This window comes from Streptomyces sp. NPDC087901 (assembly GCF_044742205.1).
GTDB lineage: Bacteria > Actinomycetota > Actinomycetes > Streptomycetales > Streptomycetaceae > Streptomyces.
The window spans coordinates 171,163-228,833 of record NZ_JBIUUC010000011.1 but is presented as its reverse complement, the minus strand read 5'-3'; the positions used below and the strand labels follow the sequence as shown (position 1 = coordinate 228,833).

Genomic DNA, 57,671 nt, shown 5'->3' with positions numbered 1-57,671 from the left:
GAACCGACGGTTACCGCCCTCATCGATTCGCTCGAGGCGGCGGTGGTCCGCCACAACGGCTACGCGCAACAGCGCGGCGAGCCGGAACGGTTCGTCACCGCCGTCGTCCTGGGAGTGGACTCCGGCGCCGAGACCCAACTCGTCAGCTGCGGCCACATCCCGCCCTACTTGCTGCACGACGGAGTCGTCGCGGCCGTCGGCGCGGGGACGGAGCATGCGCCGCTCGGCCTGGCGGACCTGGTGGACGAGCCGCGCACGGTGTCCTGGTTCACGTTCCCCGAAGGGGCGACGCTGCTGCTGTGCACCGACGGCCTGACCGAGGCCCGATCATCCGAAGGCACCTTCTACCCGCTGGAGGAACGCCTTACCGGCCGTAACGACATCACTGCGAGCCGGCTCACCCGATCACTCGTCGACGATGTACACGCCTACACCGCCGGCGCGCAGCAGGACGACTTGGCGGTCCTCGCCGTCCGCCGTTCCCCACACAGGAGCAGCAACGCATCGGCGCCCTCACACCCCGGCGCGGACCCGACAACGTGAGGCGCGCCCACTGCGGCCCCGCCTGTTCTCCGTTCCTGTTCACCCGTCCGGGCACCGCAGCAGCAGCTCAGCGATCCCGGTGACCGCGGGCGAGTTGGACTACCTGCCGGCGCAGCGCGCCCCCCGTCCCACTCCGCCTCCCGGCCACCCTCACCACGACTGCCTTCCCCCTGCGGCGGTCGTGGCCGGCACCGGAGCATCCACCAACCTCTACGCGGCCGCCGACACGCTCGTCCTCTCCGCCGCCGGGTCCTGAGGGTCGGACGGCGCCGCAGCACTGGTCACCGACCCTGCGCGTCGCTGACGCGGCAGGTCCCTGACACATCGCTTACGGTCCCGTGACATGCCGAGTCGTCAGTGCACGACTCGACGTCGGGCGGCCTACCGTGGTGGTCATGCGTGTACTGGTCACCGGCGGCGCCGGGTTCATCGGTTCGGAGATCGTGCGGACACTCGTTTCGGCCGGGCACGAGGCGGTGGTGCTCGACGCCCTGCTCCCCTCGGCCCACGGCCGTGTCCCCGCCCCGCCGCCCGGCGGTGACAGCGGGCTCATCGTGGCGGACGTGCGGGACCGCGAGGCGGTGGACCGTGCGCTGCGGGGCATCGACGCGGTGTGTCATCAGGCGGCGATGGTCGGACTCGGCAAGGACTTCGCGGACGCGCCGGACTACGTGGGGTGCAATGACCTCGGGACGGCCGTACTGCTCGCCGCGATGGCCGGGGCGGGGGTGCGGAGCCTGGTGATCGCGGGCTCGATGGTGGTGTACGGGGAGGGCCGGTACGACTGCCGTCGGCACGGTCAGGTCCGGCCGGGACCGCGCGCGGAGGACGATCTGGCCGCGGGCCGGTTCGAGCCCCGCTGCCCCTCCTGCGACACGGAGTTGCTACCCGGTCTCGTCGGTGAGGACGCGCCGGTGGACCCGCGCAACGTGTATGCGACGACCAAGCTCGCCCAGGAACACCTCGCCTCCTCGTGGGCGCGGGCGACGGGCGGGCGCGCGGTGTCGCTGCGCTACCACAACGTGTACGGACCGGGCATGCCGCGCGACACCCCATACGCCGGGGTCGCCTCCTTCTTCCGTTCCGCTCTGGCCCGTGGCGAGTCGCCCCGCGTCTTCGAGGACGGCGGCCAGCGCCGGGACTTCATCCATGTATGGGACGTCGCCGCCGCGAACGCGGTGGCGCTGGAGGCGGTCACGGAAGGCGGGCCGGGCAGCTTCGTCGCGTACAACACCGGAAGCGGGCAGCCGCACACCATCGGTGAGATGGCCGCGGCCCTGGCCTCGGCCCACGGGGGCCCAGCCCCGGTCGTCACCGGTGAGTACCGGCTGGGGGACGTACGTCATGTGACGGCGGACTCGCGGCGGCTGCGCGAGGAACTGGGCTGGAAGCCGGAGATGGGCTTCGCCACGGGGATGGCTCGGTTCGCGGCGGAGCCGCTGCGGGAGGCGGCCACCGTCGGGCTCTCCACCTGAGGCTCACACGACCGGCAGCGTCACCTCGAAGCAGCAGCCGCCGGTGACGTTGCGGACCTCCGCACGGCCGGCGTGTGCTTCGACGATGCCGCGCACGATGGCGAGTCCGAGTCCCGCCCCGGCCGGGGGCGTACGGGCATGGGTGCCGCGCCAGCCGGTGTCGAAGACCCGGGACAAGTCCTCCTCCGGGATGCCGCCGCAGCCATCGGTCACCGAGAGCACCACCCCGTCGTCCGCGCGGTGCGCGGTCACCGCGACGGTGCCGTCGGCGGGGGTGCGGCGGATCGCGTTGATCAGGAGGTTGCCCAGGACCCGGCTCATCTCCTTGCCGTCGACCTCGACGGGCACCGCCTCGATCCGGTCCCCGACCAGCCGGACTCCGAGCTCACGGGCCAGCGGCCCCGCACCGGCGAGCGCGTCGCCCACCAGGTCGTAGACGGAGATTCGGGTAGGGGTGAGGACGAGCGAGCCGGCATGGATGCGGGACAGCTCGAAGAGGTCGCCGACCATGTCGCTCATCCGCTCCACCTCGGTCCGTATCTGCCGCAGATAGCGCTGCGAGTCGACGGCCATGCCGTCCTCCAGCGCCTCGGACATGGCTCGCAGACCGGCGAGCGGGGTCCGCAGGTCGTGCGAGATCCAGGCGACGAGCTCACGCCGCGAGGTCTCCAGTGCGCGCTCCCGTTCACGTGACGTGTCGAGCTTGGCGCTGGTGGCGGCCAGTTCGCGGGTGAGTGCGGCGAGTTCGGCGGTGGCCGGGGCCTCCGGGGCCGCGAAGGTGCCGCCGTCGCCGAAGGAACGGGCAGCGAGGGTCAGATCTCGGCTCCTCGCCGCCACCCAGCGGCCGAGCAGCATCGCGGTGACGAGGGAGACGACGGCGGCCATGGCGACGACGGTGGTGACCACGGTGAGGTCGTGCGGCGACAGGAACATCGCCCAGGCGACGGCCAGGGTGCCGGCGAGCATCGCGGTGACCGCCACGGCGGCGACGACGGTCAGTGAGACGACGAGCGAACGATGGCGGAAGAGCCGCAGCGCGAGCGCGCCGAGCAGCCCGGCCGCGGCGGCGCCGAGGAAGGCGAAGAGGGCGATGAGCAGGATGTCGGTCATGACGCCGCTCCGCCCCCGCAGCCACCGGGGGCTACAGGGCCTGGAGCTGACGGGCCGAGGGCTGGTCGGCCGGAGCCGGCTACGCCCGTGGCCGACGGGTCCGTTGCGCCGGCGTCGGGCCCGGGTTCCGGTGGGGCGGCGGCGCCCCTGCCCGGGGGCAGGTCAAGCCGGTAGCCGACGCCCCAGACCGTACGGATCAGCTCCGGGCTTGCCGGATCTGCCTCCACCTTCCCGCGCAGTCGGCGGACGTGGACGGTCACGGTCGACAGGTCCCCGAAGTCCCAGCCCCAGACCCCGCGCATCAGCTCCTCCCGGGTGAAGACGCGGCCCGGGTGGCGCAGGAAGAAAGCGAGGAGGTCGAACTCCCGCAGGGTGAGGGACAGTGCCCGGTCCCCGGACGTCGCGCGTCTGGCCGCGGGGTCGAGGACGAGGCCCGCGCCTTCGAGCAGGGCCGAAGGGCCGGACGGGGCCGCGGCCGCCCTGGCGCGGCGCAGCACGGAGTCGACCCGCAGGACGAGTTCGCGAGGGCTGAACGGTTTGGTGACGTAGTCGTCCGCGCCTGTTTCCAGGCCGAGGATGCGGTCCTCCTCGTCCCCGCGCGCGGTGAGCATGATGACGGGCACCGGTCCGTGAGCCCGCATGCGGCGGCAGACCTCGAATCCGTCCATGCCGGGCAGCATCAGGTCCAGGACGGCGAGGTCCGGGCGCCGGGCGGCCAACAGGTCCAGCGCGGCCGGTCCGTCGGCCGCCCGGGCCACCTCATATCCGGCACTCGTCAGGTATCCGGTGACCACCTCCGCGACAGTGGGGTCGTCGTCCACGACGAGTACGTGGCCGCGGATAGAGGTTTCGGGCGCGGTTCTGCCTGCCGGCGGTGCGCTCCGTGTTTTCGTGGTCGCACAGGACGGTCTGATTCCGCTTCCCGGGCGGCTGCCGTCACGCGCCGGGCAGGCGAGAGGCGTCCCGTCGGCGGGGCTGCGCGGTGCGGGATCCGGGGTCAGCTGCATGCCACCACCTTGGCACCTGCCGGGGCGGAGCGCGGACGCCCCTGTGCCACCAGCTGGCGACGTCCATATTTCGTAAGAATCCGGTACCCGATTTGCCGGTTTCCGCTCCGTAGGGTGAGCTGCGTGATTCCTCCTTCCGATACTTTCGGCCCCCGCGCCGATGTCGTCCTGCCTTGTCTGGACGAGGCTGCTGCCCTGCCCGCGGTGCTGGCCTCGGTCCCCCGCGGCTGGCGGGCGATCGTCGTGGACAACGGCTCGAGCGACGGCTCGGCCGAGCTGGCCCAGTCCCTCGGCGCGACGGTGGTGCGCGAACCGCGTCGCGGCTTCGGCGCAGCCTGCCACGCGGGGCTGCTCGCCTCCGAGGCGGAGTTCGTCTGCTTCTGTGACTGCGACGGCTCGCTTGATCCCGGGCTTCTGCCGGATTTCGTCCGCCGGATTGCCGAGGGCGAGAGCGACCTGCTGCTCGGCAGACGCCGTCCCCTGGAGCGGGGCGCCTGGCCGCTGCACGCCCGGGCCGGCAACGCGGTGCTTGCCCGGATGCTGCGCCGCCGCACCGGGCTGCGGCTGCATGACCTCGGGCCGATGCGGGCCGCGCGCCGGGCCGATCTGCTGGGGCTCGGTCTCACCGACCGGCGCAGCGGATATCCGCTGCAGATGGTGGTGCGCGCGGCCGACATGGGACTGCGTGTCACCGAGACGGACGTCCCGTACCTCGCTCGGACGGGAAAGTCGAAGGTCACCGGCACCTGGCTGGGCACCTGGCACGCGGTGCGCGATATGCGGGCCGTGCTGGGTGAGGTACCGGTCCCGGTGGGGGTCTCCCGATGAATTCATCCGTGCCCGGCTCCGTATGCGCAGCCCCGGCCGGAGTGACGACCCTGCTGGTCATCGCGAAGGAGCCACTGCCCGGCCGGGTCAAGACCCGGCTCACTCCGCCCTTCTCCCCCACCGAGGCCGCGTGCCTCGCCGAGGCGTCGCTCGCCGACACCCTGCATACCGTCCGCACGCTGCCGGCCGCGCGGCGCGTGGTCGTCCTGGACGGGAGGCCCGGCCGCTGGCTGCCGCCCGGCATCGATGTGGTGGAGCAGTGCGCGGGGGGTCTCGACGAGCGTCTCGCCGCCGCGTTCGGCTCCTGCACCGGGCCGGCCCTCCTGATCGGGATGGACACGCCGCAGGTCACGGCGGCCGATCTGGCCGCCGCTCTCTCCCCCACTGCCTGGGACGGCTGCGACGCGTGGTTCGGCCCGGCCGAGGACGGCGGATTCTGGGCGCTGGGCCTGGCCGCACCCGACCCCGGACTCCTGCGCGGCGTCCCGATGTCCGTCCCCGAGACCGGTGCCGTGCAGCGCCGCCGACTGGTCGAGGCGGGACTGGCGGTCCGGGATCTTCCCCGGCTACGGGACGTGGACACAGCGGCCGACGCCGCGCACGTCGCCGCACTCGCACCGGACGGGCGGTTCGCCACCGCACTCGCCAGGCTGTCCCATGCGGCGATCCGATGACCCCCACGGGCCGGGACCGCGGCACGATGAACCCGCCGCGCCCGGACGTCACGTCATGGACCACCGACTCATGGGGCACCGACCCGTACGCCATCGCCCTGCGTCAAGGCCACGGGCCGCTCTTCCTCCGCCGCACGGACGGCTGGCTGCTGCCGCTGGATGTCGAGCGCTGGTGCGCCGGCGCGGACACCGCGGATCTGTCGGCGCTGCACCGCTGCGAGGGCCCCGTCCTGGACATCGGATGCGGGCCCGGGAGGCTGGTCGCCGCACTGGCGGCTCGCGGCCACCGCGCACTCGGGATCGATGTCAGCGAGGCCGCAGTCGACCGCACCCTGCTGCTCGGCGGTTCCGCACTGCACCGCTCGGTCTTCGAACCACTGCCGGACGAGGGGCGTTGGGGCACCGTCCTGCTCATCGACGGCAACATCGGCATCGGCGGCGACCCGCCCAGCCTGCTGCGGCGCTCGGCGGACCTTCTCGCTCCCGGCGGGCTGCTCATCGTGGAAACCGCCCCGCAGGACATCGACGAGCGGGTGCGTGTGCAGCTGGACGACGGACGCGCCTCAGCGTCCGGGCCGGCGCCTGCAGCCGCCTTCCCCTGGTCCCGGCTCGGCACTGCCGCACTGCTCAGGTATGCCCGCCCCGAGGGCCTGCACTCCGTCGATCAGTGGGACACGGACGGCCGTGCCTTCGTCTCCCTGCGGCGCATCCGGGCGGTCCGGACCACCAGCCAGGCCCCGGAGACCAGGAACAGTGCGGCCGTGATCAGCAGCCAGTTCCCGAGGAAGACATCGGGGGACAGTCCGCTGGCCGGCTCGTAACGCTCGGTCTGCCGGGTGATCAGCGGGAACCACACGAGCAGCAGCAGTCCGGAGAGGAACACCGGCACCCTCACGTGGTTCACCAGGCCGGAGCGCCGGCCGACGGACCGGCACAGCAGCCGGTCCGCGGACGCGTAGACCGGAACCAGCACCAGATCGTGCACGAGTCCGGCGCCGACGAACCACACGACCACGCCGAAGGTGTCACCCGCCAGGAGCCGCACGCCCGCATAGCCCGCCAGGGCGAAGGAGGAGGCCATCAGCAGGAAGTGCAGCGGCCCCTCCCCGTACCAACGCCGAATGACGGCCCACGGGTCATACCTGTTCACGGTGCTCCAAAGGTCAGCCGGGACACCCATTTGGTGTTGAGTACGCCAGGGGCCGCCGGGATGATGATGCGTGCCGGATATCCGTGATCGAGTGTCAGCTCCTCCCCGTTGACGGCGAGAGCCAGCAGGGAACGCGGATCGCGTACCTGGTTGTCGCGCAGCGCGACCCGGCGGAACGGCCCACGGCGCTGAACCGACTCCACGAGCAGCCCGGGCGCACCGTCCGGGTACCCGGCGAGTGCAGCCAGATCCCTCAGCCGTACCCCGCGCCACCACTGGTCCGATGTTGACCAGCCCTCCACGCACGCGATCGGAAGCGCCGCGCTGTGCTGGTCCATGGCCAGCAACTGCCCCCGGGTGAACCGGAGCTCGCCGGCCGGCCCGCTGACGGTGAGCCACCACCCCTCCCCCGTTTCGGCCGGGGTGATGCCCACCGCGGCGGCCGTCTTGTTGATCTGGAAGCCGTTGGGCCCCGAGCCAGGCTCGGCGGCGCCGTGCGGAGTGAGGACGGCGAGACGCCGCAGCGGTCCGTCGAAACTCCGTCCTGCCGAGGTGATCAGCAGGAGCAGCGAACCGGCGCCCACCATGGTCAGCGCCCCGCGGCGGGTCAGCGTCGGCGGAGAAGGGGCGGGGGACTCCAGCGAGTCGCCCGCAACACTCTCGTTCAGCCCTCCCGAGCGCAGCACCCGTACGGCCTGCGGCACCCGGAGCCCCGCGTGGGCGAGAAAGGCGGCGAAGAACACCCACGCCCCGTAGAAGTGGAGCGGGTAGAAGGAGCCCGGGAACAGGTACTCCAGCTGGATGTTGAGCAGCCCGGTGACGAACTCGAACAACGCCCCGCCTACCAGGAGGAGCAGTGAGATCCGCTCCAGCGCGTGCCCGACGGAGCGGACCGGCGGCAGCGCGAAGAGCTTCGGCACGACCGACCAGAGCTTGGCCAGCAGGACCGGGACGAGCACGATACCGAGCGTGACATGGAGCCCCTGTGTGAGCCGGTACAGCCAGTGCGGCCCGGTCGGCCAGGCGAAGAGGTAGAAGCCCAGCAGCCCTTTGTCAGGCGTTTTGTCGTTGACCGGGTTCAGTTCCGGGTTGTAGGCGGCGTACGAGAGCAGGCCGGTCACGAACAGCACGGTGATACCGGCGAGCAGGACGACACCGAGCACCGCGGTGAACCGCACGCCGCGCACCGGGCTGCGCCAGAACCCCGGCGCGGAGGGCAGGCGGTCGGTGATCGTGGTCGCGCGTCCGGCGAGGAGGCGGGAGAGGAACGCGGGTGGGGTCGGACTCTTCCGACGGCTGTCGCCCATGCCCCGGACGCTATGCCGGGAGTGGAGGGGGCGGGCGGTTGCGACTCCTGACGAAACGATGACGTCACCCCGGTGAGCGCGCAGGCGGGTCGGCACCGGCCGTTTCTGACGCTCCGGAATCTGACAGTTCGGTGACGCGCCCCGCCACACGGCGCCCCTGCCGCCCCGTCCTGCGTACGGTGCCGGTGTGAAGACAGTGGACCGCACTGAACAATCCGCCGAACGGCTCCCCGCGCAGCGTTCCGGGAACCCCCGCGATCTGGCCGCCGCCGTGGCGGGCCTCCTGCTGGTCGCCGCTGCCGTGCTCATCGGCCGGGCCTTCGACGACTCCGCCCGCGTCCTCGTGGTCCACTGGCCGCCGCTGCTCGCGTCCTGGTACCCGCACGTCGGCCCCGGCACCTGGGCCGCACCCGTCGTCGCCGCAGCCGTCATTGCCTACGGTCCCGTCCTCGCCGACCGGCTGCGCTGGCGTCAGCTGCTCCTCAGCTGCTACACCGCCTCGCTCGCCTGGGTCTTCTCGCTCGCGCTGATCGACGGCTGGGGCCGCGGGATTGCCGAGCGGCTCACCACGAAGCACGAGTACCTGCGCGTCATCGGCCGCTTCGACGACATCGGTGCCGCCCTGCGCGGATTCAACGACCACATCCTGGTCGGCCCACCGGGCAACTGGCCGGCTCATGTCGCCGGACACCCGCCGGGGTCCACTCTGACCTTCGTCCTACTGGACCGCATCGGGCTGGGCGGCGGCGCCTGGGCCGGGGTCTGGTGCATCGTGACCGGCGCCTCCGCCGCAGTGGCCGTCCTGATCGCCGTCCGCACTCTTGCGGACGAATACACCGCCCGCCGCGCCGCGCCGTTCGTCGTCCTCGCCCCGGTCGCGATCTGGGCAGGCACCTCGGCGGACGGGTACTTCACCGCGGTCGCCGCCTGGTCCGTCACCCTGCTGTCCCTGGCTGCGACCCGCACGGTCCGCAGCCCCGCGGTCACCGCACTGGCCGCCGGCCTCCTCTTCGGGCTGACCTGCTACCTCAGCTACGGTCTGACACTCATCGCGCTCCCGCTCCTCGCCGTCCTCGTGCTCGCCCGCACCGCCCGGCCGCTCCCCCTCTTCGCACTAGGGGCTCTGGTGGTGCCGGTGGTATTCACGCTCGCGGGCTTCAACTGGTGGGAGGCGTACAGGCTGCTCGTCGAGCGCTACCACCAGGGTGCGGGCGGTATCCGTCCCTACTCCTACTGGGTCTGGGCCAACCTCGCCTGCACCGCGATCGCCGTCGGACCGGCAACACTCGCGGGCCTGCGCCGAGCCGCGGCAGGCGCCCCCGGAACGGTACGCACCTTCCGCACGGGGACCACCTCTCCCTTGCAGCATCTGGTCCTGCTCGTGTCGGCGGCGTTGCTGGCCCTGCTGGCGGCCGATCTGTCGGGGATGAGCAAGGCGGAGACGGAACGGATCTGGCAGCCGTTCATGCTCTGGCTCCTCCCTGCAGCCGCGCTCCTGCCCACGCGCGGCCGCCGAGGCTGGCTGGCAGCTCAGGCGGTGGTCGCCCTGGCGGTCGGCCACCTGCTCTGGACCGGCTGGTAGACCGGGGCCTGACCGAGATTCGGCCGGCGAGGACCGGGCAGCGTCGGTATATCGCCGCGTCTGACCGATGGAACGCCAGGCCCACCTCGCCGCCGGATCCCTCGTCGTCTCCGGCCTCGCCGCGGGCGTCCACCGGCGCCCCGCCCACCGCGTGTCCGTCGCCGTCCCGAGAGAGGTCGCAAGGGCTGCCGGTCCGGAACCACCCTGACGCCCACCGCACCCGCGTCACCCAGTCCCGGCACGCAGCAGCGAGGCTGACCTGACACCTCATCGGAGTGGTCGTCAATTGAGCGTCACGGAGGCTTCGCACCCATCCGCGCGAAGCCCGGAGCACCGCATCCATGACCGGCACGAGGCGCGGGAAACAGCAGGTCAGCAGCGCCGCCCAACCTCTCGATGCGTTTCACCCGGGCAGTTGCCGCCGCCTCCTCGCCGACCCGAACCACGCCTGCCCGCAGACGACCGCAGGCAGCGTCGCCGCGACCCCGGCGCCAACGACGGCACCAACGCGCGCGAGTTGTTCGCCGAAACGGCGGGCACCCCTGGGCACCCCTGGGCACCCCTGGGCACCCCTGGGCACGGCACGGGATTCGAGCAATCTCGAAAGTTTCGGAGTTGCCCATATGCAGAATGAATCATCCGCCTCGTCGCGACCGGCCTGCGCCAGTTTCCATACTCTCGATATTGCGTATGAACCTGGGAAAATGACTCCAAGGGCACTCCTCCGTCGAGACCGAAGGTTTCGCAATACTTGCCGAAACTATTGACAGTTGTCGGGGGCAGATCAAGACTCCGTGATCGGGCCGGACAACGATCGCCGACTGCCGCGTGAGCCCAACCGTGCGGTAGCGCCCCAGCGTTGAGGTGAGTCGGCAGGGACCGTCCGGCATCACCCGTACGTCACAGCCCCTGGAGGACACCGCCATGAGCGCACCCGTGCCATCACCGCGCAGACGCCGACCCGGCCGCTTCATGACCCTGCTGAGAAGCTCCTGGGCGATCGCCCTGGCCGCGGTCGCCGTGCTGTTGCTGCCCAACGCCGCCAGCGCCGACACCGTCATCAACTCCAACCAGACCGGCACCAACAATGGTTACTACTACTCGCACTGGAGCGATGGCGGCGGCTCGGTGTCGATGACGCTGGGCTCGGGCGGCAACTACGGCTACCAGTGGAGCAACGTCGGCAACTTCGTCGGCGGCAAGGGGTGGAGCACCGGGGGACGCAAGTCCGTGAACTACTCCGGCAGTTTCAACCCGTCGGGCAACGCCTATCTCGCGCTCTACGGCTGGACCACCAACCCACTGGTCGAGTACTACGTCGTCGAGAACTTCGGCACGTATCGCCCCACCGGCACGTTCAAGGGCACGGTCACCAGCGACGGAGGCACCTACGACATCTATGAGACGACCCGGGTGAACCAGCCCTCGATCGAGGGCACCAAGACCTTCAAGCAGTACTGGAGCGTCCGCCAGTCGAAGCGGACGGGGGGCACCATCACCACGGGCAACCACTTCGACGCCTGGTCGAGCCACGGCATGAGCATGGGTTCCTTCAACTACATGATCATGGCGACCGAGGGCTACCAGAGCAGCGGCAGCTCCAACATCACCGTCAGCGAGGGCAGTTCCGGCGGCGGCACGGGCGGTGGCGGAACGGGTGGCGGTACCGGCGGAGGCTCGGGCGGCTGCACCGCGACGCTCTCCGCCGGAGACAAGTGGAGCGATCGCTACAACCTGAACGTCTCCGTCTCCGGCTCCGGCAACTGGACCGTCACCATGAAGGTCCCCTCGCCCGAGAAGGTGCTGTCCACCTGGAATGTGAGCACCAGCTACCCGGACAGCCAGACCCTCGTGGCCAAGTCCAACGGCAGCGGAAACAACTGGGGAGCCACCATCCAGACCAACGGCTCCTGGACCTGGCCCACGGTCACCTGCAGCGCCGGTTGATCCCACCGGGTCCGCAGTGCCCCTCCCCTTCACCACGCGTCCGGCCGCGCTTTCGGCGTGGCCGGACCTCCGCCACCAGGAGGACCCCCATGCATCTCCTTCCCCGCCGTCGCCCGGCCACCCTGGCCGCCGGTCTGGCTCTCGCCGCGACGGCCTCCCTGGGCCTGACCGCCACGGCCGCCGCTCCCGCACAGGCCGTCACCTGCAACGGCTACGTGGGCCTCACCTTCGACGACGGCCCGTCCAACGACCACACCCCCGCCCTGCTCAACGCTCTCCAGCAGAACGGCCTGCGGGCCACCATGTTCAACGAGGGGCAGTACGCCGCCTCCGCCCCGAGCCAGGTACAGGCCCAGATCAATGCCGGCATGTGGGTCGGCAACCACAGCTACACACACCCGCATCTCATCCAGAAGAGCCAGGCCGAGATCGACTCGGAGGTCTCCCGGACCCAGCAGGCCATCGCCAACGCTGGCGGAGGCACGCCGAAGCTGTTCCGGCCGCCGTACGGCGAGACCAACTCCACCCTCAAGGCCGTCGAGGCCAAGTACGGACTGACGGAGGTGATCTGGGACGTCGACTCGCAGGACTGGAACGGTGCCAGTAGCGACGCGATCGTGCAGGCCGTCGGACGACTCACCAACGGTCAGGTCATCCTGATGCACGAGTGGCCGGCCAACACACTCGCCGCGATCCCGCGCATCGCTCAGTCGCTCGCATCCCGCGGCCTCTGCTCAGGGATGATCTCGCCGCAGACCGGACGGGCCGTCGCACCCGACGGCAGCGCCGGCGGAGGCGGCACCGGTGGAGGCGGGGGCACCGGCGGCTGCACCGCGACGCTCTCCGCCGGGCAGCAGTGGAGCGACCGCTACAACCTCAACGTCGCCGTCACCGGCGCCGGCAACTGGACCGTCACCATGAACGTCCCGGCCCCCGAGAAGATCCTCTCCACCTGGAACGTCAGCACCGCCTACCCCGGCGCCCAGGTCCTGACCGCGAAGCCCAACGGCAGCGGAAACACCTGGGGGGTGACGATTCAGACCAACGGATCCTGGACCTGGCCGACGGTGTCGTGCACCACGGGCTGACCATCTGAGGGGAATGGAACCGTTCCCAGGCACGGTTCTGCGGCGAGGTCTGCGGGCGAGGGGCATGGTGAAAGGGAGATTCGGAACCTGTCCTTCGCCCGGTCGGGCTGCACACGCCCGAACGTCTTGCTGCTCGTTGCGGCACGTCAGTGCGGTCGCGTCCTCCGCCGCGCGGCGCCGCTCCGACCTGCCACTTCAGCCTCCTCGTGCCCGTATCCACGCAGTGAGGTGGTGGCACAGGAGCTCGGGCTTCCCGCTCCCTCCTTCATTCCGTCGCACGCGATCGCTGTCGCGAGAGGCCCGCGTAGCGGTGTGCGACCCCTCCGGGGAGCAGGTATTCGGCCAGCAGATTGCGGGCGCGGTGAGACGGTAAGCCCATGTCGTGCAGGAGTTCGTCCGCGCAGTGGATGTCGTAGGGCCCGAAGTCATAGCCGCCGGAGCCCGGCAGTACCCGCTCCTGCCAGGCCATCCGGGCGTCGATGGCCTCGCACATCTCCTGCTCGCTCGGGGCAGTGCTCAGCGTGGCCCGGAAATGGCGGGTCAGCCAGTGCGCGGTGAGTTCCACGCCCATGATGTTGTTGAAGACCTGCCGGAATCCGACGAACGCCAGCCGGTCGGCGCCGGGTGGCACGATGCCCCGGTAGAGCCTCAGTCGCCCCGCGGAATCATGCACGCGTACGGACGGATGCAGGAACGGGAACACTTTGTGGTGCCCTGTGGCGAACACGAGCACGTCCGCGGGCAGTTCCTCGCCGGTCGCCAGGAGCAGCCCCGCGGCGGTGTACGCCTCGACGGCGCTGATCCTGGGGGTGATCGAGCCGCGGCGGACAGCCCGCGCGTAGCCGCGTGGCATCACTCCCGCGTGGGTCAGGTGGAAGGGAAGCGCGTGGGTGGGCCGCAGCTCCCTCGGCAGCCGGTACAGCCCGGTGGAGATGAGCATGTCACGGGTGACGAGCCACCACAGTGCCCTTTTGACCCGCTTGTCGATGCGGTCGACCGGACGGATGCAGGCCGAGTCGTGGTACCGGGGCAGGAGCGCCTCACCGAGCCGGGTGAACAGGATCCACTTGTAGCCGACCATTCCGAGCAGAAGCCGCTCGGGGATCATCCAGTTCACCTTGCGCTGCACGATCGTGGCCGAAGCCGCCTCACGCGCGGCACGGGTGACCAGGTCCAACGCGGACTTGCCGCCGCCCACGACGACCACGCGCCGGCCGGCGAACATCCCGGCCCGCACCTCGTTGGAATGCAGTACGGTCCCACGGAACGACTCACGCCCAGGCAGCTCGGGCACCCGGGCATGATGATGAGCCCCGCTGGCGACCACTACGTAGTCGAATGCTTCGCGCTGAACCCTTGCCGACTTGTCCCCCACCGGACGGGAGTCGATCAACCAGCCGGAGGCGCCCACCCGTCCGGGCCTCTCCGCGGGCGGACGGAGACCACCTCGGTGCCGGGCCGGACGCGGTCCAGCACCCCAAAGGTCCTGGCGTAGTTCTCCAGGTAGCGTTGCGTTTCCACCGCACCGGCGAAGTGCAGGCTGTTGGGCAGATCAGCGAATTCGAAGATGCGGAACGCGGACTGATTGGCCAGCCCGTCGTAGCAGCCTTCTACTGACCAGATTCCGCCGACCTGCGGGTACTTGTCGAAGACCGTGACGTCGAACCCATTTTCCAGCAGCACCTTGGCGGTGGCGATCCCTCCGGGGCCGGCCCCGACAACACACGCTCTCATCAGCTGCCACTCCCCTGGGCGATCGGCGCAGCCAGCTCGCTCATCTTCCCGGATGAGGCCCCCCTTGCCCATCCCCCGGCCAGGTGGACCGCGGACACCCTTCACCCACGACGGTTCTCCGCCCCTCCTTCGGGAGTACCTCCAACCCGGCGAGAGGGATGGCTACTCGGTACAGACGGACGAGAGACGGGGGCGAGCAGCTGAGACACACGTGAGGTCGTCGGCTCGGCCGCCACGACCGACGACGTCACCAAGGCCCTCATCGACGCGCTGCGGCTCGGCACCTCCCGGCCCCGGCACGTCACGTTTCCGGGCAGCCTGCTGTCTCCGTTACGCACCGGGCCGGGAGCATAGGGTCGGCCTCGGCCGCAGCGTGCGCGTCCGGCGGAGCAGAGGCTCGACCCAAAAGGGGTATGTGTGAACATCGTTGTGCAACGCGGCGCGATCGCTGCGGTGCAGGTGCTCGGCCTAGCTGTGTGGTTCTCCATGTCGGCGGTGGTGCCCAGCCTCCGGACCGACTGGGGACTCACGGCCGGCGGTGCGGTATGGCTGACGGCCTCCGTACAGATCGGTTTCGTCGCCGGGGCCGTGGCCTCGGCCGCCACGAATCTGGCCGACCGCGTCCCGCCGCAGCGTCTGCTCGCCGCCAGCGCTGCGGCAGCCGCCGTCTGCACCGTGGTGCTGGCCCTCGTCGCCGACCGGCTGGCCGTCGCCATCCCGCTGCGCTTCATGACCGGGATGTTCCTGGCCGGGGTCTACCCCACCGGCATGAAGCTGATGGTCTCCTGGTCCGGCAGTGCCGGACGGGGCAGGACCATGGGCGTCCTCATCGCCGCCCTCACCCTTGGCTCCGCGCTTCCTCATCTGATCGCCGGGGTGGGATCACTGCGCTGGCGTGACGTTCTGCTCGCCGCCGCGGCGGCCGGCTTCGTGGGTTCCGCCATCGCTCTGCTCTGTGTCCGGCCCGGCCCCTACGCGGCGACCTCCGCTCCTGCCCGCAATCCCAGGTACGCGCTGACCATGTTCACCGAGCGCGGGCCGCGGCTGGCCAACCTCGGCTACTTCGGGCACATGTGGGAGCTCTACGCGCTGTGGACGTGGATCCCGTCCTTCCTGCTGGCGACGCCTGCCGCAAAAAGCCTTCCTGGCTCGGTGGAGATCACCGTGTTCCTCACCATGGGACTCGGCGGAGCCGCCGGCTGCCTGCTCGGCGGCTGGGGCGCGGACCGCTTCGGCCGCCCGCCCGCCGCCATGGCAGCTCTTCTTCTCAGTGGTCTGTGCTGCCTGGTCTCCCCCTTCTTCTTCCACTCCTCCTCGCTGCTTCTGTTCGCCTTCTGCATGCTGTGGGGTGCGGCCGTGATCGCGGACTCGGGGGTGTTCTCGACATCACTGAGCGAGGTCGCCGACCACCGCTACATCGGAACGGCCCTCACCGCCCAGACCGCAATCGGATTCGCCCTGACGGTCATCACCATCCAGCTCACCCCTCTGCTGGCCGAGGCCGTCGGCTGGCGCCACGCCTTCCTCCTCCTGGCGCCCGGCCCGCTGGCGGGCGCCGTCGCGATGCGGGCGTTCGGCAGGTACTCGACCGGGAAACCTTGATCGCTGCACCGAATCGGGGAAGGCAGGCTGTGTTGCCCGCACCTCCGCCGAACCTTGCGCACAGCAACTGACCCCGCAGGGTCAGTCATCCTTCTTCACGGGCTCCAGAATCGCCACGCACTCCACGTGGTGCGTCATCACAGAACACGTGGAACAAAAGCATGTGGAAGTTGCCGCAGGTCAGCGGCCTACGTGTAACAGTCCGGATAAATTGCCAGGTTCCCGGCATCCTCACCTGGATCGAGGGCGCCCGTCGCTTCCTCGCCACCCGAGACCCCAGCAGCACGCGCGACAACCTCGCCGGCCCCGCCCGCGCCCGCATGGCCACCACGAACTACGCCGCCACCGAAGACCACGTCGGCCGATTTCTCACCGACACGTGCACTGGCGGCAAGGAAGCCCAGATCGTGAGACTGCGGTCACCTGTCCTGAGTCGCAGCTCGCGTCGCTGTCCGTAGCCCGCTCTCGAATCGGCCATCTTGTGCCCTGGGAACGCTTACTGGTCGGATGGCACTCGCCCTGCTCTGTATCGCCGCGTCAGCCCGCTACAAGGCGAGATGCGCCGCAGAGCTGCAAGAACCCAGGTGCCACACGACTGAGCAGCATGGTGCGCGCTCCGCCACTGTGGGCCTCCACCTCGCAGGCACACCTTCCTCACTGACATGAACATGCATTTCTCGCCAACGGGGCAACGACGTGGCGGACTTGACAGAGCCTCATGATCGTCTGGTGATAAGCTCGCGTGCACATGCCACGTGAGCTTTCGCCTTGGCATGGCTACAGCCAGGGGGGCTCTCCGGGCGGTGACGTCTGCCCACAGCCGAGGGTCCGCTTGGACAGATTTCGAGAGCTGGACTACAGCCGCTCAATAGAGAGTCACATGACGAATTTTTGGCAGGATCCGACAGTCTGGGCGCTTGCCGTCGGCGTCGCTGTCGCCGCCACGGTAATCACTCGCCAGCGAAAAACGATCAAGGCACTACGCCGTCAAAAGCTGGGCCTTCAGGGTGAGCTGACCGCATCGCAGGGCAGGGCCGCCGACCTCGAGTCCACCGTCACCGAGCTGCGCAGCGGCTACGACGAGGTGGTCCGCCAGGCCAAGGAAGAGGCGGAGGAGGCCACAAACACCGTACTGAAGTCGGCCATGCGGACCCTTCAAGGCCTCGCCGCGGAGCAGCAGCGGGCCATCTCCGGGCTGCAGAAGAAGTACGGCGACTCGGCCCTGTTGCGAGACATGCTGGACATCGACCACATGAACTCGCAATTCAACCGGCGTGCACAGTCCATTGCTGTGCTGTGCGGCGGGTGGCTTGGCCGGCAGCGGGAGGCTGCATCGGTCTATGACGTGATCCGCGGAGCGCAGGGCCGTATCCGGCACTACCAGCGCATCGAAATCGCCTCACGGGTCGATTTCGCGGTGACCAGCCGTGCCGTCGAACCGATCGCGCTGACGGTGGCCGAGCTGCTCGACAACGCGTCCAGCTATTCCGATCCGTCCACCATGGTCGAGGTCGAGGTGCGGACGGTGCCCCGGGGCATCTGCATCGTGATCGACGACGCCGGTGTCGGCATGAGCGAGGAAGAACGGACGAACGCCACCACTCTGCTGTCCAGCGGGTCTGCGGTGAGCGTTTCGGAGCTCGGCAACCCTCCCGCGTTCGGTTTCGCGGTGATCGGTGCCCTGTGTGCGCGGTTCGGGTTCACGGTCGCCATCGACAGCACCTCTCCCTACGGCGGCGTTCGCGCAGTGGTGATGGTGCCGAAGGAGTTGTTGACCGAGATGCCCGAGCCCAAGACGCCCACTACCACGCAAGAAGTCAATGCCGCTGCCGCGAGCCGCGGTTCGGCTCCTGCGGCGACGGAGGGCGGGCTGCCCCGGCGACGGAACAAGCGCGGCATGGCGCTCGTGCCGGACGGCGGCCGCAGGTCTGATGAAGCGCCGCCGGCCCGGTCAGCAGAGGCACGGGTGGCGGCCATGGGTGCGTTTCAGCGCGGCACTCTCAGCGGCCGAGGTGCGGGGGTACCGGCCGCCGAAGGTGATAGCACTGCCGATTCACACGAAGGATTCGATGCCCCGTGAGCGACGAACTGTCCTGGATGCTTGAGGACGCGCTGCAGATTCCGCATGCTCTCCACGCGGTCCTGATTTCTGGCGACGGCCTCCAGATGTCCCGTACCGCGGAGATTGACAGGGGCGATGCCGACAAGGTGGCCGCCGCCGTCTCCGGCCTGCAGTCGCTCAGCCGGGCTGTCAGCTTCTTCTGCGGTGAGCACGGAGCGAACTGGCGCCAGACCCTCATCGAGTTCGACGGGGGCTGGGTGTTCCTGAACGCTGCGGGCGGCGGCAGCTACCTTGCCGTGGCGGCGTCGGCCGAGGTCGACATGCAGGACATCACGTACCGAATGCAGCAGCTGGTCAGCCGGCTGGGCAAGGCGATGTCGACCGGCCTTCGCGGCGACACGGTCACCTCATGACGGAACCCGGCCGTCCCGAGCCCGAGCCCGAGTTCGTGTCCGAGGCCGGAGAATTAGTCCGGCCCTACGTCATCACCCGTGGCCGTGACCTGCCCGATGAGGGCGAGTTCGCCCTCATCACTCTCGTTACGACGGCAAACGACGAGCAGCAACGCCCCCAGCGGCTCTCGCCCGAGGAGCAGCAGATCCTGGAGATGTGCCTTATTGGCTACCTCTCGGTCGCTGAGATATCCGCGCACTCCCAGCTGCCGCTCGGGGTGGTCAGGGTGCTGCTCAGTTCCCTCGCCGAGGGGGGCTATCTCGTGACCCGGGCGCCGGTGCCCTCGGCCCGTCCCACCAACAAGGCCTTGCTTAAGGAGGTGCTCGATGGCCTCAAGGCTCTCCCTGTCTGAGGATGCCTACGTGCCCAGCGGCGCACAGCAGACTGCAGTGAAAATCCTGGTCGTCGGGCATTTCGCCGTCGGCAAGACCACCCTGATCGGCTCACTTTCCGAGATCACGCCGTTGTCCACCGAGGAGCGGATGACGACGCTCTCGGAGCGCGTCGACGACCTCAAAGGGGTTCAGGGAAAGACCACCACCACCGTCGCCCTGGACTTTGGCCGGCTGACGCTGAGCGAGCGCATCGTTCTGTATCTGTTCGGCTCCCCCGGACAGCAGCGCTTCGTGAGTCTGTGGGACGACACGGCCCGCGGAGCGCTGGGCGCCCTGGTCCTGGTGGACCCCGAGCGCCTGGCCGACTCCTTCGACATCATGGATCTGGTCGAGAGCTACGGCCTCGATTTCGCCGTGGCCATCAATCACTTCGACGGCAGTACGGTCCACACCCCGGAGGAAGTCCGGGAGGCACTCGACCTGCTGCCCGACACCCCCGTCGTCACCATCGACGCACGCGACGAGAAGTCGTCCGTCGACGCCCTGATCACCTTGGTCCGCTATCTGCACGAGCGCGCCGACCTGGAGCACGCATGACAACCCCCTCTGTACCTCCGCCCGGCTGCCCCGCACACGGCAGCGGGCAGCGCATACCGCTGGACAGCGCGGAGTTCGCTGCCAATCCGCACGCCTACTACCGCTACATGCGCGAGCTCGGCCCCACCGCTCCGGTCACCATCGCCCCCGGCGTGGAGGCGACGCTGGTGACCGATTACAACGCGGCTCTGGAACTGCTGCAGGATTCGACGACCTTTCGCAAGGACTCACGCCGCTGGCGTGCACTGTCTGAGGGCTGCATCCGCCCCGACAGCCCGGTCCTGCCGCTGCTGGGCTACCGGCCGAACGCGATGTTCACCGACGGCGCCGAGCATGTGCGGCTGCGGCAGGCCATCACCGACTCCTTCGCCCGCGTCAGCAACAAGCGGCTCAGCCGGATCGTCAGCCAGGCAGCCCAGTTCCTGATCAACCAGTTCAGCGCCCGCGGCAGCGCCGACCTGCTCCGCGACTACGCCCAGCAGCTCCCGCTGTACGTGTTCAACGAGCTGTTCGGCTGCCCGGCAGAGATCGGCGACCGGGTGCTGTTCGGCATCTCCGGCATGTTCGACGGAGTCAACGCCGAGGCGGCCAGCCAGGTCCTGCTCGGAGCGGTCAGCGAGCTGGTGGCGCTCAAGCGCGCCCAGCCCGGGGAGGACGTCACGTCCTACCTGATGCAGCATCCGGCGCAGCTGAACGACGAGGAACTGGCGCACACGCTGGTGTTGCTCCTCGGTGCGGGCGGCGAGCCGGAGGGCAACCTGATCGGCAACGCTTTCTACACGATGCTGACCAACGAGGAGTTCGCGCGCCTGGGGCAGTTCGACAAGGCTGTGGACGACACTCTGTGGCGCAATGCGCCGATGTCCAACTATGCGCCCCATTACCCGGTGGTCGACACGGACGTGGCCGGCGACAAGGTGCGCGCCGGTGACCTGGTGCTGGTGTCCTTCGGCGCCGCCAACACGGCGCTCGCGGACCGCGGTGCCGACACCCGCGGTCACCTCGCCTGGAGCGCGGGCCCGCACGCCTGCCCGTCGAAGGAGCCGGCCAGGCTGATCGCCCTGACGGGCCTGGAGACGCTGTTCAACGCCCTGCCCGACGTTGAACTCGCCGTCCCCGCGGACAGCCTCGCCTGGCGGCCCGGCCCCTTCAACCGGGCCCTGGCCTCCCTGCCCGTCCGGTTCAGCGCAGTCACCCCGCGCGCCGCGGCCGCACCGGAGCCGACGGCCGAGCCCCGCTACCAGGCACCCCCCGTCGCGGCCGCACCCGCGCCCGCGGCGCCGCAGCCCACCGGCAAAGCGGGGCGCTGGAGCAGCTTCATGAACTGGCTGACGGGCCAGTAGCCCACACCCCCTGTGATGCATGTGACACAGGCAGTTGACGCAGCCTGCATGAAAGATCAACTTCCTGGGTAGGACGGCGCGGAGTGTCTGGAGTGACACAAGATGAAGGAGAGCCAGTGGACCTCGCAAGCATCTCCGCGCCCCCATCCGCAAGCGCCCGACCGGGCCCACGGCGCACCACCCCCAGCAGACGGAACCCGTGCGGGGGCGGCGACCCCGACCAGACGCAGGACCGAATACCCGCTGCTCCCGGCAGCGGATTGGCCCTCGCCCCCTCCCTTGTCGGCGGAGCACGTCCCCGTACTCCCGCACCGTCCAGACGCGTTACGCGCCACGACGTGCGAGGCGCACGATGACCTCCCGCCCGGGCCCCGGCGTACCGGCAACCAGCCCCGGTGAGACGACGCTCGGCGACCACGTACTCGGTCAACTGCGGCGCCTGGGCGCCACGGTGGGCCTGAGCGAGGCGGACACCGAGCTGTACGGACAGGTCCTGATCGACTCCCTCGCAGGCGCCGCCCACCGGCCGCTGTGCCTGCCGCCGGCCTCGCCCACCTTCCTCTCCGATGACCACACCCCCGTCGAGTTCTCCCTCGCCGGCGCTCCGGACGCCGCCCCGGCCCTGCGAGTGCTCGTGGAGCCCGGGTGGGCCCACAGCGACATGGTCGACAGCGGCCGCGCCGGGCTTGCGGTCATCCGCGCAATGGGCGCCCGCTGGGGCTTCGCCACCGACCAACTCGACGCCCTCGCTGACCTGTTCTTCCCCGCTGCAGCCCAGGGCCCCCTGGCCCTGTGGTACGCGCTCGATCTGCGCGCCGGAGGGGTCCCCGGGGTCAAGGTCTACCTGAACCCCTCCGCCTCCGGCCCGGAAAGCGCGGCCCGCACCGTGCGCGAGGCACTGCGGCGGCTCGGCTACGGCCAGGCATTCGAGCAACTGCCTCCGGGGGCCGGCTATCCGTTCCTCGCTCTGGACCTGGGCGCCTGGACGTCCCCCCGCGTCAAGGTCTACGTGAGACACCCGCGCATGTCAGCCGATGACGCCTGCGCGCTCAGCCGTACCTCCGGAGCCACAGCGGCCGACATCCGCTACTTCTTCCACGCGGCCGCGGGCTCCCTCGCGCCGTCCGAGCGCGGCGGAAACGACACCCTGCGACTGGTGCGGCGGCCGGCGCTCACCTGCCACTCCTTCACCGAAGGCGACAGCAACCCGAGCGGCTTCACGCTCCACATTCCCGTTCGCGACTACGTGCGCGATGACGAAGAGGCCCTCGCCCGCGCCACAGCCCTGCTGACCCGGGCCGGCATGGACCCCACCGTCCTGAACCGAAGTCTGGGAGCGCTCACACAGCGAACCCTCGCCGACGGCATGGGGCTGATCGCCTACCTGGCCCTGGTGTACGAGCGCAACCGGCCGCCCCGGCTCACCGCCTACCTGAGTTCCGAGGCCTACCGCGTCCGGCCGCCGCAGGAGCAGTACCCGCGGGGCACCTGGATGCCTGCGCGCACCCAGAGTGTCCTGGACCTCGGGCACCAGGCCGTCGGCCACGTCAGCCCGCACACCACACAGAAGGAAGTCACGTGGAGCCCTACCGCATCAAGGTCGTAGAACCTCTTGCTTTCACCACCCGGGAGGAGCGCGAGGCCGCGCTGAAGCGGGTCGCCTACAACCCCTTCGATCTGCGGGCCGACGAAGTCACCATCGACCTGTTGAGCGACTCCGGGACCGGTGCCATCTCCGCAGACCAGCTCGCCGCAGGGATGCAGGGCGACGAGTCCTACGCCGGCAGCCGCTCCTTCTACCGGTGGCACGAGGTCGTCTCCGAACTCACCGGCTACCCCCACATCCTGCCGGCCCACCAAGGCCGCGCGGCCGAGCGCATCCTCTTCTCCTCGCTGCTGCGGCCTGGCATGAGTGTGCTGTCCAACACGCACTTCGACACCACGCGCGCCAACGTCGAACTGACTGGCTGTACGGCGTACGACCTGCCCTGCGCCGAGGCGAAGGACCTCGACAACGACTTTCCGTTCAAGGGCAACATCGACCTGATCGCCCTCGAACAGGCCCTGGAGAACGCGGACCGGACGCCCGTTGGGGCAGTGCTGATGACCATCACCAACAACGGTGGCGGGGGCCAGCCGGTCAGCATGGAAAACCTGCACCGCACCGCCGAACTGTGCCGCCGTCACAACGTTCCGATGATCCTCGACGCGGCCCGGTTCGCGGAGAACGCCTGGCTGGTGACCCAGCGCGAACCCGGCTACGCCGACCGCACCCCGCGCCAGGTCGCCGAGGAAGCGTTCCGCCTCGCCGACGCCTGCGTCATGAGCGCGAAGAAGGACGGGATCGTCCACATCGGCGGCTTCATCGGCCTGAAGGACGCCGAACTCGCCGAGCGGTGCGGGGGTCTGCTCATCGCCACCGAAGGATTCACCACCTACGGCGGTCTGTCCGGACGTGACCTCGACATGATGGCCCGCGGCCTCCTCGAAGTGACCGAGCCGGCCTACCTCGCCGAGCGTGCCGACATAGCCGCCCATCTCGCCGCACGCATCCGCGAGGCCGGCGTCGACATCGTGGAACCCGCCGGTCTGCACGCCCTCTACGTCAACGCCGGGCGCCTCCTGCCCCACATCCCCCCGCACCAGTACCCCGGCACCGCACTCGTCTGCGAGCTCTACCTGCGCGGAGGCATCCGCTCGGCGGAGCTGGGATCGCTGTACCTCGGTGAAGAGGACGAGCACGGCAACCCTGTCAAGACGGCGCCCTACGAACTTGTACGGCTGGCTCTCCCCCGACGGGTCTACACCCGCAGCCACTACGACCACGTTGCCGCCACCCTGGCAGATATCGCGAAGAATCCTGAATCGGTCCGTGGCTACCGGGTTACGGGCCAGTCCCCGATCCTCCGACACTTCAGCATCAAGCTGGAGCCCGTGAAGTCCGGCGACTGATCAGCACTCTTCGTTCGTTACGACGCGAGCCCAGCCATCAAGATCCTGAAGCAGTGCAGATCTTTCGGCTGTACCGGTCCAGCGACAGTGCGGCGGCCACGGGAAGGCCCCACCCTGGTGATGGGAGGGGCCTTCTTCCACCGGGCCGCCGTGAAAAATCCGAAGTCTATGTCGGCGGGACATGCTGGGGCCCATGGGAGCCCCAGAACAGCATGACAGCGACGAGAACGCGGAGCTGAAGAACGCCGAACCCGCGACCGTTGGCGGTGCACGGCAGTTCAGCGATCCGCTCAGCCCTGTGCAGGTGGCAGAACGTCGCGGTGGAGGATCCGCCCTCCAATGCACTGGGCCTCGAGAAGTTCTCCTCCTATACGGGGAGAACACGGCCGCCCACTGGAGCCCTTACGGACCCCACTTGACCGCAATTCACGCTATACCCGACGAGCCTTCACTAAGCATGAGCAGAGGCAGAACTCTGACAGCCACCACCCGACACACCGTCACCTGAAGAAACGCTCGCCTGATTACCCGTCAGGACGCGCGGCAAGATATCGCCCGTGACGCCCACGCCGCACATCAACACACGGGCAAAAACGGCAGGTCAGAAGCCCTTCGCCGCCGGCTCCAGAATCGCCACGCACTCCACGTGATGCGTCATCGGAAACACGTCACCGACAGTCGAAGCGGGAGGAGCTGCAGGTCAGATGGGTTTCCTCGGCTCTGTAGGCGGGCTGCCTGGGCTCGGAGCGTCAAATGAGCGTCACGGCCGGTGCGCACGAATTTCAGCCTGCACCACCTGGCAGTCCGCCGCCTGCGGCCAGGGCCCGCCACAGCTGGGCCACATCGACCCGAGCCCCGGCTGGCGCATCGTAAAGCCCTCTGTGCCGCCAGCGGTGATCGCAAACAGCGACCGGACCGGTCATCGCCGCAGCGCCTCAGGCGGTCACCATTTCGCTTCCGGCCTCGAGCCCCCAACGCTCCTGCGGCCCTTCCGCAAGGAGCCGAACCCGCACCGGGGTTAACCTGCCGCTACGGCGACACGGGGCCGCTGCCGAATCGGCCGACCGTCACCGACTCCCGTAGTCCTCGACCAGTCCGCCGGTCAAAGCGAGGAGCGCGTCAGCCCGGTGCCGGTCCTCACGCTGGTCGCGCAGCCTGCGGTCAGGCTGGCGCAAGTCGGACACGGCGGCCGGATCACGGCGCCGCACCGCGTCCAGCCACGGCGTGGTGACGAGGTCCATGCACGTGGTGAACAGGACCCGGGTCGACGGGGCGGGAGGGGCCGGGTCGGGGGCGGCGAACCCGGTGGTCACGTACCGGACCGGGTCAGTCAGGCTCCACCCGACGACGGCACTGTCCTGAACAAGAAGTGCCACGTCCGGGGCGATACCGACGCGAGCCACCAGCGGCTCGTCCAAGACATCGAGGTCACGAAGACAGGTCAGTACGGCATCCTCTGGGGCACGGCAGAGCTCGGTGGTCACCTCCAAGCGGAAGTCCCGGACCTCTGCGGCGCGAAGACCTCCCGGGTGCCTCTGCGTCGCTGGCCCGTCCGGGACCGGACCTTTCAAGGGTTTTCCGGTTGGGTGTGAAGCCGTTGGGCTGGTGCCTGACCGGGTATTCCCGCGCGGGCGGGGACGTCTGAGCGCTTGCCTGGCGGCAACCGTCGTGTTGCCGCCTGATGTTCAGCCCCGTCAGGGCCGGTCGGCGATCGTGGGCGGAGCTTGTTCTCACCGCGTTCAGGTGGGGCAGCTGTCGAGATATCGCCTCCGCCCCCTGAGGCAACACTCGCTGGGGCTGTTCGCCGCACCCGGTGCGGCTCAGCTGTCACCGCAGCTGTCCCGCCGAGGAATTCCTGCTGTGGTTACGACAGTTGGTCTTCGATCTGCGCGTACGACCAGGGTCGGAGGGTCTCCAGGGCCTTGCCGACGCGGAAGACGGCGGGGTCGTCGTAGGGGTGGCCGACGATCTGGAGGCCGGTGGGGATTCCCCAGTTCGACATGCCGGAGGGGACGTTGAGGACGGGGCACCGGTTGTTGATGTTGAAGGGGGTGGTCATGGCGCTCCACAGGGTGTCGGCCACCTCCTCGCCGTTCACCATGACCTTGTCGCCCGCGAGGTCGTCGCCCGCGTGCCAGCCGGGGATGGCGGTGGTGGGGCAGATCATGGCGTCGAATCCGTCCATGGCGGTGGCGAGCCCTCGTTGCAGCTGGTGTTCGGCGCGCAGGGAGTCGAGGTAGCTGACCTGGGTGCGGGCGTGGGTCATGATGTCGGCGAAGGCGACCGCGTACGGGCTCAGCAGGTCGCGGTGGGTCTCGGCGGCCTCGATGACGAGGGCGCCGAAGATCGTGGAGAAGTGGCCGGCGACCGCGGTCAGCAGGTCGAGGTGGGTCCAGGGGAGGGTGATCTCCTCCACATGCGCGCCGGCGTCGGCGAGGGCCTGGGCGGCGGCGCGGGTGTTGGCCTCGATCTCTGGGTGGACGTCGTACTCGCCGAGGCGGACGCACAGGGCGATCCGCATGCCAGTGACGTCCACGTACGAGGTCGGCAGGGTCAGCTTTGGGCGGATCGAGGTGTGGTCGCGGGGGTCTGGGCCGGCCAGGACGTTCTGGAGGGCGATGACGTCGTCGACCGTGCGGGCCATGGGGCCGTCGCCGCGGTAGTGGTCGGCCGTGAGCACGCCGAGGCCGGGGTTGCGGCCGTAGGGGGCCTTGAAGCCGACGGTTCCGGTGAACGCGGCCGGGATGCGGGTGGAGCCGCCGATGTCGGAGGCCGAGGCGAGCAGGGTCGTGCCGGCGGCGAGGGAAGCGCCCGCGCCGCCGGAGGAACCGCCGGGCGAGAAGTCGGGGTTCCAGGGGTTGCGGGTGACGCCCCACATGCGGGAGTGGGTGTAGGTGGCGAGGGAGAACTCCGGGGTGGTGGTGCGGGCGTGGATGATGCCGCCCACGTCGAGGATGCGGTCGACGACGGGGGCGTTCTCGGTGGCGACCTGGCCCTTCCTGGCGAGGGAGCCCTCGGTCAGCGTGCGGCCCAGGATGGCGTGCTTCTCCTTGGCCGCGACCGGGATGCCCTCCAGGGGGCGGGGGGTGAGACCGTTCTTGCCGAGGTAGCGGTCCTCGGCGTGCCGGGCCTGCTCCAGGGCCTCGTCGAAGAGGCGCTCGGTAAAGGCGTTGATCCGCGGTTCGATCTTCTCGGCGCGTTCGGTGACGGCCCGCATCAGCTCGACGGGGGACACCTCACGGCGGGTGAAGAGCCGGAGGGCCTCGGTGGCGCTGAGGTGGACAAGGTCGTCGCCGGCGGGCGGGTTGCTGGGCATGGAGGTGTCCCTCTCGGTCTTGGGCTAGGCCGGCCGTCCGTCCGTCCGGCGGTGGTGCCTCAGCCTCGGGTACCCGTCCCACCCGTCTCCCTGATTGCACGGATCCGCCATGACCAGAGGATTTGCGCTGGAAACCGCAGACAGCTCGGGAGGGGGTCAGGCGATCGTGTGCCACAGATCGATCGGGACGCAGCCGGTGCTGCGGCCGTCGTCTCCGAGCAGGCGGCCCATGCGTTTGGCCCAGTGCAGGGTGACCGTGCGGTTCAGCACTCGCAGCGAGGGGATCCGCGCGGCGGCCTGGGCCTCGTAGCGTGCGAGGTCGTCCAGGGCGTGCAGCCACGCGACGCTCAACAGGTTGGCCTCGGAGGACACCGACGCCGCCATGCGGGTGTCCCGCAGCCGGGTCAACTGCTCTCCGGCTGTCGCGAGTTGCGCGGGTGGCACGGACATCCAGAGGGTCGCCGAACTGCGCCATCCCGCGTACAGGTGGGCAGTGTCGCAGCGCAGCACCGCTCTGCCGCCGTGGAGCAGCGAGTGCAGCAGCCGTCGCACCGTCGACTCGGGGCGGTCCAACTCGGCGGCGATCGAAGCGACGGAGCGGCGGCCGTCCTCGGCGAGGGCGAGCAGCAGGGCGCGGTCCTCGGGGCTGAGGATCGCGGCGGCGGTGTGGGCGGCGCTGTCCTCGGTCTCCGCCAGGTCGCGCCGCTGGTCGCGTGAGAGCGAGTCCATGCGCCACTCGCTTCCGTCCTGGTGCAGGCGCTGTACCAGGTGGGTGCGGGTGGCGGTCACCGCCTCGTCGCGGCCAAGAGCGAGGACGTATGCGGTCATCAACGGCTTCGTCGCCGTGGCCACCGTCAGGAGCAGGTCGCACGATCCCGCCACCAGTTCCACGCTCGTCGCCTGCGGGTGCTGGGCGAGCCGCCAGGCCAGGGCTTCCCGGGCCTGGGGTACGCACGACACTTCGATCAAGGCGAGAGCGCCGTACGTCACTTGGGAGGGAGCCGCGTGGCAGGTGATCCACGCCTCGCCGGAGGCGCGCAGCCGGGCCCAGCGTCGTGAGAGCGTCGCCGCGTCCACTCCGAGCGGGCGCGCCAGCTGCGCCCAGGGGGCGCGGGGCGCCATCTGCAGGGCGTTGACGAGTGCGAGATCGAGTTCATCGAGTGTTCCCCGAGCCGGGGTGTCGACCGTGACCGGGCCAACAAAGCTTGCGGATTCGCGCATGTGATCACCATCCCTGTGCGGATTCTTGCAATTTCAGGATGGGAGAGAAAGTGGCCTGTTCTGTATCCCGCATCACACCGCAGCACCGCCCTCAGCCCTGGGAAGTCCTCCATGCACCGTTCGCGGTTCCTCGCCGGCGCCATCACGGTCGCCGCTACGTCCCTCCTGGCCTCCGCCTGCACCACCGGCTCCGTCGGCGGTCCTTCGTCGAGCGGAAACGCGAGTGGGGGCACCGTCAAGGTCGGGCTCACCTCCGATGTCACCTCGTTCGACCCGGCGAAGGGCGCGAGCGCGTCGGACTACGCGATGACGTCGCTGCTGTACCAGCCGCTGATCGGCCAGGACGACGGAGGCACCTTCGTCGCGGGTCTGGCCGAGAACTGGACGTCCACCCCGAAGAAGACGACCCTGACCCTGAAGAAGCGCCTGACCTGCTCCGACGGCTCCCCGCTGACCGCCTCGCAGGTTGTCGCCTCCCTCAAGCGCTACCGGGCGACCTCGGCCGGCGCCCTGCTCACCTTCGGCGCCACGAACACCGGCGAGAAGACCAGGATCACGGGCGACGACGCGGCCCGGACCGTCACCATCACCACCGTCTCTCCGTGGGGTGAGGTCCTCAGCGGCCTGTCCAGCACCGGCGCCGGGATCATCTGCCAGGCGGGTCTCGGCGCGGGGGCCGCCGCGCTCGCCCAGGGCGCCGTCAAGGGCGCGGCCTCCGGCCCGTACGAGATGGCGACGGCGCGGCGCGGAGCATCGTACGAACTGCGGCTGCGCAAGGGCTTCGACGCGTACCCGCGCTACGCCTCGATGCCCGCCGGGAAGCCGGCCGACACGCTGCGGATCCAGATCGCGAAGAACGAGTCGACCCTGGCCAACCAGTTGCAGACCGGCGCCCTCGACCTGGCCCCCCTCACCGGCACGGACACCGCACGGTTCACCGGCAAGACCGCGTACACGATCAGGTCGACGCCGTTCATCCGTAACTACATCGCCTTCAACCAGCGCCCCGGGCACCCGGGCGCCGACCCCAAGGTCCGCAAAGCGGTCGCGCAGGCCGTCAGCGCCTCCGCTTTCAACAAGGTCTTCGGCGGCGCCGGTCAGACGATGACCTCGTACGTGGACGAGAAGGCCGCCTGCGTCTCCACCGACAGCAAACTGCTGACCACGACCGACCCGGCCGTGGCGAAGAAGACCCTCACGGGGGTGTCCCTCAAGCTGGAGGGGACCAACGGCGTCGCCGGCGGCGCCGGCAACTCCTACGTCGCCGAGGCCCTGCGCGCCGCCGGTGCCGAGGTGAAGCTCACCAATTCCGACAACGCCACCTGGGCCACCGACGTCACCGCGAACCAGGGCGACTGGGACGTCACCGTCTTCCCGCTGATCAGCGGGACTCTCGCGCGCGGCGGCAGCTACTTCCTGGGTCCCGAGCCGTCCAAGGGCGGCCAGAACTACGGCGCGGTGAAGAACGCGGCGTACGCGGAGAACTACGTCGCGGCGACGTCCACCACCAATCAGGGCGCCAAGTGCGCCGCCTGGCAGAAGGCCCAGGAGGTGCTGCTCAAGGCGAACGACGTGATCCCGCTCGCCACGGTGAACGTTCACTACATCGCCCGCAAGGGAATCTCGTTCGCGATGCCGGGCGGTCTCCTGACCCTCGCCACGCTCCGGGTCACCGGCTGATGGCGGCGACACTGACCGGCAAGCCGGCTGCGGGCGCCGGGCGCACGACGGCGCTCGGCCCCTGGGGAACCTTTCTTGTCCGACGTCTTGTCGGGCTCGTGGCCGTCGCCGTCACGCTCGTCGTCGGCACGTTCCTGATGGTGCAGCTCATCCCCGGCGATCCGGCGCGTGTGGTCGCGGGCGCCGACGCGACGCCCGCCGACGTGGAGCTGGCCCGCCACGAACTGGGCCTGGACCGGCCGCTGTTGGCGCAGTTCGGCACGTATGCGAGCGGTCTGCTGCGCGGCGACCTGGGCACGGCCTTCCAGACGAAGGAGCCCGTCGCCGAGATCATCGGCAGCCGCCTGCCGTTCACCGCCGAGATCGCGTTCCTCTCTGTCCTGGTGGTGCTGGTGCTCGCCGTGCCGATCGGGCTCGCCGTCGCCGCACGCGGCAGGCGGCGCACCGACGGGGCGTTCACCTTCGTGACCGGTCTGGTCGGCGCCACACCCGAGTACATCATCGGCACGCTCCTCGTCCTCGGCTTCGCCATCAGACTGGGCTGGCTCCCGGCGGCGGGCGCCGAGACGGTGACGTCGATGGTGCTTCCCGTCGCCGCGCTGGTCCTGCCCGGGACCTGCGTCATGGCCCGCATCGTGCGCACCGAGGCCGGACACGTCCTCGCCCAGGACTACATGCGCACCGCGCGCGGACGCCGCCTGCCCGCGGTGCGCCTGTACACCCGCCACGCCCTGCCCAATCTGCTCACCGCCACGCTCACCCTCGGCGGGCTGATCCTCGCGGGGCTGCTCGGCGGCACGGTCGTCGTCGAGTCGGTCTTCGCCTGGCCGGGCATCGGCCAGCGGGTCGTCGAGGCGCTCCTCGTCCGCGACTACCCCGTGGTCCAGGGCTGTGTCCTGGTCCTCGGCCTGCTCGCCGCCGTGCTCAACCTGCTCGTCGACGTCGTCCTCGCGCTGCTCGACCCGCGCACCCTGGCCGGAAAGGGAGGCCGCTGATGCGACGTATACGTTGGAACACGCCCCTGGTGGTGGCCCTCAGCGGCCTCGGACTGATCGCCCTCCTCGGCATCGTCGCCCCCTTCCTCTGGCAGGAGGAGGCGACCGGGCTGAGCGGCGCCGCCCGCGCGCATGGAAGTGGCGAGCACTGGCTCGGCACCGACGCCCTCGGCCGTGACGTGCTGGCCCGCACATTGGTCGCCACCCGCCTGACCCTGGAGATGGCTCTCGCGGCGACCGCGATCGCCTCGGTGGCGGGCATCCTGCTCGGTACCGTCGTCTGGGTGTCGGGCCGTAGGGTGCGCGAGCTGGGGCTGCGCCTGATCGACGTGATGATCTGCTACCCGGCGCTCCTGCTGGCGATGGTGATTGCCACGGTCCTCGGGACGGGGCCCACCGCCTCGATCCTCGCGATCGGCCTGGGCGGCGCACCCGCGTTCGCCCGTCTGACCGCGAACATGGCGGCCTCGGTCGCCCAGCGCGACTTCGTGACGCAGGCCCGCCTGATGGGCGTGCCGCCTCACCGCCTGCTCGCCCGCCACCTGCTGCCCAACATCTCCGGGCCGCTGCTCGTGCTGCTTTCGGTGGCCTTCGCGAACGTGCTCGTCGCGCTGTCCGGCCTGTCCTTCCTGGGGGTCGGCGTGCAGTCGCCGGACTACGACTGGGGGTCGCTTCTCAACTCCGGCCTGGAGTCGCTCTACACCAATCCGGCAGAGGCGATCGGCCCGGTGGTGGCCATCACGCTCACCGGTGTCCTCGGAGGCTTCGTCGGCGACGGCCTCGCCACGGCACTCGACCCCCGCGGCGGTGGCACGAAAGCCAGGACGAGGCACCCAGCCCCGGTGCCCCCGAGATCACTCCGGGCACCCGTGGATGCCCTGCTGAAGGTGGACGGCCTCGTCGTCGCCCTGCCCGACGGGACCCGCCTCGTCGACGACGTCTCCTTCCACGTCATGCCCGGCGAGATCGTCGGCCTCGTGGGAGAGTCCGGTTCCGGCAAGTCGTTGACGGCGATGAGCGTGGCTCGACTCCTGCCCGAGGGGCTGTCCGCGCACGCGGCGGAACTGACCCTGAACGACCTCGACCTGGCGGGCCCCGATGCCGACCCCGGACGACTGGCCATCGAGATCGGCATCGTGTACCAGGACCCGTCGGCCTCCTTCAACCCGGCCCTGAAGATGGGCGGTCAGCTGACCGAGACACTCCGCGTGCACCAGGGAGTGGGCAGAGCGGAGTCACACAGGCGCGCCGTCGAGGCGCTGGAGCAGGTACGGATCGAGAACCCGGTCCGGGTCGTGAAGCAGTACCCGCACGAACTGTCCGGCGGCATGCGGCAGCGCGCGATGATCGCCGCAGCCGTCCTGCCCGGACCACGGCTGATCGTCGCCGACGAACCGACCACCGCCCTCGACGTGACCGTCCAGGCCGACGTCCTCGACCTCCTGAAGGACATCAACCGCACGCACGGCACGAGCATGCTCTTCATCTCCCACGACATCGGCGTGATCGGCACGGTCTGCCACCGGGTCGTGGTGATGTACGCGGGCCGCGTTGTCGAGGAGCTGTCCACGGCCGACCTGCGGGCCGGACGCGCCCGACACCCCTACACCAAGGCGCTGTTGGCGGCGAGCCCGCGGCTTCAGGACACGGGCACCGAGGAACGCGCACTGCTCGCCACGATCCCGGGCCGTCCACCGGCGCCCGCCGACCGGCCGGCCGGCTGCGCGTTCGCCGACCGCTGCCCGGTGGTGCTCGACGGCCTCTGCGCGACCGAACGGCCACACCTCATCGACGCCGTCGCCTGCCATGCCGTACGCCAGGAGGTGCAGCCCGTATGACCACGTCCCCTTACAAGCTGGTCGTCGAGGATCTGACCGTCGCTTTCGGGCACGGTCGGCGCGCCCGCGAAGTGCTGCACGGCGTGTCCACCGGCGTCCGGGCCGGCCAGACGCTCGGCCTGGTCGGCGAGTCCGGATCCGGCAAGTCGACGATCGCCAAGGTGATCGTCGGCATTCACCCGGTCCGGACAGGCCGCATCACCCTCGACGGAGAAGACCTCACCGGCCTCAAGGGGAGGGACCTCACCGCGGTGCGCCGCCGCGTACAACTCGTCTCCCAGGACCCCTACGCATCGCTCAACCCGCGCATGACCATCGGTGAGGCCATCGCCGAAGCCGTCGACCCCGTGCGGGCCGACGCGAGGAAGCATGCGGCGACGGTCGAACGGTGGCTGGAGACCGTCGCCCTGGACGGCTCGGCAGCCGGCAAGTACCCCCACGAGTTCTCCGGCGGCCAGCGCCAGCGCATCGCCGTGGCCCGGGCCCTCGCCGTGGAACCCGAGGTAGTGATTGCCGACGAGATCACCTCGGCACTGGACGCCTCCGTGCAGGCCGAGGTCCTCAACCTCCTTGAAGAGCTGAGGCGTTCACTGTCCCTGACGATGGTGTTCATCTCCCACGACCTTGCCGTCGTCCGCCACGTCAGCGACGAGGTCGCTGTTCTGCGCCAGGGCGAACTGGTGGAGCAGGGGCCGGTGCGGGACGTGTACGGCGCGCCCCGACACCCCTACACGCGCCGCCTGCTGGCGAGCGTGCCGACATTCGAGGAGAAGGAGGTTCGCGCATGAGCGAGCCGACCACCGTCGCCCGCCTCACCCGGGAGATCACCGCCGACCTGGAGCCCGCCGCGCTGAAGGACTTCTACCAGGACCTGCACCGCCACCCCGAACTCGCCTTCCAGGAACACCGCACCGCGGCGAAGCTCGCAGCCCGCCTGCGCGTGGCGAGCTACGACGTGACCGAAGGCGTCGGCGGCACCGGTGTGGTCGGCGTCCTCGCGAACGGCGACGGTCCCGTCGTCTGGCTGCGCGGCGACATGGATGCCCTGCCGGTTCAGGAGGCCACCGGCCTGGGGTACGCCTCCACCGTCGACGGCGTCATGCACGCCTGCGGCCACGACCTGCACGTCACCTGGCTCGCCGGAGCCGCCGAGTCGCTGGCCGCCGCCCGCGACACCTGGTCCGGAACTCTCGTCGTCATCGGCCAGCCGGCCGAGGAGTCCGGCGGCGGCGCCTCGGCCATGCTCGCCGACGGGCTGCACACCCGCTTCCCCCGCCCCGACGTCCTACTCGGCCAGCACGTCACGCCCGGCCTCGCCGGGTTCTACCCCCATACCCCCGGCCTGACCATGTCGGCCACCGACGACATCGACATCGTCGTGCACGGCGTCGGAGGCCACGGCTCACGCCCCGAATCGACGATCGATCCGATCGTGACGGCCGCCTACATCGTCACCCGCCTGCAGACCGTGGTCTCGCGTGAGGTCGCGGCGGCGCACTCGGTGGTATTGACGGTGGGACAGTTCCACGCCGGTACGAAACACAACATCATCCCCGCCGACGCCCGGCTCTCCCTGAACCTGCGCACCCAGGACGCGAACGTACGCCAGCGGGTCCTCGGAGCCGTCCGCCGCATCGTCGAGGGCGAGTGCCGGACCGCCGACTGCCCGGTGCCGCCCAAGGTCACGCTCCGGCCCGGCTACCCGAACACCGTCAACGACACCGCACTCGACGGGCAGATCGCGGCCGTGCACCGCGAACTCTTCGGCGCCGACACCGTGTTCGACTTCGGCCCGGCGATGGGCAGCGAGGACTTCTCCCTACTGGCACCCGACGGCGTCCCGTACGACTACTGGTACGTCACCTCCACCCCGGCCGACGTGTGGGAGGCGGCCCCCGGCACAGACCTGGCCGAGAAGATCGGCAAGGTGCCGGGCAACCACAGCCCGCTGTTCGCCCCTGACCCGTCGGTACTCGAGCCGGGTGTCCGGACACTGGTGTCGGCGGCGCTGAGCCGCCTGGTGTGAGTGGACCGACGCAGGTGCCTACCCGGTCCCACCGTGGGACCTGACCCACACCGCCCGACACGATCACACGAGTACTGAGGGAAGGGAGGATCGGCATGGCGACGGCCGGGCCCAGCTGGCAGGCCAGAGCGTTCGGCACGATCCTGCGGCTGCGGGGAGGCAAGAAGGTGCTAGCGTCCGCGGACCACACGCGCGCCCGCGTCGCCCAGCGTGCGCTGCGCCCCGCTCCGTACGCGCCGCCGAAATCGCTTGAGCGCGGGACCGCCCTCACGGCCGACCTCAAGGGCGACTGGCCCTTGTACGACATCGGCCCGACCACCGAAGCCGCGAGTCGGCGGGTGCTGTACCTGCACGGCGGCTGCTACCTCCTCGAGATCCTCCCCGCCCACTGGCGATTCGTCGCCCAGCTCGCCCGCCGCGCCTCGGCGCGGGTCACCGTGCCGATCTACCCCCTGGCCCCGCGCCGCCACGCCTCCGACCTGGTTCCCGCTACTGCAGACCTCCTTGCCCGCGTGATCGAGGAGGCCGGGGCGGACAACATGATCCTCATGGGTGACTCGGCGGGCGGCGGCCTGGCACTCGCCACCGCCCAATACTTGCGCGACCACCACGGCCTGCAGCCCGCCCGTACCGTCCTCATCTCGCCCTGGCTCGACGTGACGACGAACCACCCCGACCAGGTGGCCATCGAACCCCTCGACCCGATGCTCGCCCGCCCCGGACTCGTCGAAGCCGGACGCCTCTACGCCGGCGGGCTCGACCCGGCCGACCCCCTGGTCAGCCCACTGCACGGAACCATGCAGGGCCTCGCCCCGCTCACCGTCCTGTGCGGCACCCACGACATCCTCGTCACCGACAGCCGCGCTCTGACCGACAAGGCCCGAGCGGCCGGAGTCCCGGTCGACTACCACGAAGCCGCCGCCATGCCGCATGTCTTCCCCCTCATGCCCACCCCCGAAGGCCGCACCGCCCGCGCTCTCGTCATCGACGCCTGCCGTGTTCCGGCGCGGACCGTACTCTCGCGCCTGCCGCACCCCGACGAACCATGGCGACGATGAACAGAAACCACGTTCCAGCGGTTCCCGAGCAGCACGCCGCCCCCACCGATACCGCCCGGCGTCCGGCGGCCCCCCGGTCCCGTCTGCGCCGGCGCCTGCTGACCGGACTCGCGTGCGTGCTCGCGATCGCCGTCGCCCTCGGGGTGGGCTCGCTGTGGCTCATCACGGGCAAGTTCGTACAGCCCATCGACGACACCCCGTTGAACACCCACGTCATCTCGGCGGGCCGAGGAACGGTGACCCTGCCCGCCACTGATGAGAGCCGACAGGCCGGCGTCTACGGCCTGATCTGGAAGGACGACTCCACCGGCGAGCGCCGACAGGGCACCCTCGGACCGATCGTCCGGGCCGACGCCGACACGGTGACCCGCGAGCTCACCCACGACGGCACCCCACCCGTCGCGGACGCCGAAGCGAAGATCTCCGTGACCGTGTGGGCCGCCGACCCGAGGCGTGCACTGGGCCTCGACCACCGGGACGTCACCTACCCCACCGAGTACGGCCCGATGCCGGCCTGGTTCCTCCCCGGCACCAAGAGCACCTGGGTCATCCAGGTCCACGGCCTCGGGGCCGGCCGCAGCGCGGGACTTCGTACCCTGCCCCAGCTCCACGCACTGGGCTACCCCGTCCTCGACATCACCTACCGCAACGATCCCGCCTCCCCGCACGACGCCGACGGGAACCGACAGTTCGGCGACAGCGAGTGGCGCGATCTGGAAGCCGCCGTCCGCCATGCCCGCGCTCAAGGAGCCGCCGACGTGGTGCTCTACGGCTTCTCGATGGGAGGCGGCATCGTCGAGACCTATCTGCACCGCGCCACCGACACCAGTGCGGTCCGATCCGTCATTCTCGATTCTCCCGCACTCGACTACCGCGCCGCCATCGACACGATTGCGAGCGACCTCGGCCTGCCGACTGCCGTCGGCGGCATCACCGCCGCCTTCGTGGAACTCCGATCCGGAGCCGACCTCGACGCCGTCGACGCCCTGTCCGCGAATCGCCGGGCCGGCGGACCCCGGCAGCCCGTGCTCCTCTTTCACGGCACCGGCGACCGCATCGTTCCCCACTCCACCAGCGTCGCCTTCGCGCGCGACTGGCCGGACAAGATCACCCTCGTGACCGTCGAGGGCGCGAGCCACACGGGCGCCTGGAACGCCGATCCAGACACCTATGACAAGCACCTCGCCGCGTTCCTCGCACGAACCGCGTGACGACACGGCGAGGTTCGGGTCAGGCGGCGGCCAGGAGGGCGGGCAGGTAGGCGCCTGCCTGCCCGGCCGCATTGGGGTGGAAGGACTGTCCCGCTCGCTGCCCCGCCTGCGGTCACCCAAAGCGTCTAACCAGCGCCACAGGCTGGGAAACAGGTCGATTCGACGGCTGCATTCGGGAGGGCCGCTAGGCAGTGTCTTCAAATGCTCTGGTGTGGTGAATCATGGGGTTGTGATAGGACGTCATGAACTGACCGATGTGGAGTGGGATTTCGTCCAGCCGCTGCTGCCGGTGTCATTGCGGGGGCGGAAGCGTCTGGACGACCGTAGGGTCCTGAACGGGATCGTGTGGAAGTTCCGCACCGGGACAGCCTGGCGGGACGTGCCCGAGCGATATGGGCCGTGGGCCACGCTCCATACCCGTTTCCGCAGGTGGGCGATCGACGGCACGTTCGACCGGATGCTCCGGGCCGCCCAGGCGAAGGCGGACGCGGCGGGCGACATTGACTGGCTGGTGTCGGTCGACTCCACGATCGTCCGCGCCCACCAGCACGCCGCCGGGGCACGAAAAGGGGGCGCCGCGACCCGGCCCTCGGCCGGTCCAGAGGCGGCCTGACCAGCAAGATCCACCTGGGCTGCGACGGCCGGGGCCGTCCGCTCGCATTCGTCGTGACGGGCGGCAACACCAACGACTGCACCCAGTTCACCGCCGTGATGGAAGCGATCCGGGTGCCTCGCATCGGACCGGGACGGCCTCGCAACCGGCCGGATCACGTCCTGGGCGATAAGGGATACAGCTCAATGGCGATCCGCACCTGGCTCCGCCAGCGGGGCGTCGCCCACACGATTCCCGAGCGGCTCGACCAGGTCCGCAACCGGGCCCGGCGAGGCAGCCGCGGAGGCCGCCCGCCGACCTTCGACCGTGAGGTCTACAAGCACCGCAACATCGTGGAACGGTGCTTCAACCGCCTCAAGCAGTGGCGAGGCATCGCCACCCGCTACGACAAGACCGCCGAGTCCTACAAAGCAGCCGTCGCCCTCGCCTCACTCCTGATGTGGGCGTGACAGCGCCACCCTAGAAGGGTGGCTCCAGGGAGTACCCGTCCTCGCGGAGAGGGACGGATTCGGTCTTTGCTTCGGCGGCTCGCTGTTTGGCGGCCCGCTGCTCTGCCGCTGTGGGGTGGGCGGCTATGGCCTCGGCCGCCTGCCCCTGCTGGACCAGGAGCTCGAACAGTTCCTGACGTGCCTCGATCGTGCCGAGGTCCCGCAGTTCAGCGGCGGCGGCAGCGAGGTGGCCGGCGGTTCTGAGGAGGCCAGCCCTGACGATGCCAGGGTCGGTCCACGGATCCGGGTGGGCTTCGACCACGGCGATCGCTTCCTCGGCACGGCCGAGATCGGTCAATGGCCTCGTCGACGCGTCCTGCCTTGGCGAGCAGCTCGGCGAAGTCACGGCACACGATCTGTGAGGCGCGGCCCTCCTCATCCCGGCGGACTAGATCCAGCGCCTCATCCGTCCGGCCCGCCCGCAGCAAGATTTCCGCCTTCGCCAACAGGGCTGTCCGCCACCCGGTCGCGACGAACGGCTCCATCACCTTCAGCGCCCGCACGAACTCACCCGACCGGCATAGCTCCTCCACCGCGCCCTTCGCGCAGAACCACTCGCCGCGCTCCTCTGCCGCCCGGATCACCAGGTCCAGGTGACCGTGCTCCAGCAGGAGATCCACTTTCCGGGAGGGAAGACCGCCGTAGTTGCTCGCCTGCCATACAAGCTCATGGCGTGAAACCGAGGGGCCACACATCGTTCATCCTGCTGGGACGCTTGTGGCCCGGAAGGGTAACGACGTTCGTTGGTGGACGTGGGCCGGATACCGCGCCAACGCGACGCTGGGCGCAACCTTGTCATCGATCGCCGATCCGGTTCAGCGCCCGACGGACTGCTATCTGCGGCTGCGGGAGGATCTGTCACACGTCATGTGGCGCTCCGCGCTCGAGGCCGCCGAGGCAGCTCCGGTGATGGTCCTTCCGGACGTCGACCCGCGCGCAGTCCACGGGCTGAAGTTCTCGGCAGCGCTCCCTCTGCGGCTGGCCACCGCCACGGTGGCCGCGAGACTCGCCGACTTCGACGGCGCACGTGCCGTTCTGGCGGAACCGAAACGGTTGTACGTCACAACGCCCGGATAGCCGTCGCCTCTACTCCGGAGCCGCGGTCCGGCTGCCCGCAGCACACCTTTCGCTCGATCAACCAGCGGTGTTACGGATAACGGAGCGGGGCTCACTGTGAGATCTAGCCTGGCAGGCCAGTATGTCCCCTACACAGCGCGCCAAGGGACAAGTTGTGAGCGCCATCCACCAGGCACCGAGCCCGTAGCGTCGGATGGCAGCTCGCCACCCACATGCACACAGATCTCTCGCTCGACGCACTGAAGATGGAATTGTGGCGGCGGGGAATCAAGAAGGGCTCGGGACTGATTCATCACAGCACCACGGCTCGCAATACGTGTCCATCCGCTACGACGAGCGGCTGCTGAACACCGGCGCGACCGCCTCCGTCGGCTCCGTCGCCGACAGCTAGAGGCGATCGCCGCACACGATGCCACCACAGCCCGAGAGCTCACCGCGGCACACATCAAGCTTTCGCGCGACCAGGCGGTCGCCGCGATCCTGGACAGCGAAGCACTCCGCACCGTCGACCTGGCAATCCTGGGCCAGACCTCCAGCCTCAGCGACGGTGAGTCCCGGATGCGAACCGCTTGACCGTCGTTCCTCTCGGGACGGCCCGAATTTCACCGGGAGCAGCGGGCATTATTCCCGGGGCAGCACACCCGGGAACCGCGGGAGGTCCAAGAGTGCCTGTGACCTCGAACAGCAGGTGTACGTTCGCGCTCTGCGGGCCGGCCACCAGGGCACCCCGCCCTGTCGTACTTCCACTGACCGGTAAGGCACCGAATCCACCCGACGCAACGCCGATCACGGCTCTGACCTGATCGAAGCCCCCCCACGGTCGGGCAGCAAGCCGCACCGCCGGAGCTTGCGGACGCTCGATGAGTCACTCTTGATCAGGATCATCCCAGCACCGAACAGTCCCGGCCGACGCACAGTTGGACGCATCGCTGCTGGGGGCATGTGGAACCTGCGAGACCGAAACTGCATCCCGTCGGCCGGACGGGCACGATCTCGTGGACTGCTCTATTCGCCGGCCCGGTGATGCTCGGAATTGATGCGCTGCGCTTCTTCCAGCTGGTCCTCAAGGATGACGATGCGGCAGGCGGCCTCGACGGGGGTGCCCTGGTCGGCAAGTTCGCGGGCACGGGCGACGATGCACAGTTGGTAGCGGGAGTAGCGGCGGTGGCCGCCTGCGGCGCGCAGCGGGGTGATCAGGCGGGCTTCGCCGATGGCGCGGAGGAAACTCTGGGTGGTATTGAGCATCTCGGCGGCCCGGCCCATGGTGTAGGCGGGGTAGTCGTCATCGTCGAGACGGCCGAAAAGAGTCGTCTACTGTCATCTGTACCTTCCTGTGGAACACGTCGGAGGGGCCCTGGTGCCATTGGCACCAGGGCCCCGAAGGAACTGCTACACCATCAGCCGGCCGTGATCGGCTACGCCGGCTCTGTGTTTCCGCATACCTGCCGGGAAGAGGTCCGGGGGTTGCGGGGATCGCGGTTGCTTGACCGGAGACCACCTCACTATCGATGCCCTGCGGTACCCGGGCCCAACAATTCCGCCCGGGCGATCCTGATGGCGCTCAACTCCTCCGTTCTTCCCTCTGGGGATCACTTACTTGCTCGTCTCGCATACTGCGGGTGATGCGTACTACTCGGTGACCTTTCGCAGCGCCACCGCTCCGGCAGCCAGCCCCGTCGCCCGTCCTGCACCTGCTCTGGCTTAGAACCCCACTGCCGAACTTCCCGGCACGCGCGCCACGGTCTGACGCCTTTGCCGAGGTACCACTACCGGCAGCCCCTGCTTGTTACGGGCCGCCCGGTCCGGGGTCAGTTCCGTCGCCGTCCTCAACAACCTTGGCTTCGGAACTCCACCACCGTACCGACCTGAGCTCACTTGTACTCCCCGGCAGTTCATCCCTGCCGGGCCTGCTCGACCTCTTGGCTACGGACAAGACACTAACCCCGGCAGCACCCGAATGTCTACTCCCGCCGTGGCAGTTTTTCTATGGAAACCGCCAGTGAAGTTCTGGGGTACACACAGCTGGGAGTCTGCACCGGAGTACGTCCTCCGAGTGTGAGCGCTACCGGAGACGGGCAGACGGGTCTGCACGGCACAACCGACCCAGTTGGGGTGTACGCGCATGAGCAGTACGAAGATCACCATCTCCCAGACGCCTCCCATGCCGGCCACGGTCCGGGGCGACAGCGCAGCCGGCATCAGTCAGGCCCGCCAGGCCGTCCGCGCCTTCGCCGACCGCCTCACCCCAGCACCCTGTCCGGACATGGCAGACACCTGCGTCCTGGTGGTCTCCGAGCTCGTCACCAATGCCCTGCGCCACGGCGGCGGCACCTTCACTCTCCGCCTGAACGCCCACCCCGACGCCATCGAGATCGCCGTCGACGACACCAGCCCACGGCTGCCGCGCATGCGCACCCCCGACCTGACCGGCGCCGGCGGCGGCTTCGGCTGGCCCATGGTCAACCACCTCGCCCGCACCACCGCGATCACACGCCGGACAGCCGGCGGCAAAACCGTCACGGCCTTCCTCCCCCGCTGACACCGCCACAGGCAGCGAAACCCCGCCCCTCAGAGAGAGGGGCAAATTACCAACAGGCCAGCCGGACACCAGGTCAAGAGATGCCCGGCAACGATGCCTGCCGTGCTCATGCGGGGCACCCCCATCTGGCTCAGGGGTGCGGGGAGAGGCAGCAGTCGTCGACTTCGGGCACGGTCGGCCGGCCCACCCTCGGTAGTGAACCGTGGAGCAGCTTTGATCTTCTCCCCGGGACGGTGCGCCCTTCACCGCCTGCGCCGCGGAATCGGGCAGTGACGGCGCAGCCGGGATCAGCACGCTCCTGCCCGTACGTCCACACACCGCTCACAGACCCATCTACTCCCCCGGGCGACCTTGAGCCGGCGCCCTCATCCGCTCGTGTCATGCGGCTGCCTCCCCGGTACCTGCCCGACAACCATGGAGGGCGGATCACCCCGAGCGGGGTCCTTACAGGACGGACAGTCCCTCGGCGCCCAGGCGCCCACGGAGTGAGAGAGGGCCGCTCCGGCAACCAGGCTGAGCCGGGAATTGATGGCCTGCCTGGCCACCAGCCCCTTCCCTCGCCGGCCCCCACGTGCGGTGCGGCCAAGCGCCCGAGCAAGAACATCCTGCGCTCGAGCTGGGCGCACCTGGCTGTTGGCGATCGCCGCCCACCACGGCCCCGTCTCAAGCCCAGATCCAGGCCACCCTCCGCCCCGTACCCGCCCCGCCCCGCCCCGCCGCCTCTACCATTCCGCGCCCCTGCCGTCGTTCGGAACCCTCAGCGCCTCTGCTGGGCGCCTGGATACGAGGTGGGTGCGCACGGCCCGGCTGATACCGAGCTGTTCCCGTGCGCGGGAGCGGTGGGGGAGATCGAGCACCCGGCCAGCCTGGCCGTCGGACATCCCGGTGGCCGACGGAACACCGGTTCTACGCCAGAGCGACTGACCCAGGGAAGGTCGAATGCCTTGCAGCCTCGCACGCGGGCACGACTGCATCGAAGGGCGACAGTTGCTGCAGAACGTGCACCGAAGACAGTCAGCCGGCCTGGACCGGGGCAGCGGAAGATGCCCGCCCAGCGCTCGTGTCCCGCCGATTCGTGAGCAGGCAGGCAGGCAGGTGGTCTCGTATACGAGGGGCTGAACGCGCTTGGTGTCCTGAAAAGGCGCAAGGTGGAACTGGTGAGAGATTCGCTGCGCAGTGCCCGCGGTCAGGGGCGGAGCGTGCGCACGGCAAGGGTTGGGAGGCAACGATGCCGGGAGACCCGTTCGGACTGGCCAAGCTGCTCGCCGCAGCGGAGGACGCGGCGCCGGGGGCGTCTCTCGCCGTGGTGGCACGCAATCTGCGCGACCGGTTCCACGCGCGGGCGGTGTCGTTCCTGTTCGTCGATGCTGTCGGCCAGCAGGTGGTGCGGGTCAGCGACGGGACCGCCTCGCAGTTCGACCGCCACGCCAGTCGTATCCGACTGGCCGGCAGCGTCTACGACCGAGTGCTGCATACCCAGGAGCTGGTGGTGCAGGCCCCTGACGCCGGTCACGGAAAGCGGGTGCTCGCTCCGGTGAGCAATCGCGGCGACACCATCGGGGCGCTGGAGTTGTCCCTGCCGCACGTCAGCGAGGAGATCCTGGAAGAGGTCCGCGAGGCCGCTCACGCGCTGGCGTACATCATCGTCACCGACCGCCGCTTCACCGACCTCTACCGCTTGGGCCAGCGCGCCACCCCGCTCAGCCTGGCCGCCGAGATCCAGCGACAGCTCCTGCCCGACGCACCATCCTGCGAAGCCGCACAGTTCGCGCTCGCCGCGTCCCTCGTGCCCGCCGAATCAGCCGCCGGGGACACCTACGACTACACCCTCGACCACGACACCCTGCATCTGTCGATCACCGACGCCATGGGCCACGACGTCAACGCGGCACTCATGGCCACCCTCCTGGTCAACGCCTCACGCGGCGCCCGCCGAGATGGCGCCGACCTGGCAGAGCAGGCCGGCCGGATCGACCAGGCCCTCCTCCGCCACGGCAACCACACCCTCGCCACCGGCCAGCTTCTGCGCATCGCCCTGGACGGAACCGGCTCACAGCTCGTCAATGCCGGACACCCCCCACCTCTGCTCCTGCGCGGCGGCGCAGTGAAAGAGGTGCACATGGACGTCGACCTGCTCTTCGGCGCATCCGGCGGCACCACCTATCGCGTACAGGACCTCGACCTGCGCCCCGGCGACCGCCTCCTGCTCTACACCGACGGCATGCAGGAGCGACAGGCCGGATCCGTCGATCTGCCCCGTCTGATCAACGACACCGCCTCCGAACACCCCCGCGAGGTCGTGCGCGTCCTGGCCACAGCGGTCACCGACGCCTTCGACGGCCGCCTGGCCGACGACGCCACCGTACTGTGCCTCGACTGGCACGGCCCCCACCATGCCAACCGCCACCCCCATCCGGAGCCGACCGGACAGGCGCTGCCACATACCGCGCAGGAGAAGAAGGACGGCGTGCAACAGTGAATATGCGAGCAAGTCCCTGAGGCCGAACCCGCCGGCATGGGCGAGAGCGCGAGCTGCCCGTCCCAGCACATTCCGCCCAGGTCCGACTTGCTCCGACGCTTCATCGGGCGTACCCCACAGGCCCTCGTCCCGGACCCCTTTTCGGTATCTGCTCCTATCGTCGAGAGGCGGTAACGCCCTTCCCAGCAAAGGTGACTGAGCGGTACCGCTCGCCACCACGAAATTCCCGTCGCCTTGCCGCACCCGCCAGCCAGGAGGCCACCTGACCAGCGGCGCAATGAGCCTGATGGCCCATCAGAACGAGCGTCAAATGAGCGTCACGATGCCTCGGAGAGCGTTATTTGAGCGTCAAGACATCGCCCGTAACGCCCACAGCGCACATAACGCACACCACCCGAACTCGCAGGTCAGGCTCCCTTTGCGGCAGGTTCGAGAATCGCCACGCACTCCACGTGATGCGTCATCGGAAACAGATCGAACGCCCGCAGCGTCCGCACCTTGTAGCCGCCCTCCGCGAAGTACGCCAGGTCCCGCGCCAGCGCCGCCGGGTCGCAGGCCACGTACGCGATCTTGCGTGCCCCGAGGGTCGAGAGGCGCTTGACGACCTGCTTGCCGGCTCCCGCGCGCGGCGGGTCCAGGACGATCAGGTCGCACTCGGTGATGCCCGTGCGCGGCAGGATCTGGTCGACCTTGCCGTGCTCGATGCGGACCCGCTCCAGGTCCTTGAGGTTGTGGCGGGCGTCCTCGACCGCGCGCTTGCCGGACTCGATGCCGAGCACCGCGCCCTTCTCGCCGATGCGCTGGCCGATAGCACCGGCGAACAGGCCGACACCGCAGTAGAGGTCGAGCGCCATGTCGTTCTTGCGGGGCAGCAGACCCTGCATGACCGCGCGGACCAGGGTGTCCGCGGCCTGCGGGTGGACCTGCCAGAAGCCGCCGGAGCCCACGCGGTAGGTGCGGTCGTCGGCGCGCTCGCGGACGAAGCCGCGGCCGTGGACGCGGTGCACGCCGCCGTCGCGCTCGTCGACGCGCAGGACCGAGACCGGCTTGTCGAGCTCGACCAGCGGGAGGCGGCCGCCCTCGCGCGGGGTGAGGATGACCTGGCGGTCGTTGGATCCGGTGGCTGCGATGGCCTCCACCGTGGCCATCTGGGGCCAGTCCTGCTTCTCGATGCCGAGCTCGGTGACGCCCGGCGCGGCGATCATGCACTGGTCGATGATCTCGACGTCGTGCGAGCGGTGCTTGCGCAGGCCCACCCGGCCGTCCTCGTCGATGGCGTACTGGACGCGGGTGCGCCAGGCGGGCACCTCGCCCGGCGGGAGCTTGTCGCCCTCGGCCGGCATGACGGTGCCGTCCCAGCCGGCCTCCTCCGGGGTGAGGCCCGCGAGGCGCAGGAGCTGCTCGGCGATCACTTCGCCCTTGAGCCGGCGCTGGGCACCCGGCTTGGCGTGCTGCCAGTCGCAACCGCCGCACTTGCCGGGGCCCGCGAACGGGCACGGGGCCTTCACTCGGTCCTTGGACGCCTCGATGATCCGTACCGCGTCGGCGCGCAGGAAGCGGGAGTCGGTGGCGCCGTCGGTGACCTTGGCGACGACCTTCTCGCCTGGCAGCGTGTGGCGTACGAACAGGACCTGGCCCTCGGAAGTGCGGGCGATGCAGTGGCCGCCGTGGGCGACCGGGCCGACCTCGACCTCGTACTCCTGCCCCACGAGCGATTCCCCGGCCTGCTTCTCCCCGGCCTGCGTCTCCTCGGTCGACGTCTCCTCGGCCTGGATCTCCTCGGTCTGCGACTCCCCGGCCTGCGATTCCCCGGCCTGCGGCGAAATGGATTCGTTCTGCATGAGGGGGTGGCTCCAGAGATCAAAGGGAAACAGGGGGAACGAGCGCAAAGGAAAAGCGGCCGGACAACAACCTACGAGTCTACGTGGGTGTCGTCCGGCCGCTTACCAGGAACGGATACCGCAGGTACAGCTACCGCGCGTCAGCCCTTGTGCGTCGGCTCCTTGGGCTTGCGCTCCACGGGGCCGCGTCGCACCGAACCGGGGGCACTCCAGTCCGCGCGCTTGCGGGCCCGCTTCTTGGCCGCCTCGGAGGACTCCAGCTGGTACGGGACGGAGGTGACCATCACTCCCGGGGTGAAGAGCAGCCGGCCCTTGAGCCTGAGGGCGCTCTGGTTGTGGAGCAGGTGCTCGTACCAGTGGCCGACGACGTACTCCGGGATGTAGACGCTCACGACGTCACGCGGACTCTCCCGGCGCAGGCCCTTGACGTATTCGATGACCGGACGGGTCACCTCGCGGTACGGCGAGTCGAGGATCTTCAGCGGGACGTTGATACCGCGCCGCTCCCAGTCCTCCTTGAGCGCCTTCGTCTCGGCGGGGTCGACGCTGATGGACAGCGCCTCCAGATGGTCCGTACGGATCAGCTTCGCGTAGGCGAGTGCGCGCAGGGTGGGGCGGTGGAGCTTGGAGACCAGGACGATCGAGTGGACCCGGGAGGGGCGGACAGTCTCGTCGGACGGGGTCTCGTCGGCGGCGATCTCCGCGGCGACCCGGTCGTAGTGCTTACGGATCGCGGTCATCGTGCCGTAGAAGATCACCATGCCGAGCAGCGCGACCCAGGCGCCGTGGGTGAACTTGGTGGCGAGGACGACGACGAGCACCAGGCCGGTGAAGAAGGCGCCGAAGGTGTTGATCGCGCGGGAGCGGATCATGTGGCGGCGCTTGAGCGGGTCCTTCTCGGTGCGCAGGTGCCGGTTCCAGTGCCGGACCATGCCGGTCTGGCTGAGCGTGAAGGAGACGAACACGCCGACGATGTAGAGCTGGATCAGCCGGGTCGAGTCGGCCCCGTAGATCCAGACCAGCAGGATCGCGGCGCCGGCCAGCAGCACGATGCCGTTGGAGAAGGCGAGCCGGTCGCCGCGGGTGTGCAGCTGGCGCGGCAGATAGCGGTCCTGGGCCAGGATCGAGCCGAGCAGCGGGAAGCCGTTGTACGCGGTGTTGGCGGCCAGGAAGAGGACGAGGGCCGTGGCCGCGGCGAGGATCACGAAGAAGAACGTTCCGTCGCCGAAGACCGCGGCCGCGACCTGGGAGATCACCGGGTCCTGGACGAAACTCGAACCGACCGCTGTGCCGTTGTTGATCAGGTCCTCTGCCGGGTTCTCGGCCATCTTCACGTCGGTGGCCATGGCCAGCCCGATGATGCCGCAGAACATGGTGACGGCCAGCAGGCCCATCGCCGCCAGGGTGGTGGCGGCGTTCTTGCTCTTGGGCTTGCGGAAGGCGGGGACGCCGTTGCTGATGGCCTCGACACCGGTGAGGGCCGCACAGCCGGAGGAGAACGCCCGCAGGAGCAGGAAGACCAGGGCGAAGCCCGCCAGGCCCTGGTGCTCCGGCTTGATCGTGTAGTCGGCGGTCGGGGCTTGCATGGTGTCGCCGAGGACCAGTCCGCGGAAGGCGCCCCAGATGATCATGATGAACACGCCGGCCACGAAGAGGTACGTGGGGATCGCGAAGAGCTTGCCGGACTCCTTGACGCCCCGCAGGTTCATCAGGGTCAGCAGCACGATGGCGGCGACGGCGCAGGCCGTCTTGTGCTCGACGACGAACGGGATCGCCGAGCCGAGGTTCTCCACCCCGGAGGCGATCGACACGGCGACGGTCAGGACGTAGTCGACCAGCAGTGCGCTGGCGACGGTCAGTCCGGCCTTCGGGCCGAGGTTGGTGTTGGCGACCTCGTAGTCGCCGCCGCCGCTCGGGTACGCGTGCACGTTCTGCCGGTACGAGGCGACGACGGTGAACATCAGGACCACGACGGCGACCGCGATCCACGGGCTGAAGTGGTACGCCGACACACCCGCGATGGACAGCACGAGGAGGACTTCTCCGGGTGCGTACGCCACCGAGGACAGCGGGTCGGATGCGAAGACGGGGAGCGCGATGCGCTTGGGAAGGAGAGTCTCCCCCAGCTTGTCGCTGCGCAGGGCCCGTCCGATCAGGATCCGTTTGGGCACGTCGGTCAGTTTGGACACGCTGAGGATCGTAAGGGTTCCGTATGGGAGCAACCCACGCACCACCCCCGTGGCCCCGTAATCTCCTGCACTCGGACGGAAAGACCACGAAATCCTTAACGGAATCCTTGCACCGCGACCACCCGAAAGGGCGTCGAACGCTCTTCGAAAGCCCGCCCGAACACTTCGGGGGACGTCGCCTTTGCCACAGTGCCCCGCGATGAGCACACTCGAATGAGGCAACGCACCCGGCGCCGCTTAAGCTCATCCTGGGCAACGGGACGAACCGTTGCCCCATTGTTTGCCCGGCCAGCCGAGGAATGAGTGTGAGCAGGGTGTTTTCGCAGGTCAGCCGGACGACCAGGACTGCGAGGTAGGCGCAAGGTGCACATCGTCATCATGGGCTGCGGGCGAGTAGGGGCCGCTCTCGCGCAGAACCTGGAGCAGCAGGGGCACACGGTCGCAGTCATCGACCAGGACCCCACGGCGTTCCGGCGCCTCGGCTCCGGCTTCGGCGGCCGTCGCGTCACAGGGGTCGGTTTCGACCAGGACACCCTGCGTGAGGCGGGTATCGAAGAGGCCGGCGCGTTCGCTGCGGTGAGCAGCGGCGACAACTCGAACATCATCGCGGCCCGCGTGGCACGCGAGATGTTCGGCATCGAGAACGTCGCGGCCAGGATCTACGACCCCCGGCGTGCCGAGGTGTACCAGCGCCTCGGCATCCCCACGGTCGCCACCGTGCGCTGGACCGCGGACCAGATGCTGCGCCGGCTGCTGCCTTCGGGCGCCGAGCCGCTGTGGCGGGATCCGAGCGGCGGTGTGCAGCTCGCCGAGGTGCACACCACACCGTCCTGGATCGGCCACAAGATCAGCACCCTGCAGGAGGAGACGGGCGTGCGCGTGGCCTTCCTCACCCGGTTGGGCGAAGCCATACTGCCGTCGTCGCAGACGGTGCTGCAGGAGGGCGACCTCGTCCACGTGATGATGCGTACGGACGAGATCGCGAAGGTCGAGGCGGCCTTCGCCGAGGGCCCTGAGGAAGGCGGTCACTGATGCGTGTCGCGATTGCCGGGGCCGGCGCGGTGGGCCGTTCCATCGCGGCCGAGCTGCTGGAGAACGGTCACGAGGTGCTGCTCGTCGACAAGGCGCCGACCGCCATTTCGGTGGAGCGGGTGCCGATGGCCGAGTGGCTGCTGGCGGACGCCTGCGAGATCACCTCGCTGGACGAGGCGGCGTTGCAGCGCTGCAACGTCGTGATCGCCGCGACCGGCGACGACAAGGTGAACCTGGTCGTCTCGCTGCTCGCCAAGACGGAGTACGGCGTGCCGCGCGTCGTCGCCCGGGTGAACAACCCGAAGAACGAGTGGCTGTTCAACGAGTCCTGGGGCGTCGATGTGGCGGTCTCCACGCCGCGGCTGATGTCGGCCCTGGTCGAGGAGGCGGTGAGCGTCGGCGATCTGGTCCGGCTGCTGCGCTTCAGCCACGGCGACGCGAACCTGGTCGAGCTGACGCTGCCGCCGGAGTCGGCGCTGGCGGGCACCCAGGTCGGGGAGGTCGCCTGGCCGGAGGACACCTCGCTGGTCACGATCATCCGCGGGCAGCGCGTGCTGACGCCGAGCACCGAGGAGACCCTGGAGGCCGGGGACGAGCTGCTGTTCGTGGCTGCCCAGGCGCGTGAGGAGCAGCTGGAGGACCTGCTGTCGGTGCGCCAGGGCGACCCGGAGAGCTGAGCAGCGACCCACCACATGTGAGAGGGCCTGTTACCGCCGGTGGCGGTAACAGGCCCTCTCGCATGGTCTGTGGCTCAGAAGTCCTGGCCGCGGGCCGCTTCGGCTGCGGCCGCCTTACGGGCCTTCTCGGCCTGCTCCTCGGCCTCCATCTCGGCGAAGACGTCGATGGGCGGCGGCGCCTTGGCGAGGAAAACCCAGGTGAGGTAGACCGCCAACAGGAACGGCGGGATCTTCAGGGCGATCAGGACCCAGCCGAACTGGGTGGTGTCGGCCCACCAGTACAGCGGGAAGAGGATCGCGCACTTGGCGAGCAGGATCAGTCCCCAGGCGTAGCTGGCCTTGGCGTAGGCCTTCTTCCGGCCGGGGTTCCGGGTGCGCCAGGAGAGGTTCTCCTTGAACACCGGGCCCAGGATGAGACCGATCAGCGGAATGCCGGCGATGGTGGTGACCAGGTAGGCGATGGCCAGTCCGAGCGTGTAGATCATGCCCGGGAGATAGAAGTCCTTGGCGTTGCCGGTCATCTTCGCGAAGACGACGCCGAAGGCCACACCGAAGACACCGCTGAAGGCGTGCTTGACGGTGTCCTTGCGGATCAGCCGGACGGCCACGAGCACCAGCGACACGGCCACGGCCGCGATGGCCGAGTTCGTGAGGTTCTTGTCGATGGTGAAGATCGTGACGAAGAGCAGTCCGGGCAGGACCGTCTCCACCATGCCCCGGATGCCGCCGAAGGCCTCGAAGAGCGCGGCCTCGGTGACCGCCTTCGCGTCGGCCTCCTGCTGGTCGGTGGTGCGGTCCGTATCGGACGTCGGCTTGTCGAGAGACGTCACCGGCTACTCCTTGCCGAGCGGTCGGAGTTCGTATTTGGGGTTGAACAGCACCCGGCGCCCGTGGCTCATGGAGATGCGGCCGGAGGCGATGAGCTTGCGGCCCGGCTCGATGCCCACGATGGAGCGGCGGCCGAGCCAGACCACGTCGAGCGGCGCGGTGCCGTCGAAGAGCTCCGCCTCGAGGGCGGGTACTCCGGCACGCGGTCGCAGGGTGACCGTCCGCAAGGTACCAGTGACCTTCACGATCTGGCGGTCGGTGCACTCGGAGATCCGGGTGCACCCCGATGCCTGCGAGTCCTCCTCCAGCTCCTCGCACTCCAGGTCCTCCTGGGAGCTGGAAAGCCGGTCGAGCATCCGACGGAAGCGCCCGGAGGGCCGCTCGGCCTTCTGGGACTTCTCGAATCGAGGAACAGCACTCATACCCGAAGGGTACCGGTCTCGCGAGGTCCTGGAGGGTGTCCGCCGTCTCACTCGAACGAGCGATGCGGGGACCCGGCCGCGGCGCCTCAGGCGCGCTCGAAGCGGTAGCCCATCCCCGGTTCTGTGACGAAGTGCCGGGGGTGCGAGGGGTCGGCCTCCAGCTTGCGCCTCAGCTGGGCCATGTAGACCCGCAGGTAGTTGGTCTCGGTGCCGTAGGAGGGCCCCCAGACCTCCTGGAGCAGCTGTCTCTGGCTGACCAGCCGGCCGCTGTTGCGGACCAGGACCTCCAGCAGGTGCCACTCGGTAGGGGTGAGCCGGACGTCGCGCCCCCCGCGGTGGACCTTCTTGGCGGCGAGGTCGACCGTGAAGCCCTCGGTCTCCACGAGCACGACCTCGTCGCCGCCGTCCTGGCCGACGGGCTCGGCGCGGCGCACCGAGGCGCGCAGCCGGGCGAGCAGTTCGTCCATGCCGAACGGTTTGGTGACGTAGTCGTCGGCGCCCGCGTCCAGGGCCTCGACCTTCTCGTCGGAGGTGTGCCGGGCCGAGAGCACCAGGATCGGCACCCGGGTCCAGCCGCGCAGGCCCCTGATCACCTCGACGCCGTCCATGTCGGGAAGCCCCAGGTCCAGGACGACGACGTCGGGGTGGCGTGCGGCGGCCAGCTGGAGCGCGGTCGCTCCGTCGGGCGCCGCGTCCACCTCGTACTTGCGCGCCTTCAGGTTGATCACGAGGGCGCGTACGATCTGCGGCTCGTCGTCGACCACAAGCACCCGGGTCATCGCGGTCCTGCCTTTCTGCTGTACGTGGATCTGTGCGTGGATCTGTGCGTAGGGCCTGTGCGTGGATCTGTGCGTGCCTCTGTACGTCTGTGCCGTACGTCTGTGCCGTACGTCTGTGCCGCACGTCTGTGCCGCACGTCTGTTCTGTACGTGGGCCGCGGAGGTCTCCGCGGATCATGAGGTGACCCGTGCGGGCAGGTCGGGGCTGACCGGAACGTACCCCGAGGCCGCCTTCAGCGTCAGGACCATGGTGAGGCCTCCCCCCGGGGTGTCCTCGGCGTCCAGCGTGCCGCCCATGGACTCGACGAAACCGCGGGCCACGGCGAGCCCCAGGCCCACTCCGGCGCCGCGCGGGGCGTCACCGTAGCGCTGGAAGGGCTCGAAGATGCGTTCCTTGGCCTCGTCGGGGACGCCGCGGCCGCGGTCGGCGACGCGCAGCTCGACCCGGGCGCCGAGCGCGCTGGCGGCCACGGTGACGCGCTCGCGGTCGGGGCTGTACTTGACGGCGTTCTCGACGATGTTGGCGACGGCCCGCTCCAGCAGTCCGGGGTCGACGGCGACCATCGGCAGCGTCTCGGGGATATCCAGCTCGACGCTGTCCTCGGGGACGCCGCCCAGCGCCATGGGCACGACCTCGTCGAGGTCGATCTCGCGGATCAGCGGGGTGACGGTGCCGGTCTGCAGGCGGGACATGTCGAGGAGGTTGCCGACGAGGTGGTCGAGGCGGTCGGCGCCGTTCTCGATGCCTTCGAGGAGCTCGGCCTCGTCGTCCTCGGACCAGGCGACGTCGTCGGAGCGCAGGGAGCTGACGGCGGCCTTGATGGCTGCGAGCGGGGTCCGCAGGTCGTGGCTGACGGCGGCCAGCAGCGCGGTCCTGATCCTGTTCCCCTCGGCGAGCCGGCGGGCCGTCTCCGCCTCACCGACCAGACGCTGGCGGTCCAGGACGACGGCGGCCTGGGCGGCGAAGGCACCGAGTACCCGGCGGTCCTCGGCGGGCAGCACCCGGCCGGAGAGGGCCAGGGCCATGTGGTCACCGACGGGCATGTCCACATCGGCGTCCTCGGGCCGGGTGACCGGCGCCGGGCCGACGCTGCCTGCGCAGGTCCACGGGTCGACGTCGCTCTGCCGCTCCAGCAGGGCGACGGACTCCATGCCGAAGGTCTCGCGGACCCGGTCCAGAAGCGCGGCCAGGGTGGTCTCGCCGCGCAGCACGCTGCCGGCCAGGAAGGAGAGGATCTCGGATTCCGCGCGCAGTCTGGCGGCCTGGTGGGTGCGGCGGGCCGCGAGGTCGACGACCGAGGCCACCGCGACGGCCACCGCGAAGAAGATCACGATGGCGACGAAGTTCTCGGGGTCCTGCACGGTCAGGGTGTGGGTGGGCGGGGTGAACCAGTAGTTCAGCAGCAGCGATCCCGCGGCCGCCGACGCGAGGGCGGGCCGCAGTCCGCCGAGAAGGGCGGCGGCGACGGTCATGAAGAGGAAGAGCAGGACGTCGTTGGCGAGCCCCGGGCCGTTCTCCATGCCCTTGAGGAGGAGCGAGAGGAGGACCGGGCCGCCCACGCCGACGATCCAGCCCCAGATGATGCGGGCCCGGCCCAGCCGGGCGCCGCGGGCGATCGGGAGGCCGCGGCCCTTGGCGACCTCGTCGTGGGTGACGATGTGGACATCGAGGTCGGTGCCGGACTCGCGGGCGACGGTGGCGCCGACGCCGGGTCCGTAGATGTACTGCCAGGCCTTGCGGCGGCTGGAGCCGAGGACGATCTGGGTGGCGTTGACGCCCCGGGCGAATTCGAGGAGTGCCGAGGGTATGTCGTCGCCGATGACGTGGTGGAAGGTGCCGCCGAGATCCTCGACGAGCGTGCGCTGGACGGTCAGCTCCTTGGGCGAGGCCGACGTCAGTCCGTCGCTGCGGGCGATGTAGACGGCGAGGATCTCGCTGCCGGACCCCTTGGCCGCCATGCGGGAGGCGCGGCGGATGAGGGTGCGGCCCTCGGGACCACCGGTGAGTCCGACGACGATGCGTTCGCGGGCCTGCCAGGTGGTGCGGATGTTGTGCTCGCCGCGGTACTGCTGGAGGTATTCGTCGACCCGGTCGGCGACCCAGAGCAGGGCCAGCTCGCGCAGGGCCGTGAGGTTGCCGGGGCGGAAGTAGTTGGAGAGCGAGGCGTCGATCCGGTCCGGCTTGTAGATGTTGCCGTGGGCCATCCGGCGGCGCAGGGCCTGAGGCGACATGTCGACCAGCTCGAGCTGGTCGGCCCGGCGGACCACCTCGTCCGGCACGGTCTCACGCTGGCGTACGCCGGTTATGGACTCGACGACGTCCCCGAGGGACTCCAGGTGCTGGATGTTGACCGTGGAGACCACGTCGATTCCGGCCTGGAGGAGCTCCTCGACGTCCTGCCAGCGCTTGGCGTTGCGGGAGCCCGGCACATTGGTGTGCGCCAGTTCGTCCACCAGGGCGACGGCCGGGGACCGCTCCAGTACCGCGTCGACGTCCATCTCGGTGAAGACGGCGGAACGGTACTCGATCTCGCGGCGCCGGATCTGTTCCAGGCCGTGCAGCATGACCTCGGTGCGCGGGCGGTCGTGGTGTTCGACGAAGCCGACGACGCAGTCGGTGCCCCGCTCCACACGGCGGTGCGCCTCGGAAAGCATCGCGTACGTCTTGCCGACGCCGGGTGCCGCACCGAGATAGATCCGAAGTTTGCCGCGCGCCATGGCCCCATTGTCTTCCTGGAACCGGCTCTTTTCACGGAAGCCGGTGGCAGCCCATGCGGCAGCCACTGTCGAAACTACCCCGTGAATTTCACGCATATCGGGCGGGTGGTGTGGGTGCGGTCCGTATTGACACAACTCTGATGCCTTCGCGGGAGGAGCCCGCCCCCTCCCGGCCGGGGGCCTTCGACCGGGAGCGGGCGCCGACACCATCAGTGGCGGAAGAGCCACAGGCCGGTGCGGGCCAGGGCGATCCCGTGGGCGCGGCAGGCCTCTGCGACCTCGTCGGACCGGATCGAACCACCAGGCTCCGCGATGCACGTCACCCCGCGGCGCCGGGCGTGGTCGACGTTGTCCCGGAAAGGCAGTGAGCCGTCCGACACGAAGGAGACCCCCGTCAGCCGGCCGAGCCATTCGGTGCGCGGCGTCGCGTCCAGCTCGGGTGGTTCGCTGCCGAGTGCGTCCCGGCAGCGGTCCCGCTCGTCGGCGGTCAGGTCACCCTCACCCTCACCCTCGACGACCCGGATCTGCCAGTCGATGTAGGACGGGACTCCGTTGAGCACCCTCCGTGGCGGGCGCCCCGGGTGCACGGGGGCGGCTTCGGCGGCGGTCTGCTGGGGGTTCATTCCGTATCGCATGCGCACGGGGCACTCCTCGTCGGACGGGCCGACGGAGCGCCCAGGCGGTCGGCGGCTCCTCCGTGGGGGGCAACTCCCTGGTGGTGATCCACCCTCGCCAGTCACGGCGGTGTGGCCCTGAGGGCTGTCCCGGCGCGACGCCGTCGACTCCCCTGTCGTTGCTCGCTGATGTGCCACCAGCTGGGGCGGGCAGAGCCCGGGTCCGGCCGTAGGGCCGGACCCGGGCGCTCGGGCGTTCAGTGCGTTCCGGCCTCGTTCGCGAGCTGCTTCAGCGCGATGTTGAGCTGGAGGACGTTGACGCGTGGTTCCCCGGCGAAGCCCAGGATGCGGCCGTCGGTGTGCTGGTCGACGAGCTTGGCGACCTGGGCGGCATCGAGGTGGTTGCGTGCGGCGACACGGTTCACCTGGAGCTGTGCGTAGGCCGGGGAGATGTCGGGGTCGAGGCCGGAGCCGGAGGAGGTGACGGCGTCGGCCGGTACCTGGGAGGGGCTGACGGGGTGGCCGGGGACGGAGTTGTCCTTGACGACGGCGGCCTTGGCGGCGGTGACCCAGTCGATGAGTTCCTTGTTGTCACCGGAGCGGTTGGTCGCGCCGGAGAGGATCAGCGAGTACTGGGTGTTGACGCTGTTGGTGCCGAGGCCGTTGGAGGGGCGGGGCTGGAACCACTTGAGGTCCGGGTCCGCGGTCTCCTGGCCCTTCTTGAGGGGGAGGTCGTAGCGCTGGCCGATGAGTTCGGATCCGACGACCTTGCCGTTCGCCGTGATCTCGGAGCCGTTGGCGTGGCCGGGCATGAGTCCCTGGGCGACGCCGGTGACGGCGAGCGGGTAGATGACGCCGCAGACCAGGGTGAGGACGAGCAGGGCGCGCAGTCCTGCCCAGAGCAGCCGGGCGGAGTTTCCTACGGAGTTGTTCATGGCAGGTCAGCCGATTCCGGGGATGAGGGAGATGATCAGGTCGATGATCTTGATGCCGATGAACGGGGCGATCAGGCCGCCGAGTCCGTAGACGCCGAGGTTGCGCCGGAGCATCGAGTCGGCGCCGCTGGGCCGGTAGCGGACGCCCTTGAGAGCGAGCGGCACGAGCGCGACGATGATCAGCGCGTTGAAGATCACGGCGGACAGGATCGCGGACCGGGGCGAGGAGAGGTCCATGACGTTGAGCTTGTCGAGGCCCGGGTAGACCACGGCGAACATCGCGGGGATGATCGCGAAGTACTTGGCGACGTCGTTGGCGATGGAGAACGTCGTCAGTGCGCCGCGGGTGATCAGGAGCTGTTTGCCGATCTCCACGATCTCGATGAGCTTGGTCGGGTTGGAGTCCAGGTCCACCATGTTCCCGGCCTCCTTGGCGGCCGAGGTTCCGGTGTTCATGGCCACGCCGACATCGGCCTGGGCGAGCGCCGGGGCGTCGTTCGTGCCGTCGCCGGTCATCGCGACGAGTTTGCCGCCCGCCTGCTCCCGCTTGATGAGGGCCATCTTGTCCTCGGGGGTGGCCTCGGCGAGGAAGTCGTCGACGCCCGCCTCCTCGGCGATGGCCTTCGCGGTCAGCGGGTTGTCGCCGGTGATCATGACCGTACGGATGCCCATCCGGCGCAGTTCGTCGAACCGCTCCCGCATGCCCTCCTTGACGACGTCCTTGAGGTGGATCACGCCCAGGACCCGGGCCCCGTCCGCGTCCTGGCAGGCCACCAGCAGCGGCGTACCGCCGGCCGCCGCGATGCGGTCGGTGAGCGCCTGCGCGTCCGCGGACACGCTGCCGCCCCGCTCCTTCACCCAGGCGACGACCGATCCGCTCGCGCCCTTGCGGACCTTGCGTCCGTCGACGTCCACACCCGACATCCGGGTCTGGGCGGTGAAGGCGACCCACTCGGCGCCGGACAGTTCGCCCTGATGGCGCTCGCGCAGCCCGTACTTCTCCTTCGCGAGAATCACCACGGACCGGCCCTCGGGCGTCTCGTCGGCCAGCGAGGAGAGCTGGGCCGCGTCCGCCAGTTCGGACTCCGTCACACCCGCTACGGGGAGCAGGGCCGCGGCCTGCCGGTTGCCGAGAGTGATGGTGCCGGTCTTGTCGAGCAGCAGCGTCGACACGTCACCCGCCGCCTCGACGGCCCGCCCGGACATGGCGAGCACGTTGCGCTGCACGAGGCGGTCCATGCCGGCGATGCCGATCGCGGAGAGCAGCGCGCCGATGGTGGTCGGAATCAGGCAGACCAGGAGCGCG

46 protein-coding genes and 2 pseudogenes (2 of these 48 only partly in view) are annotated in these 57,671 nt (G+C 69.7%); 29 read left to right on the top strand and 19 right to left on the bottom strand.

The window, feature by feature from the left end; all coding sequences use genetic code 11:
• Positions 1-543, top strand: partial view of a PP2C family protein-serine/threonine phosphatase gene (locus ACIOEW_RS29600; protein WP_401967347.1) — the final stretch only. The gene continues 642 nt to the left of window position 1, outside the view; only the last 543 of its 1,185 coding nucleotides appear in the window; the start codon falls outside the window, past its left edge; the stop codon is at positions 541-543.
• A gap of 395 nt (positions 544-938) precedes the next feature.
• Positions 939-2,018, top strand: coding sequence for an NAD-dependent epimerase/dehydratase family protein (locus tag ACIOEW_RS29595; protein ID WP_401967344.1), 1,080 nt, complete (start codon positions 939-941; stop codon positions 2,016-2,018).
• A 3-nt stretch (positions 2,019-2,021) separates the two neighbouring features.
• Here ACIOEW_RS29595 and ACIOEW_RS29590 read toward each other — a convergent pair whose 3' ends face one another.
• Both ACIOEW_RS29590 and ACIOEW_RS29585 read right to left on the bottom strand, forming a co-directional pair.
• Positions 2,022-3,128 carry a sensor histidine kinase gene (locus tag ACIOEW_RS29590; RefSeq protein ID WP_401967341.1) on the bottom strand — a complete coding sequence of 369 codons (1,107 nt, stop codon included), beginning with the start codon at positions 3,126-3,128 and terminating at the stop codon, positions 2,022-2,024.
• Positions 3,125-3,970, bottom strand: a complete 846-nt coding sequence (locus tag ACIOEW_RS29585) for a response regulator transcription factor (protein WP_401967435.1) — start codon at positions 3,968-3,970, stop codon at positions 3,125-3,127. Before ACIOEW_RS29585 ends, ACIOEW_RS29590 begins: the two co-directional genes overlap by 4 nt.
• A gap of 288 nt (positions 3,971-4,258) precedes the next feature.
• Here ACIOEW_RS29585 and ACIOEW_RS29580 point away from each other — a divergent pair, with 288 nt between their 5' ends.
• Genes ACIOEW_RS29580 through ACIOEW_RS29570 form a run of 3 tightly spaced genes read left to right on the top strand, consistent with a single transcriptional unit; the run spans position 4,259 to position 6,458 of the window.
• Entirely contained in the window at positions 4,259-4,963 is a 705-nt protein-coding gene (locus ACIOEW_RS29580) for a glycosyltransferase family 2 protein (RefSeq protein ID WP_401967339.1), read from the top strand.
• Positions 4,960-5,637 (top strand): DUF2064 domain-containing protein, encoded by a 678-nt coding sequence (locus ACIOEW_RS29575; protein WP_401967337.1) that lies wholly within the window; start codon positions 4,960-4,962, stop codon positions 5,635-5,637. The genes ACIOEW_RS29580 and ACIOEW_RS29575 overlap by 4 nt, the downstream gene beginning before the upstream one ends.
• 26 nt (positions 5,638-5,663) lie before the next feature.
• Positions 5,664-6,458, top strand: coding sequence for a class I SAM-dependent methyltransferase (locus ACIOEW_RS29570; protein ID WP_401967433.1), 795 nt, complete (start codon positions 5,664-5,666; stop codon positions 6,456-6,458).
• Positions 6,459-6,783: 325 nt separating this feature from the next.
• Here ACIOEW_RS29570 and ACIOEW_RS29565 read toward each other — a convergent pair whose 3' ends face one another.
• A complete protein-coding gene (locus ACIOEW_RS29565) occupies positions 6,784-8,094 on the bottom strand; it encodes a molybdopterin-dependent oxidoreductase (protein WP_362554392.1) in 1,311 nt (436 codons plus the stop codon).
• Positions 8,095-8,281: 187 nt separating this feature from the next.
• Between ACIOEW_RS29565 and ACIOEW_RS29560 the strand changes: the two genes are divergently transcribed.
• From ACIOEW_RS29560 to ACIOEW_RS29550, 3 genes are all read left to right on the top strand, one after another.
• Positions 8,282-9,676, top strand: a complete 1,395-nt coding sequence (locus tag ACIOEW_RS29560) for a hypothetical protein (RefSeq protein WP_401967336.1) — start codon at positions 8,282-8,284, stop codon at positions 9,674-9,676.
• A gap of 924 nt (positions 9,677-10,600) precedes the next feature.
• Positions 10,601-11,623, top strand: a complete 1,023-nt coding sequence (locus ACIOEW_RS29555; RefSeq protein WP_362554396.1) for a glycoside hydrolase family 11 protein — start codon at positions 10,601-10,603, stop codon at positions 11,621-11,623.
• Positions 11,624-11,712: 89 nt separating this feature from the next.
• Entirely contained in the window at positions 11,713-12,711 is a 999-nt protein-coding gene (locus ACIOEW_RS29550) for a polysaccharide deacetylase family protein (RefSeq protein WP_401967334.1), read from the top strand.
• Between the two features lie 265 nt (positions 12,712-12,976).
• Here ACIOEW_RS29550 and ACIOEW_RS29545 read toward each other — a convergent pair whose 3' ends face one another.
• Together ACIOEW_RS29545 and ACIOEW_RS29540 are read right to left on the bottom strand one after the other, a co-directional pair.
• Positions 12,977-14,086 carry an FAD-dependent oxidoreductase gene (locus tag ACIOEW_RS29545; RefSeq protein ID WP_401967332.1) on the bottom strand — a complete coding sequence of 370 codons (1,110 nt, stop codon included), beginning with the start codon at positions 14,084-14,086 and terminating at the stop codon, positions 12,977-12,979.
• A gap of 14 nt (positions 14,087-14,100) precedes the next feature.
• Positions 14,101-14,445: an NAD(P)-binding protein gene (locus ACIOEW_RS29540; protein WP_401967330.1), complete on the bottom strand. Its 345-nt coding sequence runs from the start codon at positions 14,443-14,445 to the stop codon at positions 14,101-14,103.
• A 417-nt stretch (positions 14,446-14,862) separates the two neighbouring features.
• Here ACIOEW_RS29540 and ACIOEW_RS29535 point away from each other — a divergent pair, with 417 nt between their 5' ends.
• The 8 genes from ACIOEW_RS29535 to ACIOEW_RS29500 all read left to right on the top strand — a co-directional run bounded on the left by ACIOEW_RS29535 (position 14,863) and on the right by ACIOEW_RS29500 (position 23,789).
• Positions 14,863-16,047, top strand: a complete 1,185-nt coding sequence (locus ACIOEW_RS29535) for an MFS transporter (protein WP_401967328.1) — start codon at positions 14,863-14,865, stop codon at positions 16,045-16,047.
• Positions 16,048-16,927: 880 nt separating this feature from the next.
• Entirely contained in the window at positions 16,928-18,127 is a 1,200-nt protein-coding gene (locus ACIOEW_RS29530; RefSeq protein WP_401967326.1) for an ATP-binding protein, read from the top strand.
• Entirely contained in the window at positions 18,124-18,522 is a 399-nt protein-coding gene (locus ACIOEW_RS29525; RefSeq protein WP_362554407.1) for a roadblock/LC7 domain-containing protein, read from the top strand. The genes ACIOEW_RS29530 and ACIOEW_RS29525 overlap by 4 nt, the downstream gene beginning before the upstream one ends.
• Entirely contained in the window at positions 18,519-18,914 is a 396-nt protein-coding gene (locus ACIOEW_RS29520; RefSeq protein WP_362554409.1) for a DUF742 domain-containing protein, read from the top strand. Before ACIOEW_RS29525 ends, ACIOEW_RS29520 begins: the two co-directional genes overlap by 4 nt.
• Positions 18,889-19,494 (top strand): ATP/GTP-binding protein, encoded by a 606-nt coding sequence (locus ACIOEW_RS29515; protein WP_326739823.1) that lies wholly within the window; start codon positions 18,889-18,891, stop codon positions 19,492-19,494. The genes ACIOEW_RS29520 and ACIOEW_RS29515 overlap by 26 nt, the downstream gene beginning before the upstream one ends.
• Positions 19,491-20,837 carry a cytochrome P450 gene (locus tag ACIOEW_RS29510; RefSeq protein WP_401967323.1) on the top strand — a complete coding sequence of 449 codons (1,347 nt, stop codon included), beginning with the start codon at positions 19,491-19,493 and terminating at the stop codon, positions 20,835-20,837. The genes ACIOEW_RS29515 and ACIOEW_RS29510 overlap by 4 nt, the downstream gene beginning before the upstream one ends.
• A 352-nt stretch (positions 20,838-21,189) precedes the next feature.
• Positions 21,190-22,443 (top strand): tryptophan dimethylallyltransferase family protein, encoded by a 1,254-nt coding sequence (locus tag ACIOEW_RS29505; protein WP_401967320.1) that lies wholly within the window; start codon positions 21,190-21,192, stop codon positions 22,441-22,443.
• Positions 22,416-23,789, top strand: coding sequence for a tryptophanase (locus ACIOEW_RS29500; RefSeq protein ID WP_362554414.1), 1,374 nt, complete (start codon positions 22,416-22,418; stop codon positions 23,787-23,789). Before ACIOEW_RS29505 ends, ACIOEW_RS29500 begins: the two co-directional genes overlap by 28 nt.
• A gap of 1,067 nt (positions 23,790-24,856) precedes the next feature.
• Here the strand turns inward: ACIOEW_RS29500 and ACIOEW_RS29495 are convergent.
• The 3 genes from ACIOEW_RS29495 to ACIOEW_RS29485 form a co-directional block, all read right to left on the bottom strand.
• Positions 24,857-25,207, bottom strand: coding sequence for a hypothetical protein (locus ACIOEW_RS29495; protein WP_401967318.1), 351 nt, complete (start codon positions 25,205-25,207; stop codon positions 24,857-24,859).
• 446 nt (positions 25,208-25,653) lie between these two features.
• A complete protein-coding gene (locus ACIOEW_RS29490; protein WP_401967315.1) occupies positions 25,654-27,105 on the bottom strand; it encodes an amidase in 1,452 nt (483 codons plus the stop codon).
• A 156-nt stretch (positions 27,106-27,261) separates the two neighbouring features.
• A complete protein-coding gene (locus ACIOEW_RS29485) occupies positions 27,262-28,326 on the bottom strand; it encodes an Lrp/AsnC family transcriptional regulator (RefSeq protein ID WP_401967314.1) in 1,065 nt (354 codons plus the stop codon).
• Between the two features lie 111 nt (positions 28,327-28,437).
• On the opposite strand from ACIOEW_RS29485, the gene ACIOEW_RS29480 reads away from it, so the two are divergent.
• The 8 genes from ACIOEW_RS29480 to ACIOEW_RS29445 all read left to right on the top strand — a co-directional run bounded on the left by ACIOEW_RS29480 (position 28,438) and on the right by ACIOEW_RS29445 (position 38,196).
• On the top strand, positions 28,438-30,006 hold the full coding sequence (locus tag ACIOEW_RS29480; protein WP_401967311.1) for an ABC transporter substrate-binding protein: 1,569 nt from the start codon (positions 28,438-28,440) through the stop codon (positions 30,004-30,006).
• The gene (locus ACIOEW_RS29475) at positions 30,006-31,001 is read left to right on the top strand and encodes an ABC transporter permease (protein WP_362557374.1); all 996 of its coding nucleotides are present in this window, start codon (positions 30,006-30,008) and stop codon (positions 30,999-31,001) included. Before ACIOEW_RS29480 ends, ACIOEW_RS29475 begins: the two co-directional genes overlap by 1 nt.
• Positions 31,001-32,839 carry a dipeptide/oligopeptide/nickel ABC transporter permease/ATP-binding protein gene (locus ACIOEW_RS29470; protein WP_401967308.1) on the top strand — a complete coding sequence of 613 codons (1,839 nt, stop codon included), beginning with the start codon at positions 31,001-31,003 and terminating at the stop codon, positions 32,837-32,839. The genes ACIOEW_RS29475 and ACIOEW_RS29470 overlap by 1 nt, the downstream gene beginning before the upstream one ends.
• Positions 32,836-33,627: an ATP-binding cassette domain-containing protein gene (locus ACIOEW_RS29465; protein ID WP_362557377.1), complete on the top strand. Its 792-nt coding sequence runs from the start codon at positions 32,836-32,838 to the stop codon at positions 33,625-33,627. The genes ACIOEW_RS29470 and ACIOEW_RS29465 overlap by 4 nt, the downstream gene beginning before the upstream one ends.
• A complete protein-coding gene (locus ACIOEW_RS29460) occupies positions 33,624-34,865 on the top strand; it encodes an amidohydrolase (RefSeq protein WP_401967305.1) in 1,242 nt (413 codons plus the stop codon). The genes ACIOEW_RS29465 and ACIOEW_RS29460 overlap by 4 nt, the downstream gene beginning before the upstream one ends.
• A 95-nt stretch (positions 34,866-34,960) precedes the next feature.
• Positions 34,961-35,923 (top strand): alpha/beta hydrolase, encoded by a 963-nt coding sequence (locus ACIOEW_RS29455; RefSeq protein ID WP_401967303.1) that lies wholly within the window; start codon positions 34,961-34,963, stop codon positions 35,921-35,923.
• Positions 35,920-37,134, top strand: coding sequence for a serine aminopeptidase domain-containing protein (locus ACIOEW_RS29450; protein ID WP_362557381.1), 1,215 nt, complete (start codon positions 35,920-35,922; stop codon positions 37,132-37,134). The genes ACIOEW_RS29455 and ACIOEW_RS29450 overlap by 4 nt, the downstream gene beginning before the upstream one ends.
• A gap of 232 nt (positions 37,135-37,366) precedes the next feature.
• A protein-coding gene (locus ACIOEW_RS29445; protein WP_401967431.1) for an IS5 family transposase occupies positions 37,367-38,196 on the top strand; the annotation gives its coding sequence in 2 pieces (ribosomal slippage) (positions 37,367-37,708 and positions 37,711-38,196; 828 coding nt in all).
• Positions 38,197-38,206: 10 nt separating this feature from the next.
• Here ACIOEW_RS29445 and ACIOEW_RS29440 read toward each other — a convergent pair.
• Positions 38,207-38,533 (bottom strand): hypothetical protein, encoded by a 327-nt coding sequence (locus ACIOEW_RS29440; RefSeq protein WP_401967300.1) that lies wholly within the window; start codon positions 38,531-38,533, stop codon positions 38,207-38,209.
• A gap of 374 nt (positions 38,534-38,907) precedes the next feature.
• Here ACIOEW_RS29440 and ACIOEW_RS29435 point away from each other — a divergent pair.
• Positions 38,908-39,312 (top strand): annotated as a pseudogene (locus tag ACIOEW_RS29435) (ATP-dependent helicase); the annotation flags it as partial.
• Between the two features lie 1,005 nt (positions 39,313-40,317).
• Here the strand turns inward: ACIOEW_RS29435 and ACIOEW_RS29430 are convergent.
• Positions 40,318-40,633: pseudogene (locus ACIOEW_RS29430) on the bottom strand (MerR family transcriptional regulator).
• Between the two features lie 801 nt (positions 40,634-41,434).
• Here ACIOEW_RS29430 and ACIOEW_RS29425 point away from each other — a divergent pair.
• Both ACIOEW_RS29425 and ACIOEW_RS29420 read left to right on the top strand, forming a co-directional pair.
• Complete coding sequence (locus ACIOEW_RS29425) at positions 41,435-41,851, top strand: ATP-binding protein (protein WP_362557255.1); 417 nt, start codon at positions 41,435-41,437, stop codon at positions 41,849-41,851.
• 1,228 nt (positions 41,852-43,079) lie between these two features.
• Entirely contained in the window at positions 43,080-44,330 is a 1,251-nt protein-coding gene (locus ACIOEW_RS29420; protein WP_401967297.1) for a PP2C family protein-serine/threonine phosphatase, read from the top strand.
• A gap of 407 nt (positions 44,331-44,737) precedes the next feature.
• Here ACIOEW_RS29420 and ACIOEW_RS29415 read toward each other — a convergent pair whose 3' ends face one another.
• Together ACIOEW_RS29415 and ACIOEW_RS29410 are read right to left on the bottom strand one after the other, a co-directional pair.
• Positions 44,738-46,171, bottom strand: coding sequence for a class I SAM-dependent RNA methyltransferase (locus ACIOEW_RS29415; RefSeq protein WP_401967293.1), 1,434 nt, complete (start codon positions 46,169-46,171; stop codon positions 44,738-44,740).
• A gap of 140 nt (positions 46,172-46,311) precedes the next feature.
• Positions 46,312-48,360, bottom strand: a complete 2,049-nt coding sequence (locus ACIOEW_RS29410; protein WP_401967290.1) for an APC family permease — start codon at positions 48,358-48,360, stop codon at positions 46,312-46,314.
• Positions 48,361-48,723: 363 nt separating this feature from the next.
• Between ACIOEW_RS29410 and ACIOEW_RS29405 the strand changes: the two genes are divergently transcribed.
• Positions 48,724-49,392 carry a TrkA family potassium uptake protein gene (locus ACIOEW_RS29405; protein ID WP_350995919.1) on the top strand — a complete coding sequence of 223 codons (669 nt, stop codon included), beginning with the start codon at positions 48,724-48,726 and terminating at the stop codon, positions 49,390-49,392.
• The gene (locus tag ACIOEW_RS29400; RefSeq protein ID WP_148021383.1) at positions 49,392-50,069 is read left to right on the top strand and encodes a TrkA family potassium uptake protein; all 678 of its coding nucleotides are present in this window, start codon (positions 49,392-49,394) and stop codon (positions 50,067-50,069) included. The genes ACIOEW_RS29405 and ACIOEW_RS29400 overlap by 1 nt, the downstream gene beginning before the upstream one ends.
• A 74-nt stretch (positions 50,070-50,143) precedes the next feature.
• Here the strand turns inward: ACIOEW_RS29400 and ACIOEW_RS29395 are convergent, their stop codons facing one another.
• The 7 genes from ACIOEW_RS29395 to kdpB all read right to left on the bottom strand — a co-directional run.
• Positions 50,144-50,899: a DUF3159 domain-containing protein gene (locus tag ACIOEW_RS29395; protein WP_401967289.1), complete on the bottom strand. Its 756-nt coding sequence runs from the start codon at positions 50,897-50,899 to the stop codon at positions 50,144-50,146.
• 3 nt (positions 50,900-50,902) lie between these two features.
• Positions 50,903-51,319, bottom strand: a complete 417-nt coding sequence (locus ACIOEW_RS29390) for an OB-fold nucleic acid binding domain-containing protein (RefSeq protein ID WP_362557246.1) — start codon at positions 51,317-51,319, stop codon at positions 50,903-50,905.
• An 86-nt stretch (positions 51,320-51,405) separates the two neighbouring features.
• Positions 51,406-52,098, bottom strand: coding sequence for a response regulator (locus tag ACIOEW_RS29385; protein ID WP_401967287.1), 693 nt, complete (start codon positions 52,096-52,098; stop codon positions 51,406-51,408).
• A 174-nt stretch (positions 52,099-52,272) separates the two neighbouring features.
• Positions 52,273-54,816: an ATP-binding protein gene (locus tag ACIOEW_RS29380; RefSeq protein ID WP_401967286.1), complete on the bottom strand. Its 2,544-nt coding sequence runs from the start codon at positions 54,814-54,816 to the stop codon at positions 52,273-52,275.
• 209 nt (positions 54,817-55,025) lie between these two features.
• Positions 55,026-55,457: a hypothetical protein gene (locus ACIOEW_RS29375; RefSeq protein WP_401967284.1), complete on the bottom strand. Its 432-nt coding sequence runs from the start codon at positions 55,455-55,457 to the stop codon at positions 55,026-55,028.
• A gap of 230 nt (positions 55,458-55,687) precedes the next feature.
• On the bottom strand, positions 55,688-56,365 hold the full coding sequence (locus ACIOEW_RS29370) for a potassium-transporting ATPase subunit C (RefSeq protein ID WP_401967282.1): 678 nt from the start codon (positions 56,363-56,365) through the stop codon (positions 55,688-55,690).
• Between the two features lie 6 nt (positions 56,366-56,371).
• Positions 56,372-57,671 carry the 3' portion of a potassium-transporting ATPase subunit KdpB gene (gene kdpB, locus ACIOEW_RS29365; RefSeq protein ID WP_401967280.1) on the bottom strand. It continues 827 nt past the right edge of the window, so 1,300 of the gene's 2,127 nt are visible here — the last part of the coding sequence; the start codon falls outside the window, past its right edge; the stop codon is at positions 56,372-56,374.

Excerpts from the sequence above, each read along its gene's own strand:
- ACIOEW_RS29595 (WP_401967344.1), top strand. The coding sequence starts at position 939 with ATGCGTGTACTGGTCACCGGCGGCGCCGGGTTCATCGGTTCGGAGATC.
- ACIOEW_RS29590 (WP_401967341.1), bottom strand. The coding sequence starts at position 3,128 with ATGACCGACATCCTGCTCATCGCCCTCTTCGCCTTCCTCGGCGCCGCC.
- ACIOEW_RS29575 (WP_401967337.1), top strand. The coding sequence starts at position 4,960 with ATGAATTCATCCGTGCCCGGCTCCGTATGCGCAGCCCCGGCCGGAGTG.
- ACIOEW_RS29570 (WP_401967433.1), top strand. The coding sequence starts at position 5,664 with ATGAACCCGCCGCGCCCGGACGTCACGTCATGGACCACCGACTCATGG.
- ACIOEW_RS29565 (WP_362554392.1), bottom strand. The coding sequence starts at position 8,094 with ATGGGCGACAGCCGTCGGAAGAGTCCGACCCCACCCGCGTTCCTCTCC.
- ACIOEW_RS29555 (WP_362554396.1), top strand. The coding sequence starts at position 10,601 with ATGAGCGCACCCGTGCCATCACCGCGCAGACGCCGACCCGGCCGCTTC.
- ACIOEW_RS29550 (WP_401967334.1), top strand. The coding sequence starts at position 11,713 with ATGCATCTCCTTCCCCGCCGTCGCCCGGCCACCCTGGCCGCCGGTCTG.
- ACIOEW_RS29540 (WP_401967330.1), bottom strand. The coding sequence starts at position 14,445 with ATGAGAGCGTGTGTTGTCGGGGCCGGCCCCGGAGGGATCGCCACCGCC.
- ACIOEW_RS29530 (WP_401967326.1), top strand. The coding sequence starts at position 16,928 with ATGACGAATTTTTGGCAGGATCCGACAGTCTGGGCGCTTGCCGTCGGC.
- ACIOEW_RS29520 (WP_362554409.1), top strand. The coding sequence starts at position 18,519 with ATGACGGAACCCGGCCGTCCCGAGCCCGAGCCCGAGTTCGTGTCCGAG.
- ACIOEW_RS29515 (WP_326739823.1), top strand. The coding sequence starts at position 18,889 with ATGGCCTCAAGGCTCTCCCTGTCTGAGGATGCCTACGTGCCCAGCGGC.
- ACIOEW_RS29510 (WP_401967323.1), top strand. The coding sequence starts at position 19,491 with ATGACAACCCCCTCTGTACCTCCGCCCGGCTGCCCCGCACACGGCAGC.
- ACIOEW_RS29505 (WP_401967320.1), top strand. The coding sequence starts at position 21,190 with ATGACCTCCCGCCCGGGCCCCGGCGTACCGGCAACCAGCCCCGGTGAG.
- ACIOEW_RS29490 (WP_401967315.1), bottom strand. The coding sequence starts at position 27,105 with ATGCCCAGCAACCCGCCCGCCGGCGACGACCTTGTCCACCTCAGCGCC.
- ACIOEW_RS29485 (WP_401967314.1), bottom strand. The coding sequence starts at position 28,326 with ATGCGCGAATCCGCAAGCTTTGTTGGCCCGGTCACGGTCGACACCCCG.
- ACIOEW_RS29480 (WP_401967311.1), top strand. The coding sequence starts at position 28,438 with ATGCACCGTTCGCGGTTCCTCGCCGGCGCCATCACGGTCGCCGCTACG.
- ACIOEW_RS29475 (WP_362557374.1), top strand. The coding sequence starts at position 30,006 with ATGGCGGCGACACTGACCGGCAAGCCGGCTGCGGGCGCCGGGCGCACG.
- ACIOEW_RS29470 (WP_401967308.1), top strand. The coding sequence starts at position 31,001 with ATGCGACGTATACGTTGGAACACGCCCCTGGTGGTGGCCCTCAGCGGC.
- ACIOEW_RS29465 (WP_362557377.1), top strand. The coding sequence starts at position 32,836 with ATGACCACGTCCCCTTACAAGCTGGTCGTCGAGGATCTGACCGTCGCT.
- ACIOEW_RS29460 (WP_401967305.1), top strand. The coding sequence starts at position 33,624 with ATGAGCGAGCCGACCACCGTCGCCCGCCTCACCCGGGAGATCACCGCC.
- ACIOEW_RS29455 (WP_401967303.1), top strand. The coding sequence starts at position 34,961 with ATGGCGACGGCCGGGCCCAGCTGGCAGGCCAGAGCGTTCGGCACGATC.
- ACIOEW_RS29450 (WP_362557381.1), top strand. The coding sequence starts at position 35,920 with ATGAACAGAAACCACGTTCCAGCGGTTCCCGAGCAGCACGCCGCCCCC.
- ACIOEW_RS29425 (WP_362557255.1), top strand. The coding sequence starts at position 41,435 with ATGAGCAGTACGAAGATCACCATCTCCCAGACGCCTCCCATGCCGGCC.
- ACIOEW_RS29420 (WP_401967297.1), top strand. The coding sequence starts at position 43,080 with ATGCCGGGAGACCCGTTCGGACTGGCCAAGCTGCTCGCCGCAGCGGAG.
- ACIOEW_RS29415 (WP_401967293.1), bottom strand. The coding sequence starts at position 46,171 with ATGCAGAACGAATCCATTTCGCCGCAGGCCGGGGAATCGCAGGCCGGG.
- ACIOEW_RS29400 (WP_148021383.1), top strand. The coding sequence starts at position 49,392 with ATGCGTGTCGCGATTGCCGGGGCCGGCGCGGTGGGCCGTTCCATCGCG.
- ACIOEW_RS29390 (WP_362557246.1), bottom strand. The coding sequence starts at position 51,319 with ATGAGTGCTGTTCCTCGATTCGAGAAGTCCCAGAAGGCCGAGCGGCCC.
- ACIOEW_RS29385 (WP_401967287.1), bottom strand. The coding sequence starts at position 52,098 with ATGACCCGGGTGCTTGTGGTCGACGACGAGCCGCAGATCGTACGCGCC.
- ACIOEW_RS29380 (WP_401967286.1), bottom strand. The coding sequence starts at position 54,816 with ATGGCGCGCGGCAAACTTCGGATCTATCTCGGTGCGGCACCCGGCGTC.
- ACIOEW_RS29370 (WP_401967282.1), bottom strand. The coding sequence starts at position 56,365 with ATGAACAACTCCGTAGGAAACTCCGCCCGGCTGCTCTGGGCAGGACTG.